The sequence below is a fragment of the Mycobacterium sp. URHB0021 genome (genome assembly GCF_054057895.1).
This window is the reverse complement of record NZ_JBSRZT010000002.1, coordinates 2,907,610-2,965,280: the sequence shown is the minus strand read 5'-3', so window position 1 is coordinate 2,965,280 and position 57,671 is coordinate 2,907,610. Positions and strand designations below refer to the sequence as shown.

Annotated in this window: 41 protein-coding genes and 5 pseudogenes (1 of these 46 running past the window's edge); 20 read left to right on the top strand and 26 right to left on the bottom strand. The window is 60.9% G+C overall.

The window, feature by feature from the left end; genetic code table 11:
* Positions 1-275: 275 nt before the first annotated feature.
* The 5 genes and pseudogenes from ACVWWN_RS16810 to ACVWWN_RS16790 form a co-directional block, all read right to left on the bottom strand.
* A complete protein-coding gene (locus tag ACVWWN_RS16810) occupies positions 276-461 on the bottom strand; it encodes a hypothetical protein (protein WP_457144884.1) in 186 nt (61 codons plus the stop codon).
* A gap of 1,087 nt (positions 462-1,548) precedes the next feature.
* Positions 1,549-1,827 (bottom strand): hypothetical protein, encoded by a 279-nt coding sequence (locus tag ACVWWN_RS16805; protein ID WP_457144883.1) that lies wholly within the window; start codon positions 1,825-1,827, stop codon positions 1,549-1,551.
* Positions 1,828-2,806: 979 nt separating this feature from the next.
* On the bottom strand, positions 2,807-3,040 hold the full coding sequence (locus ACVWWN_RS16800; RefSeq protein WP_457144882.1) for a hypothetical protein: 234 nt from the start codon (positions 3,038-3,040) through the stop codon (positions 2,807-2,809).
* Positions 3,041-3,183: 143 nt separating this feature from the next.
* Positions 3,184-3,342: a hypothetical protein gene (locus tag ACVWWN_RS16795; RefSeq protein WP_457149482.1), complete on the bottom strand. Its 159-nt coding sequence runs from the start codon at positions 3,340-3,342 to the stop codon at positions 3,184-3,186.
* Positions 3,343-3,590: 248 nt separating this feature from the next.
* Positions 3,591-4,091, bottom strand: a pseudogene (locus ACVWWN_RS16790) (MFS transporter); the annotation flags it as partial.
* A 1,319-nt stretch (positions 4,092-5,410) separates the two neighbouring features.
* On the opposite strand from ACVWWN_RS16790, the gene ACVWWN_RS16785 reads away from it, so the two are divergent.
* The 4 genes from ACVWWN_RS16785 to ACVWWN_RS16770 all read left to right on the top strand — a co-directional run bounded on the left by ACVWWN_RS16785 (position 5,411) and on the right by ACVWWN_RS16770 (position 8,622).
* On the top strand, positions 5,411-5,821 hold the full coding sequence (locus tag ACVWWN_RS16785) for a hypothetical protein (RefSeq protein ID WP_457144881.1): 411 nt from the start codon (positions 5,411-5,413) through the stop codon (positions 5,819-5,821).
* A gap of 45 nt (positions 5,822-5,866) precedes the next feature.
* A complete protein-coding gene (locus tag ACVWWN_RS16780; protein WP_457144880.1) occupies positions 5,867-6,562 on the top strand; it encodes a hypothetical protein in 696 nt (231 codons plus the stop codon).
* Positions 6,563-7,518: 956 nt separating this feature from the next.
* Positions 7,519-7,944, top strand: a complete 426-nt coding sequence (locus ACVWWN_RS16775; protein ID WP_457144879.1) for a tautomerase family protein — start codon at positions 7,519-7,521, stop codon at positions 7,942-7,944.
* A 402-nt stretch (positions 7,945-8,346) separates the two neighbouring features.
* Positions 8,347-8,622: a hypothetical protein gene (locus tag ACVWWN_RS16770; RefSeq protein WP_457144878.1), complete on the top strand. Its 276-nt coding sequence runs from the start codon at positions 8,347-8,349 to the stop codon at positions 8,620-8,622.
* A gap of 2,408 nt (positions 8,623-11,030) precedes the next feature.
* On the opposite strand, the gene ACVWWN_RS16765 is transcribed toward ACVWWN_RS16770, so the two are convergent.
* Both ACVWWN_RS16765 and ACVWWN_RS16760 read right to left on the bottom strand, forming a co-directional pair.
* On the bottom strand, positions 11,031-12,515 hold the full coding sequence (locus tag ACVWWN_RS16765; protein WP_457144877.1) for an aldehyde dehydrogenase: 1,485 nt from the start codon (positions 12,513-12,515) through the stop codon (positions 11,031-11,033).
* 989 nt (positions 12,516-13,504) lie between these two features.
* Complete coding sequence (locus ACVWWN_RS16760; RefSeq protein WP_457144876.1) at positions 13,505-13,624, bottom strand: NAD(P)-binding domain-containing protein; 120 nt, start codon at positions 13,622-13,624, stop codon at positions 13,505-13,507.
* 991 nt (positions 13,625-14,615) lie between these two features.
* Here ACVWWN_RS16760 and ACVWWN_RS16755 point away from each other — a divergent pair.
* A pseudogene (locus ACVWWN_RS16755) lies at positions 14,616-14,952 on the top strand (ISNCY family transposase); the annotation flags it as partial.
* A gap of 882 nt (positions 14,953-15,834) precedes the next feature.
* Positions 15,835-16,365: an AMP-binding protein gene (locus ACVWWN_RS16750; protein WP_457144875.1), complete on the top strand. Its 531-nt coding sequence runs from the start codon at positions 15,835-15,837 to the stop codon at positions 16,363-16,365.
* Here the strand turns inward: ACVWWN_RS16750 and ACVWWN_RS16745 are convergent.
* Positions 16,258-16,799: pseudogene (locus ACVWWN_RS16745) on the bottom strand (IS1380 family transposase); the annotation flags it as partial. The gene ACVWWN_RS16750 and the pseudogene ACVWWN_RS16745 overlap by 108 nt on opposite strands.
* A 937-nt stretch (positions 16,800-17,736) precedes the next feature.
* On the opposite strand from ACVWWN_RS16745, the gene ACVWWN_RS16740 reads away from it, so the two are divergent.
* The 6 genes and pseudogenes from ACVWWN_RS16740 to ACVWWN_RS16715 form a co-directional block, all read left to right on the top strand.
* A complete protein-coding gene (locus ACVWWN_RS16740) occupies positions 17,737-18,612 on the top strand; it encodes a hypothetical protein (RefSeq protein WP_457144874.1) in 876 nt (291 codons plus the stop codon).
* 2,766 nt (positions 18,613-21,378) lie between these two features.
* Complete coding sequence (locus ACVWWN_RS16735; protein ID WP_457144873.1) at positions 21,379-22,146, top strand: flavin-containing monooxygenase; 768 nt, start codon at positions 21,379-21,381, stop codon at positions 22,144-22,146.
* Between the two features lie 35 nt (positions 22,147-22,181).
* The gene (locus ACVWWN_RS16730; RefSeq protein WP_457144872.1) at positions 22,182-22,544 is read left to right on the top strand and encodes a hypothetical protein; all 363 of its coding nucleotides are present in this window, start codon (positions 22,182-22,184) and stop codon (positions 22,542-22,544) included.
* A 2,377-nt stretch (positions 22,545-24,921) separates the two neighbouring features.
* Entirely contained in the window at positions 24,922-25,320 is a 399-nt protein-coding gene (locus ACVWWN_RS16725; RefSeq protein ID WP_457144871.1) for a YchJ family protein, read from the top strand.
* 497 nt (positions 25,321-25,817) lie between these two features.
* Entirely contained in the window at positions 25,818-26,177 is a 360-nt protein-coding gene (locus tag ACVWWN_RS16720; protein ID WP_457144870.1) for a serine hydrolase, read from the top strand.
* A 171-nt stretch (positions 26,178-26,348) separates the two neighbouring features.
* A pseudogene (locus tag ACVWWN_RS16715) lies at positions 26,349-26,532 on the top strand (hypothetical protein); the annotation flags it as partial.
* Positions 26,533-26,882: 350 nt separating this feature from the next.
* Here ACVWWN_RS16715 and ACVWWN_RS16710 read toward each other — a convergent pair.
* The 3 genes and pseudogenes from ACVWWN_RS16710 to ACVWWN_RS16700 form a co-directional block, all read right to left on the bottom strand.
* The gene (locus tag ACVWWN_RS16710) at positions 26,883-27,899 is read right to left on the bottom strand and encodes an ABC transporter substrate-binding protein (protein ID WP_457144869.1); all 1,017 of its coding nucleotides are present in this window, start codon (positions 27,897-27,899) and stop codon (positions 26,883-26,885) included.
* Between the two features lie 306 nt (positions 27,900-28,205).
* Positions 28,206-28,331: pseudogene (locus tag ACVWWN_RS16705) on the bottom strand (MspA family porin); the annotation flags it as partial.
* Between the two features lie 827 nt (positions 28,332-29,158).
* Entirely contained in the window at positions 29,159-29,887 is a 729-nt protein-coding gene (locus ACVWWN_RS16700) for an alpha/beta fold hydrolase (RefSeq protein WP_457144868.1), read from the bottom strand.
* A 353-nt stretch (positions 29,888-30,240) separates the two neighbouring features.
* Between ACVWWN_RS16700 and ACVWWN_RS16695 the strand changes: the two genes are divergently transcribed.
* Positions 30,241-30,396, top strand: a complete 156-nt coding sequence (locus ACVWWN_RS16695) for a hypothetical protein (RefSeq protein WP_457144867.1) — start codon at positions 30,241-30,243, stop codon at positions 30,394-30,396.
* A 140-nt stretch (positions 30,397-30,536) separates the two neighbouring features.
* Here ACVWWN_RS16695 and ACVWWN_RS16690 read toward each other — a convergent pair whose 3' ends face one another.
* Positions 30,537-32,873, bottom strand: coding sequence for an AMP-binding protein (locus ACVWWN_RS16690; RefSeq protein ID WP_457144866.1), 2,337 nt, complete (start codon positions 32,871-32,873; stop codon positions 30,537-30,539).
* A gap of 976 nt (positions 32,874-33,849) precedes the next feature.
* On the opposite strand from ACVWWN_RS16690, the gene ACVWWN_RS16685 reads away from it, so the two are divergent.
* A complete protein-coding gene (locus ACVWWN_RS16685) occupies positions 33,850-34,386 on the top strand; it encodes a PaaI family thioesterase (protein WP_457144865.1) in 537 nt (178 codons plus the stop codon).
* A gap of 540 nt (positions 34,387-34,926) precedes the next feature.
* Here ACVWWN_RS16685 and ACVWWN_RS16680 read toward each other — a convergent pair.
* The gene (locus ACVWWN_RS16680) at positions 34,927-35,241 is read right to left on the bottom strand and encodes a hypothetical protein (protein ID WP_457144864.1); all 315 of its coding nucleotides are present in this window, start codon (positions 35,239-35,241) and stop codon (positions 34,927-34,929) included.
* 354 nt (positions 35,242-35,595) lie between these two features.
* Complete coding sequence (locus tag ACVWWN_RS16675; protein ID WP_457144863.1) at positions 35,596-36,234, bottom strand: sigma-70 family RNA polymerase sigma factor; 639 nt, start codon at positions 36,232-36,234, stop codon at positions 35,596-35,598.
* A 118-nt stretch (positions 36,235-36,352) separates the two neighbouring features.
* On the opposite strand from ACVWWN_RS16675, the gene ACVWWN_RS16670 reads away from it, so the two are divergent.
* Entirely contained in the window at positions 36,353-37,237 is an 885-nt protein-coding gene (locus tag ACVWWN_RS16670; protein ID WP_457144862.1) for a LysR family transcriptional regulator, read from the top strand.
* On the opposite strand, the gene ACVWWN_RS16665 is transcribed toward ACVWWN_RS16670, so the two are convergent.
* A complete protein-coding gene (locus ACVWWN_RS16665; protein WP_457144861.1) occupies positions 37,231-38,430 on the bottom strand; it encodes an MFS transporter in 1,200 nt (399 codons plus the stop codon). The two genes, ACVWWN_RS16670 and ACVWWN_RS16665, sit on opposite strands and share 7 nt — an antisense overlap.
* 37 nt (positions 38,431-38,467) lie before the next feature.
* Positions 38,468-39,625, bottom strand: coding sequence for an acyl-CoA dehydrogenase family protein (locus ACVWWN_RS16660; RefSeq protein ID WP_457144860.1), 1,158 nt, complete (start codon positions 39,623-39,625; stop codon positions 38,468-38,470).
* A 1,001-nt stretch (positions 39,626-40,626) separates the two neighbouring features.
* On the opposite strand from ACVWWN_RS16660, the gene ACVWWN_RS16655 reads away from it, so the two are divergent.
* Together ACVWWN_RS16655 and ACVWWN_RS16650 are read left to right on the top strand one after the other, a co-directional pair.
* Positions 40,627-42,021 (top strand): alpha/beta fold hydrolase, encoded by a 1,395-nt coding sequence (locus tag ACVWWN_RS16655; RefSeq protein WP_457144859.1) that lies wholly within the window; start codon positions 40,627-40,629, stop codon positions 42,019-42,021.
* Positions 42,022-42,094: 73 nt separating this feature from the next.
* On the top strand, positions 42,095-42,640 hold the full coding sequence (locus tag ACVWWN_RS16650; protein WP_457149160.1) for a chorismate mutase: 546 nt from the start codon (positions 42,095-42,097) through the stop codon (positions 42,638-42,640).
* Between the two features lie 37 nt (positions 42,641-42,677).
* Here the strand turns inward: ACVWWN_RS16650 and ACVWWN_RS16645 are convergent, their stop codons facing one another.
* Both ACVWWN_RS16645 and ACVWWN_RS16640 read right to left on the bottom strand, forming a co-directional pair.
* The gene (locus tag ACVWWN_RS16645; protein ID WP_457144858.1) at positions 42,678-43,397 is read right to left on the bottom strand and encodes an isocitrate lyase/PEP mutase family protein; all 720 of its coding nucleotides are present in this window, start codon (positions 43,395-43,397) and stop codon (positions 42,678-42,680) included.
* Positions 43,398-43,469: 72 nt separating this feature from the next.
* Entirely contained in the window at positions 43,470-43,970 is a 501-nt protein-coding gene (locus ACVWWN_RS16640) for a carboxymuconolactone decarboxylase family protein (protein WP_457144857.1), read from the bottom strand.
* 623 nt (positions 43,971-44,593) lie between these two features.
* On the opposite strand from ACVWWN_RS16640, the gene ACVWWN_RS16635 reads away from it, so the two are divergent.
* Positions 44,594-45,793: a branched-chain amino acid ABC transporter substrate-binding protein gene (locus ACVWWN_RS16635; protein WP_457149158.1), complete on the top strand. Its 1,200-nt coding sequence runs from the start codon at positions 44,594-44,596 to the stop codon at positions 45,791-45,793.
* A 646-nt stretch (positions 45,794-46,439) separates the two neighbouring features.
* Here the strand turns inward: ACVWWN_RS16635 and ACVWWN_RS16630 are convergent.
* Entirely contained in the window at positions 46,440-46,985 is a 546-nt protein-coding gene (locus tag ACVWWN_RS16630; protein ID WP_457144856.1) for a hypothetical protein, read from the bottom strand.
* 784 nt (positions 46,986-47,769) lie between these two features.
* Here ACVWWN_RS16630 and ACVWWN_RS16625 point away from each other — a divergent pair.
* Complete coding sequence (locus ACVWWN_RS16625) at positions 47,770-48,561, top strand: LLM class F420-dependent oxidoreductase (protein ID WP_457144855.1); 792 nt, start codon at positions 47,770-47,772, stop codon at positions 48,559-48,561.
* 707 nt (positions 48,562-49,268) lie between these two features.
* Here ACVWWN_RS16625 and ACVWWN_RS16620 read toward each other — a convergent pair.
* From ACVWWN_RS16620 to ACVWWN_RS16610, 3 genes are all read right to left on the bottom strand, one after another.
* Entirely contained in the window at positions 49,269-49,442 is a 174-nt protein-coding gene (locus ACVWWN_RS16620; protein WP_457144854.1) for a hypothetical protein, read from the bottom strand.
* A 1,002-nt stretch (positions 49,443-50,444) separates the two neighbouring features.
* A complete protein-coding gene (locus tag ACVWWN_RS16615; protein ID WP_457144853.1) occupies positions 50,445-50,825 on the bottom strand; it encodes a GMC oxidoreductase in 381 nt (126 codons plus the stop codon).
* A 1,265-nt stretch (positions 50,826-52,090) separates the two neighbouring features.
* Positions 52,091-52,810, bottom strand: a complete 720-nt coding sequence (locus ACVWWN_RS16610; RefSeq protein WP_457144852.1) for a TetR/AcrR family transcriptional regulator — start codon at positions 52,808-52,810, stop codon at positions 52,091-52,093.
* 69 nt (positions 52,811-52,879) lie between these two features.
* Here ACVWWN_RS16610 and ACVWWN_RS16605 point away from each other — a divergent pair, with 69 nt between their 5' ends.
* Positions 52,880-53,314, top strand: a complete 435-nt coding sequence (locus ACVWWN_RS16605) for a GMC family oxidoreductase N-terminal domain-containing protein (RefSeq protein WP_457144851.1) — start codon at positions 52,880-52,882, stop codon at positions 53,312-53,314.
* Here ACVWWN_RS16605 and ACVWWN_RS16600 read toward each other — a convergent pair.
* The 4 genes from ACVWWN_RS16600 to ACVWWN_RS16585 all read right to left on the bottom strand — a co-directional run.
* Entirely contained in the window at positions 53,262-53,648 is a 387-nt protein-coding gene (locus tag ACVWWN_RS16600) for a hypothetical protein (protein WP_457144850.1), read from the bottom strand. The two genes, ACVWWN_RS16605 and ACVWWN_RS16600, sit on opposite strands and share 53 nt — an antisense overlap.
* Positions 53,649-53,946: 298 nt before the next feature.
* Positions 53,947-54,804 carry an SDR family oxidoreductase gene (locus tag ACVWWN_RS16595; protein ID WP_457144849.1) on the bottom strand — a complete coding sequence of 286 codons (858 nt, stop codon included), beginning with the start codon at positions 54,802-54,804 and terminating at the stop codon, positions 53,947-53,949.
* An 87-nt stretch (positions 54,805-54,891) separates the two neighbouring features.
* Positions 54,892-56,238: an APC family permease gene (locus ACVWWN_RS16590; protein WP_457144848.1), complete on the bottom strand. Its 1,347-nt coding sequence runs from the start codon at positions 56,236-56,238 to the stop codon at positions 54,892-54,894.
* A gap of 846 nt (positions 56,239-57,084) precedes the next feature.
* Positions 57,085-57,671: the 3' portion of a GNAT family N-acetyltransferase gene (locus ACVWWN_RS16585; RefSeq protein WP_457144847.1), read on the bottom strand. The gene runs 16 nt beyond the window's last position; the window shows 587 of its 603 coding nt (coding positions 17-603); its start codon lies off the right edge, out of view; its stop codon occupies positions 57,085-57,087.

The window sequence follows — 57,671 nt, the reverse complement described above, 5'->3', positions numbered from 1 at the left end:
ACCTGAGTTGCCCTCGCCGGCCACCGCCCGATCCAGTAGGTTCGCTACCTGGTCGTGCATACGGCCCCGGCTCATGTAGCGATCCTGGGTCATGGACACTTTGGCGTGGCCCGGGTGGTCCACGCATAGACCGTAATACCGCATCCATCCGGGCGGGGGTCGCCTCCCCCCACCCGGACTCCCCCCACGAACTTGGCCAGCTTCTTCGCGTCGTTATCAGTGTGTCGGGGCGATCGCGGCCGGACCGATCGATGGGTGACGCTCAGCCAGTGCCGTCAGAAGAGCGTCTGGGCCAGCTTTCCGTACTGATCGAACTTATCTGCCGGGCCCACGCGCTGCACCCTGCGCGTCACGCCGTCGGCGTCACGAAAGCGAGGGCGGGCAAGCCATACCCCGCCGCCGAGGTGCTCGCGAACAATTTCGCCGTGCTGACCAATACGCAGCGTCGGGCGGCCAGCCATCTCGCTACGACAATGAGCGGCGAGCTAGGGGACGTGCGTTTCGCATCAGCGAATTGCTCTGCTTCCCAACCAACTACGTCACTCAAGCGGTATCTGACGTGTCGACCGAACCCCGCATAGCGAGGGCCCGCCCCCTTGGATGCCACTCGGCAGGCGTCTTCACAGGCAACCCGTATCGCTGCGCAAGCTCCTGCCGAGTGATCCACTGATCGCCGGTATTGCCGTCCATGACGTCGCCCTTCGTTGAGTTCCCGTGAATCGCCGGATGAGGTGCAGCGTTCTCATCTGGTCCGAAAATAAGCCCGCCACTCAATGCTCGTCTACCACTGCGTCCGTATTCGTTGGTGATTTCTGAAATCCATCTAAATTCCACCATTTCGTCGCACCGTGTTGAAATACGTTGACATATATTGGCGCTCGGATCGAATCGTCTCTTTCAGTCAACGACACGAGTGGCCAGTGCTGGCGACACCGCCTTCGCGTCCGGTATGCGAGCCTTCCTGAACGTGGCCGCCAGCCAAGTCGCGCACGGGCATCAGCCTGCGACGACTTGCCCCCAGGGAACAGGCCAGCATGAACTAGAGTTTTACTACATCCCGCACGGCCAGGTCAGCGAGTCTGCATGTCTGGCTTGTGTCACCCTGTCCACCCTGTTCGTGCGTGTCTTGGCAGTTCTCGGCAGGCTACCGAAACGATATGCGATCCCCGCAGCGTCACACATTCGGAACGTCCATCGCTATTCCATCTGGGTCGGGCAGCACGCGCCGAGCGCGTCGTAGCCGCCCGGAATCCTCGGTTCGGCGATGATGCCCGTCGGTTTCTTCGGTGCCGACCGTGCCGCCCTTCACAATCGCGAGAGCAATCACGAATGGGTCACCACCCCTGGACGCGCACCCACAGCGTGGCTAGGTGTACCACGACCGCGCCGAGCCGGTCGAGAGCGAGCCGCTAGAGGGCGCCTGCCCAGCGCATGCAGTACGCATTGCGTGCACGCAAGCATCATGACATCACGGTTGCATGACTGAAAAACCCAAGCCGAAACCCTCACTGCGCGCCTGCCTGAAAACCCGGGCGAGGTGATGCCGAACTACGCATTCGTCACCGTCACCGATGCCCCGGCGAATGACGAGAAAGGGCCGCGTTGACCGAGTACCTGCGGGCCCATGCCCGAACCGACATTGTTGCGGCTGCGTTCCAAAGCCATGTCATAGCAACGCTCGGCGCGCCACAGACCGGCGCCGACTCGAAACAACCATCGCCAGACGGACTTTATCGTGTCGGCCCGGTCGTTCTGCCTCTTGTAGACCACGTTCGCTTCTTGAGGGACCAATGAGGCCAAAAGACAGAAGAACTCGGGCAACGCCAACCCATGGCACCCCCATCGAGGTAACACTCCGACGCGCACCGATTCGTGCTCGCCTCCAGGCCCGGCTGTGGCCTGGCCACTTCGACGAGATGCTGGTGGCTGGATCAAGGGACGCAGTCGCAGGCAGCGCTCTGGCAGTCCACACCGAGCGGCTTGGTTCTGAGAAGGAGCGTCAGGCACTAGCGCAATTGCTCTGTCGCATTTGGGAGCGCGCATATTTCGGCGACCTCATCATTGGCCGTGCGATTCCGGTTAACCGAGACAAAGTCGCCGAAGCGGCTCCGATGATAGACACCATCATCGAACGGTTGTCCTCGCGGCGGCCAATTGCTGTCGCTTGTGTAGCGCGCCTACGAATGCTGCTCGCCGACGGATGCGGACCGCTTTACCTCTTCGGCCAGGGTGATCTCATCGGGGCGCTCGGCTCCGTCCTGGCAGAACTTTGACCTCGCTCTTGCGCAGCATGCCTCGGTTCACTAGACGGCGTGCACCGAGCCGGCTGCTACAGCTTAAACACCTAGCGACAGGTAAGGCTTTGTTTCCAGCCGGTGGACATCACAGCGGGATGCCCACCACGGCGCTGGCATGCCGGACGACACGTAGGGCACCCACTCATAGCCAATCCCCTTCATAAGACAAGGAATTCGACCTACCCCGATGCCAACAGCGTGCAGATAGTTCCTACCAGGCGCTCGCTGAATGAATTTCAGGTTTCCGTGTGCGCTGAGCGGAGCACTTGATGATAGTAGGACATCACACTCACCTTTTGGTGATGTCCATCTCTCAATTTGAATGGCCGCAAAATGCCTAATTAGGTTTGATTGAGGCAAGTTGAGCCCGAACATCGACCGCTCGTCTCTCCATCCTCGGACGCATCGACGCCGGACGGAATGAGGAACTGCCGGCGTCTCAAAAGCACTTCGGCTGCGAGTGGTGCGTACCTCGGAGGGCTTCCTGGAGAGAGTCAGCGTTACGGCGATCAACGCTGCTGTCGTGGCAGATGCTGCGATGAGTCCCAGCCGTGCCGGACGGGGGTCAAGCTGATTCCCGGCTGGTAGACCATGGTCAGGATTGCGGTGCCGAGAACCGTTCCCAGTTGGCGTGCGGTGTTGCTCAGCGCCGACCCGGAACCCCATTGGTGGGAGGGCAGGGCTTTTCCGGTGACGGCGGACACACTGGGAATGACGAGCCCGACACCGGCGCCGGTGAGCATTTGGCCCGGGAGGAATTCGGCTAGGTAGCGCGGTTGGGAATCTACTCGGCACAGCCAGACAATGATTCACATCGTGTAGCGCATCGCGCCCGAGGCGGCGACCGTTCCGATTCCATATTTGTTGATCAATCGACTCGCCAATGTCAGCGAAGGATCAAGACGACAACAGGTCCCGGCGACAGGCAGAGTCCGGCCATGGCCGGTGTCTCGGGCCAGACGGTCGTCAGCAGCATGACGCTGTCCAGCAGCATGGCACCGAAGGACGCGGCGAACAGCAGCAAGGCGATGCTGCTGGACCACATTGGTAGGACCCGCACGGCGGCGAGGTCGATGGCGGGGTGTGATGGCGTCCCGATCGCCGAAACCCTAGCGTGAGGGCGCCAATAGCGAGGGTTCCGGCAGCATAGATTTCGAAGACATTGGAATCAGTTGTGAAAATTTCGACGATGCCCACACCAAGGCGGCTACGCCGATGACCAGGCTCACTGAGCCGAACAAAGTCGGGCACTCCGGTCCCGCCCGGCTTGACCTTCGGGAGCACCAATGGCGCGATGGCCAGCGCGATCAGACCCAGCGGGAGGTTTACGAAGAAGGCCCAGCGCCAGTTGAGTTCGACGAGAAGTCCACCTATGGGCGGTCCGAGCGCGGCGGCCATCGCGCCCACGGCCGACCACGTGCTGACGGCCACGGTTCGCCTCGCAGCCGGCACGGCGGCCATGAGCAACGCCAGCGAGCTGGGCATCAGCATGGCCGCACCGACGGCTTGAACGACGCGGGCAGCGACCAGCAACCCCACGGACATCGAAGGGCCGCAGGCGAGTGAGCCGATCATGAAAACGGCGAGACCGGACAGATAGATTCGTCGATGCCCGTAGCGGTCACCAAGTCGACCGGCCGGACTGAGAAATGCGGCAATGACAACGGTGTAGTCGTTGAGCACCCACGACAGCGCACTGAGTTCGGTGGCGCTAAACGCACTGCGAATATCGGGAAACGCGACGTTGATGATGAACAGATCGAGGCTGGCCAGGAACGCCGCCACTGACACCATAAGGACGGTCGGAGTTGTGGAGCGAATCGGGGTTGTCCTGCATTGCCGCCACGGCACCCTCATGTGTTGTATCTGAAAGGAATAGGAGCAGGGGCCCATACCGAGCCTCGACGCTGAGTGGTTTCCACTATACTTAGGATCCGCCTATTCATTCGAGCAAGCAAATCGCGCGCACATTCGTCGAAGCGTGTAGGTCAACCCGCGAACCCCATGAGAACCCGCGCATCGCGTGGCCGTCTCACGTAGGCGTCACCTCGCCGGTCGGCACAGCAGGGGCCACGACGGGCTGAAGGGTGCGGCCTCGGTTCGCAGGAGCCATCCGCGCGCAGAGCTGAGTTATGCAGCATGTGAGAGCGCGCAGATCGACATCCAGCAGCGGCGTCGAGCTGGTGACTGCGGGCGCGGTCGGCGAACTCGGCCAGAACGTCGGGCTCGACGACCCGCTTTGCGACGAGATCCCTGTGCTTGTCGGGACCGAAGGTCGAGTTGGTGTCGGTGAGCCGCGTCGCGCGGACTGACGCGCACGACGTCGGGTATCGGGTGTCCGATGGCTGTGATGGGCAGGTCAGTGGTGTGCAGTGGGCACATCACGGCGGATGGGTGAACACGATCCTCGCCGCATTGATCGGGCGGCGGCCAGATGGGTTGCGGCATGACGACCTCGACGACTCCGGTGTCGACGTCGTAGACCAGCTCGGCCACGGCCGTGTCCGGGGCCGCGCGGCGCATGGCCCACCGACTGCGGGACGAACGACCTGGTCACGCTGCTGGCCACGTGCAGATCTGTGCCGCCTGCCTGACGGATTCTGGGGCCAGAACCTGCATCCGATCGCCGCGACAGAAGGAAGAGACCTGCACCAAACGCATGATCGAACTGAACTATGCTGCCTCACAGCACGATTCATCCACTTGAATAGTACGTGAATTATCGCCAACGCCGCAGCTTACAGGCGACAAAGCAACGGCGCAGTCCCACAGGCTCACGCTAACTGCCCTCCCGGTGGCGATTCGCCCAACGCCACCCAAGTGGCGCGGGAATGCGCAGCGATTATCTGTCGCGACGATGAGGCGAACGAATGGATGCGGCCGGTGTCTCCGATTGAACTGCTGGCCATAACGCCGGTTGGCACTGTTATCTGCTTGAGTAGTTGCCTGTTTCACAGACCCGTCCGAGTGCTTTCAGCGGCGTACTGAAGCAGGCCGGCCAACCGTGCGTTCAAAACAGTCGTGGTTATCGACCGTCCTCGACGCTACTATCTCGCCGTTGCTTTCACCGGTCGTCGATTCTTCCATTGGAGGATCGCAGGCGCCCTGGCGCTGTGGTCTGCCTGATCGTCATCGCCCTTAGCTTTGAGCCGAATCTGTATTGGTTTTCGTACTACTCAGTCGATTACAGGCTGGGATTTGTGCGGTGCGGACTCGCCGGCGAGATCCTGGACTTGTTTCCCTCCGGACTGCACCTGACGGGTCTGAGGACGATGCGCTGGCTCCAGCCGGCATTGTTCATCGTCGCCCTCGTGGCGGTGGCACGGAAGGTGGCGTTCGGGTTCAGCGCCTCCGAGCGCCGGCTGAAAATAGCTCTGCTGATACCGGTGCTACCGTTCGGCTTCGCATTCGCGGTATTCTCCATGCATCCAGACCTTTTCGGCGTATTTGCGCTGTCTGCATTTGCCTTGGTGCTGACCGGGGTGAAGACCAACCGGTCAATTATGGTTTCGAGTGCTGCTTAGGGTCTCACCACTGCCGTACTCACGCTCACCCACGAAGCGATCCTGTTGTTGTTATCGCTCGGCGCCATCGGCGCCATCGTGACTCTCGCGGCGCCCAGTTCGATCACCGTGCAGCGCCGCAGCCTGTTCTTCGCTGTCGCTCCCGGGCTGGCAGTGGCACTGGCGACAGCAATATTCGCGCGACGCGGAATCTCCTCACAGCTGTGCGAACTGGTGCCGCACACACCCGTTGACTGGCCGGCGGCGGGCCCCCTGTCTGTCGTCCAGGTCCTCAGTGGCCAGCACTTCTACATCGACTGGATGTGCCGCAACGTCATCGCGAACTATGACCAGATTGTCCCCGGCGCCGCCCGGTTGGTCGCGAGCATCGGAGCACCCGCGCTCATTATTTCGACCGTCTTCGGCCTCGCCCTTTTAGCGGTGACCGTCCTTTTTATCGGCCACACTTCGGGCGTGCCTTTCGGGCGGTTGTGGGCCCTGCTGCGCGAGCGGCCAGTGTCGTTGGTCGTCGGGGTCGTGGTTATCCTGCCTGTTTTTGCCACCTCGGTCGACTGGGTGCGCTGGTGGGTGACCATCTCTTTCAACGTGGGCATGCTGTACGTGCTGTACGCCGGCGCCCAGCCCGAGGCCTCCAAATACCCGACACGGCGCACCCGTATGCGGTTCACGGTCGCACTTGTCGTGCTGGCTCTGTTTCCCGTCAGCGTCATTCCAGGTATCGGTGGTCCACCGCCGGTGTGATCAACTCGGTCCTATCGCGCCGGAAGCGTAATTGAAGCGCTGCAACATCTTTGAAGCGTATAGGATTTTGTGACATCAGTCCGTCTCTCCGTCACTGCTACTCCAACTATCGATGGCTTGGCCGGGCCATGACCTACAGCTCGGTGAAACGGCCACTGGGACACTGTTCGAAGCGAATCGGCTATGACCTCGGTGGTCCACACATGCTGCGCCCCACGTTTGCGACGCGTTTGGTCCGCAGCGTTGACTGCGATCCTGTCCCGTTTGATGTCGTGCAGGCGTTACTCCGCCGGGCCGCACCATGTTCCACGCGGATCTATACCCACTCGATGCTGAGGCAGGAATGTTAATGCCCGCCTTGTGGCTGTCGTCGGCTCTGATGAGCCAGCCCAACCCCCAGACTAACATGGCGTGGTTACCTACTTGAGGCGATCGATCCGAACTGGCGTCGAGGCAGTCAGCTGCTGTTGATGCCATCGTCGGAGAACCCACGCATACACAGGCGCCGGTGCCTGCGTGCGGGATGTGACCCCGAGGGAGATCGCTGCGCCGGGTTTCCTACGTTGCGCGGCCGGCTGTGTCGACATCCGACGCAGCGGCCGTGCGACGTCACTGGCAGAAGTTCGCATTATGTCCGGGTTCATGAATCCCACCACTCGTGGCGGCGGGCTAACGCACGCAACACTTCTGTACGGTATGTGATTTAAGGACGAACCGCGGTACGGATGATTATGCCGCTGCACAGTCGCTTTAGCGATAAGTACCGAACAGATGTAGAAAGTATTGGCAGTCACTAGGCCCCCTATGCCGGGTCCGCACGGACGAAGCCATCGACCTTACCTGTTGTTAGCCCCGATACTACGCTATGCTAGCAACGGTACGGCCACAGAGTGCGGACGTCGTCCAACTAGCACCGCGAGTGGGCCACGCGTCAAGTAATCGACATCGGGAGTGACATGCCGCTGTGGAACATACACTGCAATGAAGGCGCATATTCAAGCGCTGACAAACGCGCTTTCGCCGAGGCGATCACCGACATATACGCCTCGTGGGGTTTGCCGCGGTTCTACGTCTCCGTAGTGTTTCACGAAATATCCAAGGATTCACTGTTCATCGGCGGGGTGCCGCGGGACAACTTCGTGCGCGTTTCCATCGACCACATCGCTCGGAGCGCATCAACCAAACAACGGGAGAAGATGCTGAGCATCCTTAATAAGCACATTGCGCCCTTCGTGGGAGCCCGCGGTCTCAATTGGGAACTCCACATCGACGAAACGCCTCGCGATATGTGGACTATTGAGGGCATGGTGCCCCCAGAGTCGGGCTCAGCTGAAGAGCAACGTTGGGCCAGCGATAATAGACCATCGATGCCGGACCGCTGATTCACGAGCACCGATACCGGCACGGAGAGAGGGCCGACGATGCCGTGCACAATGCACGACAGAGGCGTCTTAACTAAGGCCGGCACGCAATCCGAGCGCACATACGGCTCGCCCTGGCACGAGCGTCGAAATCAGGCCCATCACAAGGTGGGGCGTACCCGTTCCGCCATCTATCCGCTCATGAGCCCCCGCGCACGATAAGTCGACGCAATCTACTGCGCCGCAACCGGCTTCACGATGCGCATCAAACCTCCAAAAAGTGTTGCGCCGCAGCCTAGCTATTTTCTTTTCGGTACCGTGCCACCGCTGTGGCAGCGCTTGGGCACCCGGGAGCGAGGAGCCAGGACGAGACGAAAAGCGCATGGATGAATGCCGCGCCATGCAAGCCCTTGCACGTCGGCGATGTCGGCATATTTTGCGACGGAGTTTCTACAAGCCACGCACGTCGTGGCACCCGACGACATCTACGCCAGCACTGTCGGGGCCACCCTCTCCGATGTCACCAAGAAAGCATGGGATGACCCAAACATTGTGGTCGAGGCAGTACTCAACGTGGTCGCGCACCCCGCGCCACCACAACATCTCGCTGTTGGCCAGGACGCAGTGCAGGCGGTCCGTCAGGCACTGCAGCATCAACTCAACGAGCTTGCGCAGTGGGAAGAATACAGTTGGTCCTGAGTCGCCGGCTTATCGCGCTGAGGGAACTCCCATCCGGGCCCGACTACCTCGCAGCGAAAAGACTCCAGTCCGCTCAGTGTTAGTCCCTGTCTAGCCGCCCCTTGCACAACCGAGTGCTCCATTCGTGGCGGGAGTTCTAGAACCCGCCTGCAGACCAGCGTCCATGCCGGATAGGCGAACCGCTGGAGCTCGTTCGCCAAAGCCGCAACCACTTGGTCACGACGGCGCCGGTATCTCAACCGTATCGAGCGGACGTGAAGATCGTAGCCACCCGAGGTGATGACCTCCGCAAATGTCAGCTGCTCCAGTGTGCTCGACCAGTCGACATTTCCCTTCGCAACCACGATCTCGTGCACCAAAGCTTCGGGCAGAACCATCCACGCGAGTCGCAGCCCCGGCGCTAAAGACTTGCTTGCCGACCCGCATTGGAACACCCTGTCGGGGTCCAGATCCTGAAGAGCACCTACCGGCTGACGGTCGTATCTGAACTCTCCATCGTAGTCGTCTTCGAAACTCAACCCATCGGTCGCACGCGCCCACTCGACGGCTAACGAGCGTCGGTCCGGGCGTAGTGCGACGCCCGTCGCGTATTGGTGCGCGGGTGTCAGTAACACTGCGGCAGCGCCACTCAGTACCTCCAATCTTCTGTCCGCGCGCCATGTTCGTCAACGTAGAGCGCCGGTATCTGCATTCCGGCATCCAGTAGAAGACCACGATAGGCGGTGAAGCCATACGCCTCGACAGCCACCGCCCGCGCCCGCCGCATGCGTTTGAGCCACCAACGTGACGCCATGGTGGAAGCCGGAACAGATGGCGACGCGATCCGGCTCGACGCGCACTCCACGCGCTCGAGTCAGGTAAGTCGGCCAGGGCGGTGCACAGCTCGATTCAACGCCTCGGTTTTCTGACCGGCGTCGTCGAATTAGACGGTACCGAGCCGCGTCGGGGGATCGCGGAGATGCCCCCTTAGGGCGCAAAAGCTCTCGGATTGGCCTGCGGCAGACATGAGATCCGCTTAGGGGTTCACCGCGTTGGGTCGTCCGCCACGACGCTCTCAGAGCAACGGCGCCGATCTTTGACCTGGGACCAGCGACGGTATCGGTTTTCCGAATCATGCCGGATCGGTGATCTATGTCACGAACCGAAGCCAACCGTGTGATCCACCGTTCTCATTCTGGGGGTCATGAGCAGGCCGCCGTCGTCGAAACATCACCGCAAGATCGCCGCATTGATGCGCGCCGATGGCCACCGAGTCACCAATTCATCAGTTGCCCGAGCGCTACGGCGGCGCGGACTGCTTCTGCCGCAAGGCTTTCGGGCCGACCGCAAATCTTGGGCAGCATTGCGACGCAGAGTGTTTCGTGACCCACCCACCGAACGCAACCGAGTCTGGCAGACCGACTTCTCCGAATTCGAAACCACCAACTGCGGCATCTGGCGCATCTGCGCGGTCATCGACTACGCCACCAGATACTGCCTCGCGATCATTGTGACCTCCACCGGCCGCGGCGCTGACGCTCTCGAGCGTGACGCACCGGTAGTCGAGTTTTTCGCCGTGCGTGGCACCGTTGCGGGCGAAGCCCCCGTGAGATCGTTGAGGGTGTACGGCCCACCTCGCGAGCGATCTGCCGTGCGCCTCGGTTGCCCAGCGGAAGGACGATCTGGACGCCCAGCGTGCGACGACGGCGAAGCTGGTCCCGACCCTCGGTTGCGTGAGTATGTGCAGGACAGACAGACCGGCCAGATCAGCGGTTGCGTCCAGCAGAGTGGTTTAGTAGCCGAGCCTGAGTGTGAAGGCAGGCGTGTGGTAGCTGGATGATTGAAGGCCCTCGCGCGATTCTTCGAGGGACCCGTCAAAGTCAATCGAGCAAAGGAATCGACGCGATGCCCGCTGCCACGATATCGACTGGCCGACCGTGTTGACTGATCGACTCACCATCCCCCCGATGTGCTGCGCCAGCTGCTGACCACGCTGCATCAGATGTGGCTCGGCACATCAACCGTCGCTACCACAGCGAGCCGCGTGATCGCGAGGTGATGCATACCGATCTGTACATCGCATGCACAATCGGCGGATCCGACGCGATGGAACCTGTGGCGTGGGGCCGAAGTACTGCCGGGAACGCATCTCCGCAATAACCGCCTGCCCTCGTCGATCCCGAGCTTCGTAGCACGGGTGACGCGGTTGCGTGCGGCCGACGCGTCGATCATGTCCTCCCCGGTGTCTGCAAGGGCATGCCGCTCTGTATGCAATCGTCGAGCGTCCCGCAGTGCTGTTGCGCTGATGAGCCTTTCATTCAGTCTGTGCAGACGCCGGAACTGAGCTGATCAGCGCTGAAATCATCGGGCCTGGGTCGACATCGACGGTCCGACCTAGGCCCGACGACGCTGTGCACAGCTGCGGTTGTTTATCCGCCCAAAGTGAACGGGTCACGGGAACCGCCGGACAGTTCGACCCAAACGGACTTATCCTCCAAGTACGCGTCGACTGCCTGAACGCCGTTCTCCCGACCGATTCCCGATGCCTTGAAACCTCCGAAGGGGACAGCGGGACCGACAACCCGGTAAGCGTTAATCCAGACTGTTCCCGCATTGATTTTGGCGGCCATACGATGAGCGCGGTGAACGTCTTTGGTCCACACGGCGCCAGCAAGGCCATAGGGAGTATCGTTGGCGAGATCGACTGCCTCGGTTTCGTCGGTAAAGGTACACGCAGACACGACGGGACCGAAGATCTCCTCGCGCATCGCCCTCGACTGCGGACGGAGTTCTGTGAGCACCGTTGGTCTGACGAACAATCCGCCTAGAACAGGATCGGCTCCTCCACCGCAGGCCACGCTCGCACCCTCGAGCCTGGCGATCTCGAAATACTGCAATACCTTCCGGTATTGCGGCATGTTCGCCATGGGCCCCATTTCTGTTCGCGCATCATTGGGGTCGCCGAGCTTTATCGCCTCGGCACGCTGAACCACCAGGGATATCAGCTCGTCGTGAACATCACGGTGCACGATGAGCCGAGATCCGGCCATACATGTTTGACCGGCGGCCGCGAAGACGCCCGCGACGATACCGTTGGCTGCTGCCTCGAGATCGGCGTCGGGGAAAACCACCTGCGGAGACTTTCCACCTAGCTCAAGTGCGACCGCGTTGAGGTTGTCAGCCGCGGCTTTGGCCACGGCACGCCCAGTTGCAGTAGAGCCGGTGAAGGCGACCATGTCCACCCCCGGGTGACCGGCGAGGTGCGCGCCAATCTCAGGAGACAGTCCGGTCACGACGTTGACAACACCCGGCGGAAAGCCGGCCTGCGTAATCAAATCGGCGAAGGCGAGAGTGGACACAGGCGCATGCTCGGATGGCTTCACTACCGCTGTACACCCCGCCGCCAGTGCGGGCGCCAATTTCCACGTCAACAACATCAGCGGAGAATTCCAGGGTGTGATCGCGGCAACCACACCGACGGGTTCGCGCCTGGTGTACACCAGATAGTTAGAACTGGCCGCTGGAATCTGGCGACCTTCGATCTTGTCGGCCATACCGGCGAAGTATGAGTACCAGGATCCCAAGGCTTTAGTTTGACCAATCATTTCTCGGTAGAGTTTGCCGGAGTCGTTGACCTCAAGATGTGCTAGTCGCTCGGCGCTCTCGACGATGAGCTCACCGAGACGATGTAACGCCGCCGCACGCCCAAACCCGCTCTGCTGACCCCACTCCCCATTCAGCGCGGATCGGGCAGCTGCCACAGCATCATCGATATCGTCAGAGCCGCCATCCGGAACCCGCGCCCACGACTGTCCGGTGTAGGGGTTCGCCGACTCAAACGTCGCCCCCGAGCGAGCGTCGACCCGTTTTCCGTCGACGAGTAGCTGAAAACTCTGGAGATTTGTTGCTGTCATGTCAGATGTTCCTGCTCACCTTTAAGTCTCGGATCGTCATCGACCCGGTTGATATCTAGAGAGTGATTCGCGCCGCAGCGCCTTACCATACGAACCACTCGTCCGACGTTTATACGCGATATCTCGTCATGTCGAACGAGTCACCGACACTGTCAAATTTACGATGTGCGTCAACCAGTGCGCTCTGTGTACTTACGCACCGCCTAAAGCCATACCCAGTCATGCCTGGCATATCGCCGTTGCAGCTTCGCACGCACCAGGTTGTTGAGTGAGGGGTTGACCGCACCTGCAGCTGGGTCCTCGGCCTCGGCGACCAGGCATCGACAACCCACATTGGCTACCTCCTTACCCCGCGCGCTGCAATGAGCGCCTCTGCGCCCCATGGTTTTCGTGGGAGTCAACTGGCTACAGCGTCACGCGACACCGCCTCGCCGCGCATGAAAAAATCAGCGGTGGCGATGACTTGGGCAGCGGTAGCTACATTTACCTCCCTAAGGCCGTCCTCGGGCATTTCGATCCCTTGAAGTGTCGTCAGCGCCCACGTGCCGATTCCGCTCCGTTCCGGCCGCACGTATGTCGAGGATCGTGTTGGTAGTCGGACGAAACTGCCCGATGTTGCAGGCGACTTTGAACCACCTCGCGTGGACTGTCGCAGCGGGATAGATATCGACTATGCGTCCACTAGTTCATGCGTCACCGACGCCGCGAAGCCGAAGCAAAGCGCTTTTCCTCCATTAGCCCATCACGTCGTTCCGCATCGATAGTACTTCGTCGCCACCGAGTAGAGCCGTTTTGACGCCGAGCGACACCGCAGCCGACGGTGGAGTCATCACCCTACATTGGAACATGGACTCTGCCTCCACACCTTCGGGGAGAGCGATTGAACTATCGTCCTGCATCGGTATCCTTGGCCAGCTTGACATCACAGCGTCGGCGTCCGCTACGGCGCTGGGCGGGAGAATCTGCGGTAGACACGCCCTCTCAATTAATCACACAACCCGCGCCTCCATACGGTTCCAAACGATGACCTGGTGTCCGGTGGCGATCAACCGACCGGTCATCGGCGCACACATGGTTCCGAAGCCGAGAAATGCAATTTTGTCAGACATCCTACCAATCCTTTGCTATCGGTCATGGCGCACCCCCGCAGCGGTATCGCCGAACGATACAACGCTGCAGTACAACATTTTTGGTCCATCGGGCGTGTGTCATCCACACCTGAGAGGAGAAGTATCGAGCACGTGCTCGCCATGACTGAAATACCGCAATCTGCGTGCCGGCGCTACCAATGTGGGGCCACCAGCTTTACGTGGTCTACCGACGCATAACTCATGTTCGCATTGTGTGCGTCAAGACGTCTTTGCTTAGAACGTCGCTCGAGCACTTGGTCTTCGACTCCCTAGCCGCGTCGGAGCACCCTCGTACTTCAAATGAATCGTCAGCTACGCAGGCCGTTCTGGGTTGCCGTCGATCATCGAGGCCACGATCACGACGAAGTTCTGGCGGTGGTGTACCGCCTACCCCACCTGCAGGCCTCCTCGCGACAGAGTTGGCGGATCTTCGCGTTTGACCTCTCACAGTGCCTTTCGATGGGCAAAGCCACCCACCGTTTCGACGGCATCGCTCGCAGGCCTGCGGCTTGCACGGGATATTGGCAAAGCAGGCCCCATCGCGGAAAGCCGTCAACTTGACGTGTCACGAGTGATGGGGCGGCACACTAGCAACATTACGGTAGTAGTGTTAGCGGATCTCAACCGAGCGGCCCTCCACGGATCGGTCTCCGTTATCGCTTGGTGCACCTTTGAGTGGGCGGTCGTCGCCGCAGTACCAGACCGGACAATTCGGCCATACTCGGAGGTTCACCGTGAGCCGACCGAACGACTTTCGAAGTAAGTGGCTGTTTTCGCTATCCTCGGTTGAGGGCGGGCATTCCGTCGTCGAGTGTTCTGCGAACGCGTTCAAGGCGGCGGCCGCGGAGGGAAATGGCCGCGAGCCTCCCCCCGCGACACTATCGTTGTTGCCTCGAGACGTGCGCTGCTCGATTCTCGTTTGACGAGATGATGGCCTCGAGCGCATGGGTGAAAATGGATCGAGGCCATTGTGGTCAGAACTGCAAATGACCAGTGGTCGTTGTGGGATGCGATCCTGCCGCCGGAGCCGTTGGTTTTGTCCGGTTAGTTGGCCCGGGTAGACGCATGGCTGGATAATCCGGTGTTCTTCACGCCGTTCAAGCCGTACTTCCATCCACGGATCGGCCGTGCGGCGGTGCCTATAGAGACCTATCTGCGGATGATGTTACTCAAGTGCCGCTGCCCGCTGGGCTAGGAGACGCTGTGCCGCGAAGTCGCAGTTCCGATTTCGTGGAACGATTCTTCCGGACCCTCTTCGGCGCTCGGGTCCGCATCCGACGACATTGACGAAGCTGACCAGCCGGTGCGACGTGTTGGAAGATCACCTACAAATATCTACAAGACGCTTGACAATCTTTACCGGGTACGACGGCGTACGATGCGTGTGCAATGCCGCTTGTCGCTCGCTGAAACCCGCTTGCCCAACAAGACATCCTGTGCCGCAGCACTACTCATGGAGAATCCAATTGTCCATGAGACTGGTTAGGGAAAGCGGTGCAGAGTCGCGGCCCCGATCAAACGCAATAGTACCCAGCGCATCGCGGCACGAGGGTGCCCGTGGGGCGGGGTCAAGCCGCAGGCTGCATTCGCCCGCAGTTGGGGACACATGGGCCGCGCTCAAACTGATCTGATACAACGGAATCGAATACGACGAGCTTCCGCTGTTTACGTATATTGCAACATCACTGGAGGCCACCGGACCCGCTTGCCCGGGCCCGGCAGAGAGGCTTCGGCATTGTGATCGGGGTCATTATCGCCTCGAGTATCGAAGCAGCCATGCCGTGCCTTTATACCAATCGTCAGAGCTTGCCCAGTCGGTCCTCCTGCAGCCTCGCTGCGATGAGTGGGTGCTCGCTGGATAGGGCGACGCACCAGCCCTCTGTCACTATCATCGCCACGCTTGTGATGTTAATTCAACGACTCAAGGGATATTGACCAGGAGTATGTATGTCATCTTTCATGATTCGTCCGCCAGAATCGAAGGCGCGAGAGTACCGCGTCGCCGGGGTGTGGCGCGATCTCGGGCCAATCGCCGATCTGCGCCGGTGGCGGGACGAGACGCCGCAGGCTCTGGCAATCAGCGCGTTCGCGGCTTCCGGCACACAGGTCCGAATCAACTATGGCGCTTATGCGGCTCTCGTCGAACACTTTTCGGGTGCGTTATGTGAGTTGGGAGTGCGCCGGGGCAGGTGGATGCAATTCAGCTGCCGAACTGGTGGCGGGCGTTGGTGCTGTTCCAAGCAGTAGCACGGCTGGGTGCGGTGTTCGCGCCGTGCATGACCACGATCAGACCTCGCGAGTTAGAGCGAATGCTCCGACGCGTGGACGCCAACGTCTGTATCACCGTGGATCGGTGGTCTGATTTCGAGCACGCCGATGCGTTGCGCGACATGGCTTCGCGGTTGGCGAAACTGCGTCACCGGGTAGTGTTCGGCCAAGCCGGCCAAGGAGATATCGAGTTTGCTCCGTTCTTCGAAGGGACCCCATGGGAGCAGCGACACCCGGTCGCGTTGGACGACGCCAAGGAGGATCCGGACGCAGTGTCGGTGGTGCTTTTCACTTCGGGAACGTCTGGGGAGCCGAAGGCGCTACTGCACACCCAAAACACGATTGGTTACCAACGGCGAGAGCCCTTTGCGCAGGATCTGTTTCCCGGCGATTTTGGTGTGCCCGTAGGACGCGCCCTGTTTGGCGTGCCCGTAGACCGGGCGCAGCAGTGAGTCGATATCGATGAACGCGCCGGTGGCGGCACCAGGCAGCAGGTCCACCCGCTGACACAGGCGCGACAGATGATGGCGCAGTACTGATTCCAGTTGGCGGGCGTGCCCGAAGGTGGACTCCCGCAACAAGGTTCCGACCATCGACGGCGCGTACACGCCACAAAAGAGCGTCTTCATCCCACCGGCACGGACAAGGTCGATGTCATCGATGCAGTCGGCGCCGGCGCACATAGCGGCGATCAGCGTGGCCAGTTTCGGTGCCGGGTTGGCCCTGATGTAATCCGCGGTGCGGTGATCCTGACCGCCTGGGCCAACAGCTGCGGCAGGCCTGTCTGGGTGGCCAGCGTCATGACGGGCACCAGTCCGGCGCACGACACGAGATGGTCATCATCGAACAGCGCCGAGGCCGCAGTGAAGTTGTGCCACACTTGCACCGGAAGTGCCTTTCTGACCGGAACTGATTGTTGCGTGAGAACACCAATCGTTGCAGTTCAGAGGGCACTTTCCTCGTTACGACGCCCGATCAACAGCCAGCTCATCGGTGGATCCAGGCTAAGGTGCGGGCTGACGCACGGGTTACGCCGGCGCACCTCAAACCCATCATGCAGACATCCTTCCAATCAGTAGCTACCAAAAGACGTGCGACTGCCACCGCGCTCTTCATCGCACTGCTATGGAGTAACGCGGACACCGATCAGCAGCAGTTCACGACGCGATCAAAGCCAAATGACTATTTTCGAGCGACTCTCACAGAAGTGAGCGCATTACGTAACGGCGTGGTGAACCACGATGATCCTATGCAAGAGCTGCTATGGATGGCCATCGAGAATGATGATGGCGGGGAATTAGCTCGATCACCTACGTGCAGCGCTTGGCGACCAAGGGCGGGCTGACACTGAAAGGCCGATACCCCAACGGAACTCAGCAGAGCATCCCGCAATCGGCGGCATACTCTTCTACAGAAGATGCCTCAGGGTTGTCGCGGCGCTTCGCCATTGACCTGACCAACGGTAAACGACGCTTGCTGGGCATCACCTTCGAGGGTCGCTGGTCCGTCAAACAGATGCTTAGGCCTCCACCGGGACATCGCCGCTTCCTCTGTTGTTCGGCGGAAGACGGTACGGTAACGATGGGCATGCCGAGCCGCCAGCGCTGCCGCTCCACGGCAAGCAACAGCGAGTTCCACCTCATTGGGCAATTCATGACATCGTCGTCTGCATACCCACAGAGTCACGGGGAGCACCGACACCGAAGTGAAGGCTATACGCTGTGTCAGTGTCGACTATGCCTCCGGCCGGTGCCTCGAATCACGAAGGACGCCTATGGCGTCAGCCCAATGTGCATTTGAGAGATCGGTAGGTGAGACACCAGGTGCTCGCAACAAATACCCATCCGGAGGCCTGGATCGGTGGGCACTATGCCCCAGCACTCAAGATGCTGCGCTCGACCGTTAAGTGGATGGTCGGCTCATTGGGGATCGTTGCCGCGTCGATTATCGCCGGTGCTCAACTCGTCAACTACAACGGTCGCACCGTGTACGGCGCGGCCCTCGCTGCGGTGGCTGTGGCCACCGCGCTGGCCCTAACCCTCCTCCTGTTGGCACGGGCGGCGGCAATTCTTACCGTGCCGCGCCCAACCGCAATGGAACTGGCGAACGCCGAAACCATCAATGAGTTCGCCGATGCCCGCCGCTCCCCAGGTCAGTTCAACGATTCGAAAGTCGAATGGCTACAGGCCAACACGATATATCTGTTAGGCGGCTACAACTCTGTAAAAGGACTGCTCGCCGCCTACTCGCAGGCGCACAGCGCCGTAGTGGCCCATCCCCGTGACGAAGAATCCCGGTATCGCCTGACCGAACTCGAGCAACACTTACGCACCGTCGAGGAAGCGGCTCACTACCGCGATACCTGCAATGCCTACGTCACTCTTATGCGGCAATTTCGCACGGGTGCAGTCGGATTCATTATCGCAGTCATTGTCTTCTCCGTATCCGGCCTATTTACCACGCCAAAACCACTGCAGCCCACCAACCCAGTCACCCAGCCTATCGCTATGAGGGTGATCGAACTTTCGCCACAACTGGGCAGTCCACAAGAATGTGTAATCCGCGACGGCGTCGCCATCGGTGGGACACTCACAACGCCGATCGTGGCCGTGGCGCCCGCTGGGCGATGCCCAGCTGAGACGGTAGTCGGCGGCCAACCCGGCCTCATGGTGATCCCGCACCAGCCAACCCGCGGCTAAACAAGCAGCCACTGCACGCGCCACGGTCCACAGCGGCTCGGAGAGCAACTCAGATGCCGGATAGCGTCATAGGACGCCGGAGCGGTAAAGTAGTTGGTGTTGATTTGGTTTCGGCGGCAGGCAATGTCATCTTGAGCTGGCCCACTATGACGCGGGGATTTGACTCCACTTAATTGATTTAGTGTTGTTACGGAAGTGTGTGTTTGACACCAGCAGATGACGGCGAGATCGCGGTGAATCTAATTCGCAGATGCTCGATGTGGGCGCCGCTAGCCATGTCGCTTTCTATGATGACTTCGTGTCGTGGATGGTTGGATCTTCTACGGCGCACGAAGGGTGAGGGGACACCGCGGCGTGGCGGCGTGCGTTAGTTTGTCGTTGCTCAGCTGGGTGCCTGTTGAGGGATGCTGTCCTCCCGCGATCTATTGGGAGCGACGGGCCAATCAGATCATTAGGTGTTTGAGCCCACGCCAAATTGGTGGCTCCGTGACCACGTCCGTGTCCAGTGGGACACCGTGCTATTGGAATGGGGACGAAGCGCATTTGATCACCATCACGTCGATGCGCTCAACGCCATCCAGGCCATCCGGGATTACCGCCAGAGCCCACCTGCCGGCGCACCGTCACTATCGACCGATGCCCTGCATCGCCCGTCATTTGGCCTAGACGCCCGACACGTACGGCTTTGATCTGGTCGTCGGAGAAATTTGTTGTGCACCTGCCTCGCGGCTCGAACTGACCTGGGCCGCGTCCCACACCACAGTGATCGCCAGCCACCGAAAACATCATTCATTCCCAACGTGATGACATGGCTGACGACCATTACCAACAAGCAACTATTTCCGGCGCACGGTAACCACACGACGGACACTGAAACTCGTACTGTGGCACAGGGTGATTCACTTGGTGGACCGAGATTGCACCGTTGGAATGGTGGGGACGTCCGTCGCTACCACACCGGCCCCATCATCAGGGGACCGGACCCTTGGCGTAGAGGATCGACTTATACGGTCTCGCCAAGGCCCCTTCACCCGATACTGGTACGGAGGCGCAAAGACCCCCAGCCCCTGGATCACAAAGCATGTCTGACGCCAGTCGCCGTGTTGAGCCCGTTGCGTGAAACATTCTCGGCGGGTTCGGAGAGCTTTCTCGGAAAGCACTATCGGCACCACCCAGGCCGACTCAACCAGAGGTGACGTCGACACAGCACGGCAGGCACCCACCGGCCAGGCAGCGCCTACCACGCACGACGGCACAATCATGAACTGCGCCAGAACGTTCTGGCTTTGGTTGCCCGGCGGCCAGCCCGGCTTTCGACCCTGGCCTTCACAGTGATTGCGATCACTTCATCGCTCGAAAGCCTTATCACTACATAGCACTTCGCTTCAGCGGTAAAAGAACTTTGGGAGATCGGCGCGATGAACGTCACTGTGCACAGTAACGGCCGTCAGCCACCCACAGTCGCATCGGATGAGATTGACCTGGGATCGTCGGATTTTGTCGCTGCGAGTGCGCTTACTGCGATGGGGCCTTCGTGCCTCCGCCGTACTTCGCCGATTAGGTTCGTCTCGGAACCCGTACGCCGGGAGAGAACCGCGGCCAAGGTCACTGGGCACTCGCCCGATATGAGCAGGTGCGCTGCGCGAGCCGACACCCCGAGAACTCCAGCGCGCCCCCGCACCCAAATGGTGGATGCCCAACCTCAGATTGCCAGCTGCTTCGATTCGATGTTGACATCTGATGATCCGCGGCATCAGCGATTGCGGTCGCTCGTCAGCCGGGCATTCACTCCCGCGGTGCTGGCGACGGTGCTTGAGTTAATCAGTCTGCGAGCGAGGTCCCGAGTATCGGCGATGCTCAGGGGCCATCCCAACCGTGTCAGCGATTTCGTGAACGAAGTGGCTGGCCCACTGCCACTGCAAGTCTGTGCGACATGATGGGCATCCCCGAGCCCGATTACCGTCGAATTGTTAACCGGACGAACGTTGTCATGGGTTTCGGTGATCCGGACATACCCGATGACATCGGCGAGGTACGCACGGCAACCAAGAATCTCGCTGAGTACGGCCAAGTACTCTCTCAGAACCGCGGAGCCACAGGCAGGACGATTTGACGACAAGTCTGTTCAATGCGCAGGTCGCCGGTGCGCGACTGACCTCTGCAGAGATCGCCTCGTCCTTCATCCTGCTGGTTATCGCGGGCACCGAGACTTCGCGCAACGCACTGAGCCGCGGCTTGGTTGCGCTGAGCCGATTTTCAGACGAGCGGCAACTGTGCTGGGACGACGCGATCGGGTACGACCGAACCGCAGTGAAGCCATACTACGGTGGTCCTCTCCCGTGCAATATATGCGCCGTACCTTGACGCGTGATGTCGATCTCGGTGGCGTCAACATGTCGAAAGGGCAAAAGGGCACCATGTGGTTCGTTTCCGCCAACCGCGATGACACAACACTCCTGGACGCATGGACGTTCGATCTCCGTCGTCATCCCAAACCCCACTTCGCCTGCAGTACCGGCGGACCTCCCCTCTGTCTCGGTGCCGGCTTAGCGCGTCGAGAGATCAGCGCGATGTTCGAGGAGTTGCATCGCAAGACACCAGACATCGCCCCGGTCGGCGAGCCAGTGCCGTTGCTATTAGCGTCATGCACAGCATCAAGCATCTGCCCGTGGCGTGGTGGGCAGCTGACCACTATGAACCAGCGACGCCGAGGCTTTGAGATCCAGACTGCCCGAGCGCTGCCAAGCCGTCAGGAGGGCCACCACGATGGACGGAGTTAGGCAGCCGTCAGACGTGATCATCATCGGGGCAGGACCTGCGGGTCTCGCTGTCGCCCGGGAGCTCGATCATCGCCATGGCATCCAGGCCTTAGTCGTTGATCGCGCGCCGGCACCTGTCATTTCCTGGCGGCAGAGCTACGACAACTTTCGGCTCAACACGAGCGCGTTCTTGTCGCATCTGCCGGGTCAGCGCATCTCGTCGACCGCCGGCCGCTGGCCTACCAAAGACGACATGATCCGCTACTACGACTCCTACGTTCAACAGCAGAACATCTCAATCAAGTTGTGTTGCAACGTCGACTATATCGACCGCATGGACGGCGGATGGCGAATAAGTACGACGCTGGCTGACATGGCGAGCCGCGTGGTCGTGCTCGCCACGGGTAACCACCGCACACCGACGGTTCCCACTTGGCCGGGGATCGCGACGTACGAAGGCGCGCTCGTACATTCCGGTGATTTCACAAACGCATCGCCCTACCGCGGTAAAGACGTCCTCGTGGTGGGAGCGGGTAATTCCGCCGCCGACATCGCAGTACAACTCGCCGATGGCGGCGTGAACCGGATCTGGATGGCGGTACGTACGCCGCCACACCTGGTTCGGCGCGCCATCGGACCGGTTCCGTGTGACATCCTCCTCGAATTGTCCGCCCGCTTGCCGGCGAGCGCTATCGACCCACTGATCAGCTACCTCAACAAACTAATGGTCGGAGACCTCACCGCCGACGGCTTCAGGCAGCCCCCCTCGGCTTAAGAGCGACCATGGAACAGCGGGGACGGATCCCAACGGTGGCCGACGATCTGGTCACCGTAGTCCGGGCCGGGCGCATCGAGGTCGTCGCCGCTGTGAAAGCCGTCCGGTCCGACAAGGTGCTGCTCGCTGACGGTAACTCAGTAATGCCTGACGTCATGATTGCCGCCACGGGGTTCAGCACAGACCTCTACGGTCTCGTACGCCACCTTGGTGTCCTTGACAAGTACGGCAATCCACGAGGCGGCTTCGCCTCGCACCTCGAAGCAGGAATGTTTGCAATTGGATACGGCGTACCCCCCCGCGGTCCACTGCGCGCAATCCGCCTCGCTGCCACGCCATTGGCGCGCCAGATCGCTGCGTACCTGACGAAAACATCGCATACCACCCCAGAATCTTGAGGAACCGCCGACCGGTGGACCGACGTGGGCCAGCAGCGACTACTTCCTGAGACTTCGCGAGAACTCGTGCCTGAGCCTACTTTCGACCGGACTCTGTCAGGCATGCAAATTGCATTCTCCTAGCGACGCCCAACCTCCTGGGGCCTTGGCACGCCCACGCAGAACTGGAGCAGAGCAGGGCATTGTAGCGTGCGGTCTACGTAGAGTGGAGCAAGGACCAATGTCTGTGAATGCCCCTGGGAGGGTGCACCTTTCCGAGGATCATCACCATGGATTTGCGTAGTCGATCAAGCCCGACGTTGGCACGCCGCGTCGACCACCGGGCCCTACAGCGAGCCGATCCTGCGCACCAGCGAGGGAATCCCGTAGGCAGCTCCCGAGGAAGCACCCGTCCAATACTCAAGCAACTGTGAGAGAAAGACATCGCGAATCTCCAGCGTGTGCTGCCCACGATGGACAAGGCACGCGATCACGACTGATCGCTGGCTGACCCAGTCCACCCCCCGGGCCACCCATCTATCGAATGCTGGCAACATGCGCTGCGGCTCCTGGGCCCACGTCTCACTTCTACGTACCATATGGACATTCACTAGGTGGATATGAACACAAAGGTCTTCGGCCCATGTTTCAGTTCTATGTGACGATATTCGTTCTACTCCGGGCATTTGGCATGACGGGTCGGCATGGCGCGGCGCCAGCCGACGCCTGGAGCACCTCGGCCATATCGCCCATGTACCGACTCCATGACCAAGACGCCCCACCGGATGTCGGGTAACGCAGGTCGCGGAATCGCTAATTGGCCGCATCGTCGAGCGCGCAATCTACGTGACATTGTGTTGGTCGCCAGAGCGGCAAAGTGGCCATCTCGAACGCGGTAGAGATCATCCCTGACCGCGTACAACGCCGGGTGTATCTGAGCGGTTGAGTCCTCCAGGACCGCGAGTCCATCCTGGAGATGGTGCAAGTCGAACCGTGAACTGTTCTCGGGCAAGGCAGCTCAATCACCAGACGGCGCCGTGCGGGTGCATTTCGACGTACGGCAGAGCAACTTCATCAAAGGAGTCGACGAAGCCACGACGAAAGCAGTCTTCGATCAGCTAGTACCAGACTCATACTCGTACCTCATCGAACGAGCGCAATTCACTACCTTCCACCACCTGACGACACCGAGAGCTACATCCTGCCCACCGAGTACATCACCGTGCCCCAGGACGACGAATGGGGCCAGCATCCAGCGGATGACCAGCCGGCTCGGCGAGCACCGCTTTCTCGAGATGTCGGGCAGCCACGAGCTCATGTTTACCAACCCCCACGAATTGGCCGACAAGATCGTCGAGGCCTGTATCGACTAACGACGTTTTCGATGGCACAGCCGGACCGTGGCGTCGCAATTTGAGTGCTACCAGCGACCTCATTGAGTCACCGTTACGCGCGAGCTCAACGACAGCCACGCCACCCTCCTGCGTCAGCGGCATGCCCGCCGACGATGAGTCGCCCCAATCACTCGCCCGATGGGGCGCGCCGTCAACACAGACCTCGGTCGCCTTCGCCCGCAGTGATGCCATGTTCGATAAGCCAACCGCACGAGACCGGCCACCGACATCGCACTCGGCAAATTCGGCTGAGTCGGCGGCAACTCCGGTCGCCTGACCGATTCGATCATGAGTTGGCGTCAGCATCGACCTATGCCGGGGGCGCGAGATAGATGTCCTTTGGTCACGCATTGGCCGCACCCTCGAATCACCGGAGAGCTGACGAGGCAGCCTCCAGTGGGGGTGGATCGCCTTAAAGGTGATGAATCACAGGACTGCTACCGCACGGTGCGCCGCGTCTACTGCTGACCGCGCGCTTGTGCACCACCATGCGGGCGCTTTCGTGGCATGGTTAAAAATCAGGCGAGTGGAAACGTCGGCCTGGGCACGAACAGCTTCCTGGCCTAGGCTCCTGAACCCCGTCCGCCCCAGTTCGTCTGTCAACCGCGCTGCTTGACTCATTACGGATTTTCGCTTCATCGCATGAGGGCGCCCGTTCGCTCGTTCCACAGGCCGCATACCACACCGGAGAAGATTCCAGAAGCTATGCCACACGTCGCTTCTCTGATAATCAACACCAAAATGTATCGAGCACTCTCGCTCCGCCCGGTTGCAGCGAGCTAGCGTCGGCGTCCGCCGGAAAGGGGTGCGTAACCCGGCACGCCGAGCAACCTGTGTAAGCAGGCCGTCCAATGCTGCAGCCGACCGAAGGTTTTGTCTATTGTGGACAGTGTCTGACCACAGGTTCGATGGCGCGCCAAGTCGATGTCAATTGACAGCGTCGATGTACTCCGGCGACAACCGGAGGGCGGTCACAGAATGCATACCCTGGAGGGGTATAGAAATTGAATGAGTGGACTGGGCCCTCGTGTCCGTGCGGCATCGAAGCTGACTATCGCTCATGCTGCGAGCCGTTGCACCACGGTCAGCGAGAGGCCGGATCGGCGGAGGAACTGATGCGATCGAGGTATTCGGCTCATACCCGGGGTCACACGGACTACTTGCTCCGAACGTGGCATCCGCGCACACGGCCAGACGATGTCGCGGTTGACGTAGGCATTACCTGGACTGGTCTGCAGGTGATGGACGTCGTCGCCGGAGGCGCGGAGGATGATTGTGGCGTGGTGGAATTCACTGCACGATTCGAGTCCGCAGGCCGCGAAAGTTGCAGGCACGAGCGCAGTCGTTTCGAGCGCCGTGGGCGTCGCTGGTTTTATGTCGACGACGCCTTAACGGCACGATAGCATCGTTACTCATACTGCGTATTACCGTAGGGTGGACCGAAACTTTAATCATCGTGTGGTCGGTCAACATTGATGACGCCCCGCCCACGGTGCTCGGCTGCTGACAGAATCAAATGTAGATTTGCTCCCGAACGCATGTGCGTCACGGGTGTGGAGATATCACCTGTACAGACTTGGGGCGGCTGACCCACGAGGCCTCATCGACATGACTTTCCCTGCTGTGCAGTTTGATAACGCCGATTCTGTCGCGCCGCCGCTCCGTCGGTGAGCGGACCTGAACGCCGCCGCGGTCCTCTCCTCGGTTATGAACCTCCGAGTTCGACCACGACAATCGAGTAGCTCGTTGATCTGGGGAGCTGCCCGATGCCCTCTTGGGGTGCGCCGTCCACTGCGTCGACAACCCCCGGCCGGTGCTCTAGGCGGCTGCCACGCCTGGACAGATCATCTCCACAGGACGTCGAAATACTCCGCACCTATCACCTGCCGTGCAGCTGAGTATGCCTGGTGCTGTGAACCTTAACGGTAACCAGACTTCGGTTTGCAAAGCAAACGGCAGCGGCCCTGCTGCCAGCGCCGTCACCCTGATCTGCCAGTCCGGCCGCATCCGGAAGATCAACGAACTGGGTATCCGCGACCCCGGCGCGCATCTACCGATGCAGCGCGACAGTCTGTTCCGCGTTCCCTCGATATCCAAACCGGTGGTCGTCGCCGCGGCCATGGCCTTTGTCGACCACGGCAAGCTGGCCTTAAGCGCCAGGTGGATACTCGAACTGTCGGACTGCGGGTGTAGCTCGATCCGGTCGGTTCGCCGGAGGCCACCGAGCCCCATGGCCGGCCCATCACGATCGAAGGTCTGATGACACACCGCGGCGGGCTGGCCTCCGAATTCTCGGTGACCGGTCCAATCAGCGCCGCATATAGCAGGCTGGAGGCCAACAAGAACAGGAGCAGTGGCTAGCCGGCCGGCTGAGCTGCCATCGGTCCACCAACCCGGTTAGCGCGTGACCCACAGCCACGCGACATGAGGTGTGCCCCGGAACTTCCTCATAGAGAGCACACCATTCACGTTGGAGAACGGACTGCTCACCGGCATCCGCAAATTGGCCCACCCCCCAACTCAAGGTGCACTATGGCCCCGCGCCCGAACAGATGTACAGCGATCTAGCCGGCCAGGCCGAGGTCTTGTGCGACCTTCGCCACGACGCCGGGCAGTACCGTGGGCGCAGCCGCCACCTCCATGGCCGAAGCCGCGATCGATGAATGTCGCGAGGGCATCATCGATTCGCTGTCCGGGGTGCCGGGGAGTCCGCCAGCTGACGAGAAGTGGAGTCATCTGTGTGCACTCGTATCCTTCATGCAGGTGCGGGCTAGAGGGTCAAGCCGAATCGGCTCACACCCTGCCGCCTCTCAAGGAACCCCCTCGGAACTAATATCCGGGGCGCCCGCACCTGCACCTCATGCTGAGAGCGCACCATAGTTGGCGATCAGCGCACCCCGGCACCCGCAAGATCCGCCGCATCCTCGCCCACCGCTGTCATCCATCCACCTCGGGCCCGGAGTGCTCACAGTGTTGCGAGAGCCTTCTCGTAGTAGGACAGATCGACGTATTTGGCGGCCGGGCCTGGCGCCGCCCCGGTCCACTGCGCCCGCAGCCGCAGAACATTATCGAAGCCGGGACCGTCGAGTTGCGCGTCTCGCGCCAGTCCGTCGACGGGATCGACGGCCACGTTGTAGGTCGCGGCCGCCACATCGGTAGGCAGGTGGAGGCCGTCGGCGAGCATGCGAATCGTTTCATCCCGGTTGTTCGAGTCGATGACGTAGCGCAGCCCTTCGATGTACGCCTGAATGTACTTCACCAGCGTATCGGGATGCGCTGCCGCCCAGGAACGTTGCACGATCCCCGCTGTCGCCTGATAGGGGCCGATGAGCGTGACCGCTGCACCCAGGTCCTTGCGCCCGCTGTGTTCGGCGGTGAAAACATACGGCGGATTAATTACAGTCGCCTTGTCCCCGGTGTTCTGCTCGATGTCGTCAAGCCGCTTGAAGGCGGCGCCGACCGACTTGACTTGGTAGTCGCCCTTGTTGAGGCCGTTACGCGCGAGAATCTCGTAAAGCTCGAACGCGTATGCTGTATCGGGCGCATCGACGATCACGGTCTTACCGCGCAAGTCGCTGATCGTGTTGACGTCGGACTGCGCAATCAGCCGGTTGAACCCATTGTCGCCACCCATCACCACAGCGATATCGACCTTCGCGACTTCCGCCATGGCGACACCGTTGTCAACCCCACTGTGGATGATCTGATAAGCGCCGTCAGCCAACCCGATGCGCTGCTCGTCAGACGACGGCGCGACCTTCAGGTCAACCGACAGACCGCGTTTGGTGAAGAAACCTTTCTGCTGCGCCGCGAACAACGGCAGGTTCTGCATACCCTGAAACACACTCACCGTCAGCGGTGTCTCAGCGGCGCGCGCCGGCACCCCCAGCGTTATCAACGCCGTCGTGATAGCCAGCGTTTTACAGATGGAGACGCTGTTGAACCCATTCATTCTGCGGGGATTTGTGGCAGATGTTGACATCGAGGCTCCTTATGCAGTCGCGGGGTCGAGTCGGGACTGCCGCGTAGTAGTGCCTGCCGCTGCGGGGGCTTCCAGAAGTTGTTCGGCAGGATGTGGTTTCAGAGTTTATGGCCAGCGATCCCGCCGACACCAGGCGTTATTGCTCGAACGCAGAAACTGTGACGTGAACGCGCCGGGAAGGCGACCGCCGCCGAAAGGGTGAACAATCCGACTGCCGCGACGCTCGCGACCGCATTCCTGCCTGCCGTCCTGCGATTCCGATCAAGCACGCCAATCGTCCTCTCTCCCTTCCGATCCAGCCTCGTTTCAGACGGACTTCGTCGTCCCGTAGTACGCGACCACGTCGTCGGTGTTGTCGGTCGAGCTCGTCACGGTGGCGTACGAGCGGATGAGCGACGGCCCTGCGCACTGGTCGGTCTTGATCCGGACGCCGGGGCTCTCGGCCAGCCGACCCGCCATCACCGACCCGAGGAGCCCGTCCCCCAGACGATGAAGTCGTAGTCGGCTCGCAACTGCGAGGTCAGAGGGCTTTGGTTTGCACGTAGCCGTTCTGCTCGATCCATCGGCGAATCCGCCTTACCCCGACATCAAAGGTCACCGTGGCCTCCGGTCTCCTGTAACGATGTGATCGTAGCGTTGATATGTTACCAACGCGGCTGTTAGATCGTCCGTGGCCATGGTGGCGGGCTTGGCCGGCGGAGCTCTCGTAACCGCAATTTGAGGTTAGTCACCTTTGGCCAGCCCCATTTACATGGATTAGATTTCGCAGTCTGACGTTCACGAAACGTGGTACAGCGACCCAATGACTCTGGGCCATCGACCGGACCCCGTGAACTGGTCCCCGCGATCTGTACCCGGGAGGTCAGATGCCCCGCATGCGGGTGATACGTACAACCGGTCGATCTCGTTCCTTCCTGCGGCAATGCAGCCTCGAGGACAGCAATCGCGGGTCCATGCTCGGTCGGTTGGTCTGCCCCACCGCAAGCGCAATTCATAGCTCAACCCGCTGGGTGCGTGTCCTCTGGCGGCCATCACCATAGTTCGCCGGTCGTTCGACAACGGCACGTAGCTCCGTGCTTTCGATTGACGTCTGCAACTATTGCGGAGGAAGTTGTGCGCCTCTGTGTCCCGGCCTTCTGCAGACAAGGCGTTTGTCGCTCCGCGGCCTCCAACTACTCGACCGGCGAGCCGGCCCTGCGCCCACTGCAGAAGCAGATCTGATCCATCCGTGAAGTACCGACCGCGCCCGCGAGAACGCGTTAGCCGAGGCAGGCCTCGACGATCGTGTCGGCCAACCCACGAGGGTTCGTGAACATGACCTCATGGCTGCCCGGTATCTCGAGAAACCGGTGCTCGCCGAGGCGGCTAGTCATGCGCGGATGCCAGCCCCACTCGTCGTCCCGAGGCAGGGTGATGTCCTCGGTAGGCAGGATGTAGCTCTTCGGCACCGTCAAGCTGTGGAAGGTGGTGAATTTCGCCCGCTCGGCCAGGTATGAGTACGGCTCCGGCACCAGTTGCTCGAAGGCCGCCTTCGCCCTGGCTTCGTCGGCGTCGTTGATGAAGTTGCGCCGCCATATATCGAATGGCACCTCGACGGTGTGGTCGGGCGATTCTGCCGCCATGCCAGCGAATATTTCGCGGTAATGTGGCGGTGCCATGTCGAGGATGGACTCGCCGTCCTGGAGGACCCAACCGCTGAGATATACAAGTCGCTGCACCCGGTCAGCGATGGTCTCAACCGCTTTCGAGATGGCCACGCCGCCGCCGCTGTGGCCCACCAGCACAATGTCTCGTAGGTCGCGTGCGACGACGTAGCCGGTGACCGTTTCTGCGGCCTCCCGGTACCCGACATTCGCCGTAATGCCCCGGCGATGGCCCGGTAGCGTCGGCGCGTGGGCGACATGGCCAAGTTGTTCGAGGCGTCGGCAGACGCCGTTCCAGGCCGACTCGTCGTGCCAGTTTCCATGCAGCAGCACGAATATCGTCACATCAACTGACCAACGCCGAGAACGCGTCGCCTCATCCGCACCTAGACGAACGATCGGCGACTCGCCGATGCGATGCCCTCAGATTCTCTGGACGATGGACAGGCCTTCGAGCGCGCCGATCCAATCCACCGCAACTCCTTAAGCATACAGCCGTCGACGCCGGCACATAGGCACACACGCACTATCGACTCATCATCAATTCCACAAGCCATCCCGGAACTCGGATGCGGTTTGTCTCTTGTCCCCCCAACGGATTGTTCTGAACTCGCGCCAACGCCTTCTCCTCGCGTAGACGGTGAGGACACGCCATCATGCCAGTACAGCCGTTTTGAGTTCTCTTTCGTCGCCGCGAGTTGCTCATCGAGCAGCTTGCCGCACCTCCTCGGGTCGATGCCATGGTCAGCCATCTCTTCGGGATCCCGACCTATGTCAAGACCGACCAACAATCGGCCTTCGGCGATATCGTCAACGCTGGCGACTTCCTATGCCGTCTGAACGTGTCCCGTTGAACCAGCAGAAGCATGCCGGTCCCGACAAGCGGTGGTCACGACTTTCAATGATCGGCGACGCGTATTGGTCAGAGCAAGCCGAGCCACTTCAGTTTGGTGATGAAATGGACGATCGCCGGCGAGGTGACATGGAGAATGTCTCACCTCGTTGGCATATCGAGGGCACCGAAGGCGCTGCGGTAAGGGGCCGCATCATCGAGGAACTTTTGGTCGCGCGTGAGGTCGCCGGCGTGCACCTCGGTAGCACTCCAACCATGCACGGTGTCATCGGTCGGCCGTCTGGCTCCCCCGCCGCGCTGGGCGTCGATGTAAGCAGCGATCGACGCGAGAGGGCTGGCCGGACTGACGATGACGCCGACCGGTACATCGACCTCGAAGACTTCCCGTAGCAGACTGCTGAAGGTCAATGCCGACAACGAATCTCCACCGAGATCGGTGAAGGCTGCGTCGGCTGCAACATCCCTGGACGCGGCACCGAGGAGAACGGCCGCCGCCCGGCTTACGGTCTCGACCGCAGACCGGTCAACCCCGTCGTTGCGCAGCTCACATAGCGCCGCGGCCTGGCCGTCGCCCAAGTCCGTGTAGAGCTGCGCCAGCGCGGGTCCGTAGTGTTCCTTCAGCTTGGGCCGGGCCAGCTTGCGGATTCCGGTCAGCAGACCGTTCTCCAACGTGAACGGTGTTGTCTCGACGATGAAATCATCTGGGATCTCATAGGATCGCAGTCGATCATCTCGCGCCACGGTCCGCAGCGCATCGGTCAGGACAGGTTTGACGGCGTCCAGGTCACCACCCACGGCGGCCAACACGTCGTCCGTCGGGACGATAACGGCCAGCAGATACAGGCTGGCACTCTCGCCGTAAACGAATATCTGACGCACCGCCGGGTGAGCGCCGTAGGCGGCCTCCAGCTTGGAGAAACTTACGAACTCGCCCTGCGACAGCTTAAGCACGTTGTTGCGGCGGTCTAGGTAGATCAGCTGATCGGGGGCGATCTCGGCCATCACGTCGCCGGTGTGGTGCCAGCCATCGGCATCGAACAGCTCGGCGGTGAGCTCGGGCCGCTTGTAATAGCCCGGAATCAAATTAGATGACTTGATCAACAATTCACCACGGGGATGCGGAAGGTCGGTGCCGAGGTACCCCATTTCCGGCACATCGACCAATTTGTACTCGATCACCCTCGGACGCTCGATCTTTCCGTCGACCAGCACAACGCCGTTCTCCGTTGTTGCGTAGATCTCCAACAGTGGGATGTCGAGGAACTGCTCGACCCAGGAACGCAGTTCCGCAGAGACCGGCGTGGACGTTGTCGTCGACGAGAAGTGCCGTCCACCTATGCGGTTTATGCGCTGTTTGGTCATCACCCGCGCCTCGATGGACTCGCGGTTGGCGCCGTTCAGGGTGTGCTTATCCGTTTCCCGCTGCACCTCGTGAAATAGCATCTCCCAGACACGAGGGACGAGATGGAGCTGGGTCGGACGTATCAGAGCGAGGTCGTCCAGAGTCGTCGACAGGTCACTACGTGCAGTGAAGTAGGCCGTGCCGCCGGCGCCTAGAGTGGAATACACAAAGAAGCGACCCATGACATGGCTGATTGGCATGACGTTCAAAGTGATGGCTGGCATCGTGCGGTCGGTGTCCCACTCGGGGACCATCCACCGGCGCCACCCATTGGTCATCAGACGGTCGGTGTACATCGCCCCCGTCGGGCTACCCGTGCGGTCGGAGGTGTAAATCAGCACTCGCAGGGTGTCGCGGTCGGCGGGAGCGATCTGCAAGCCGTCTGTCGATTGAGCATGTTGCGCGATGACGTCATCCAGCGTCTCGACGCTGACCTCTAGGTCGGTCAGACGCGCAGCAGCGGACTCGAACGCCTCACGGTGGTCATCGATCTGAGAGTGGTAATCGAAGACCACCACTCGCCTGGGTGTGTAGACGGCGATTACGAGTTCGACGGCGTCATCGAGGTGGTCGACGCTGGACAGGATCGCCACCGGCTCAGTCTCTAGCAGAATCGGAGTCAGATGGTCCAGCGGTGCACTTGCCTGCAGCGGAACCGCCACAGCTCCGGTCAACGACAGGGCCAAGTCCACCACGGCATAGTCCACACTGGTGAAACCGAGCGTTGCGACGCGGTCGCCAGGCCCCACCGGGTTTTCGGTGAGCGCGTCAGCCAGAGCGCATACACGGATCCATGTCTCGCGGTATGTCAGTGTGTCGAATCGAGGCTCTAATCGCGCAACGGTGCGACCGGCAGCATTCGTGACGAATTCGACGGCGCGTCTGCCCAGCGCGGGACGGTCGGCATAACCGTTCATCACGGTGCGCATAACCTCCGTGAGCAGTGCGCCGGGATCGTCGAGTTGGGCAGTGATCACCGGATCAGGGCATGCGGCGAGAAGTTCCGTGTCGCACGAGGTCAACATGTCGAATCGACGTAAGAGCCGCGCTTCGCGAGAGTTCATTGGAGCTGACATGCCGATCTCCTCTGACCATCAGTTGTCCTGTTGCACGCACTACCGCGCTGTGCGAGCTTTCGTGTGACGGCGAGAACAACGATCCGAAACGTTTCTTGTAACTTGGTATCGCCGTTCACCTTCGGTGGTATCAGTGCTAACGCTCCGACCGCCGAACATCTTCCCGCGGCCCGCGTTGCCAGCGCTCCGTGGCCGCCAGTCACTGTTGCCAGGACCTACCGACCAGTCCGGGGGTACGGCCAGTCCAGAGTTATCACCCTGCGAGCGGATGGATGGTGCCACGTCACACCACATTGGGCGTCTTGCGCACTGGCTGAGGAGTTCCCATGTCACGACATCTGCAATCTGTCGGGATGTACGCCCGAGGCGTCGGCCGACTATGGTCGGCGGGTTCGCATTGGCGGGTGAAAGTGACCGCTTTTACGCGCCTGTAAAGTCGCGGCAGGCGCACCCTGATGCCGTTTTTGTGCTCTGCCATAAGCATCGGAACCTCCCTTGGACGCGGCTCACACTGGATTCGCCGTAGTCCCGATCGGTTTCCTCATCGAAATCCTCGTCGCTAACGACGTCGGATGGGCCAGCATGGGTCAGATCGTGCAAGGTGTGACCACCGGCGCGGCAACGACACCTGCACCGCAGCGCTGCCAGGCTCGCGCCGATGAAACGGAAAGGCTGCGCACGATTCTCGGTAGCGCTAGCCCGACCGACGGCGCTGCTGCTAGCTCCTTACTTGCCGGCGTCGCAATTCGGCTGACGCCACCTGTGATCGCATCGTCTGCAACGTCCTGATCGTGGTCGCAACTCCACGACCAGAACATCACACGTCTGGCGCGAGCGATCCCCGGGTGTGATGAAACGCTGTGATGTTACCCACAATCAGATGAATTTTGCTATGCAGCGTTGTTATTTCGATAGGGATCGACTATCGAACTCTTAGCATTGCCGCTGAAACTATTGCAGATCGAGGTTCACAATCGTGGTAGAAGCAAATACACAAACATTCTCCTTCGCCCAACTCGGCGAGGATACTTTATCTGATGAGCAGTTCGTTGCAGCGTACAACGGCACGATGCCGCCTGGAATGCGGCTCATGAACGCGAAAATGCTGTCGGCGGCAGCCAACCGCGGTGAGGTGGTGCTGAGCTACGAGCTCGACGACAGGTTCGTCAACGTGGCTGGTTTCATTAGCGGGGGTTATATCGCGCAGGCTCTCGATCAAGCCGCGACAGCGGCCGCTACGCTGGTTAGTAGCAAAGCGGCACCAACTGTCGAGTTCAAAACCAGTTTTCTCAGAGCCGCGCGGTCGGGACTGCTTGTGGTGACTGGGGCCGTTGTCCAAGTCGGCAAGTCAATTGCATTTACCGAGGCGAAAGCGGTAGATAGCAAGGAACGACTGCTAGCTACGGCGACCGTGACGTCGCAATTGATATCCGCAGCGGTGCTTGTAGAAAAGAATAAGACTGGTGGCGAAAGCGAGGGGTCTGATAAAAAAGGGATCCAGGTCCTGTCGTAGTGGCTCCGCAGGACTGCGGCCTCGCGGTCGACGGTGACGAGTTAGTCGTAGCGGGCGCTGCGCCCGGTGGACCGCCGAAAAATTGTTGGGCATGGACACCTGCGGGAGCTAGCTTCCTAAGCGCTGCAAAGAGTCTGCCCGAACGATGTGGTCATGGTCGACATCCCGCCGGGCTCCCCGTAGCGCAACGGCTACATCGAATCGTTCAACAAGCGAATCAACAAGGAGCCCTGGGAACGGGCGGCCACCTATGTGTGGCACGGCACCGACCCAGGGCCTACTTTGAGTGCGACCTTGGTGTCGGCGACTTCGACTGTCCTGTCACTTGGGCGGTGTCGCCACTACCAGGCGGCAGAACTCTGTCAACACGGTGGGCTAGTCGATGAAACCTTCCGTCTGCGGCGCCATCGAGTGCGCTGATTATGACCAGTCACTAACGCGCCCAGAGCAGGATTGAGTTTTCATTGCTGCCTGTGGTTTTCGAAGCCCTTTTCTTTGATGCTTCCGCTCTGGGCGTGGACCTGTGCTCTAAGAAATGCATCAGAAGCTGCTGCCCGGCTCGCCCCAGATTCCGACTATGCGCGGTGCTCGGATGCGCAATTCCTCGATCTCGTGCCGGAAAGAGCTGGCGTAGAGCCATTGCCGCGATGCTCCGGCAGCCGCTACGCGGTTCATGTTGATCGGCTGCCCTGCGTGTCGGCGTGCCCTGCTCGCGACTCCAGAAACACCGACCGCGAGTATGCCCGTAAGAGCGAACGCCGCAATCGTTCCCGATTGCCCCGTCCCTAGCGCTTGGTGACGCACCACGGCCAGATCGTCGCGGGCACGAGCAGGATCGACCAGAACACACTCCATGCAATCATTCTGGCAAGACCCGACCATAGGCCAGCCAATTGATCCTTCCAGCGCTTCGACTTAGCACATGGGTGTTCCCGCAGGTCACTCTTGCGATTCGCACCTCTGATCCCGCCGAGGGCCCGACGACCCTTTCTTAGGTGGTAGTGAATCATTTTGTTCAGCGGACGCCGCCGAAAACGCCGAACGCCACCCAGCGGGTTCAGGAGACGCCATGGGCGCCCATCTGCTGAGTACGCTTAGCCCGGACGAGGGTTGGTATGAGGCACCGGGACGTATCACGGTGAGACTTTGCGGAGAACACGGCTGCCGGCGGAACCGCGGCGTGTTTGGCGTGCGGCCGAGTTGGTGTGGTTATGCTGCTGTGGTTTGCGCGTGATGCGTATTGCGTAGGTATCCGCGAGATGTTGCAACGTCGATTAGCAGTTCGCGCAGGTGGTGGCGTGCGCGGTGAAGGCGCGACATCACGGTTCCGAGTGGCCAATTCATGATTTCTGCAATGTCTTTGTATCGCAGGCCCTCGACGTCGGCGTAATAGACAACGATCCGTTGCTCAACCGGTAGGCATTGGAGGGCGGCGACGATTTCGTCATCAGCCATCCTCAGCAGCGCCTGTAGCTCGGCCGAACGCAACTCGATGGGCGAGTGCGCGGCATCGGCCATCAGCTGTGCGTCGGTCACCCCGTCTGCCAGGACTTCGAGAGGGCGGCGCTGCTTGGTTCGGTACGAGTTGATCCAGGTGTTCGTCATGATGCGGTACAACCACGCTTTGACGTTGGTCCCTTCACGGAATCGGTCGAACCCGGCGTAGGCCTTGAGCATCGTCTCTTGTACGAGGTCTTCGGCGTCGGCGTGGCTGGTGGTGTACCTGCGGGCGGCGCGGTACAGCTGGTCCAGTAGCGGCAGTGTGGCCTGTTCGAAGCGGACCCTGAGGTCCTCGGCCGTCGAGCCGTCTTGTGGGTGGGCCGGTGAAGTGTTTACGGGTGGAACCATTTTCGTCACCTCTCGGGCGTTGTATGTAGGGACTACCTATATGCCACCAGGATCGAACTATCATGTCCAATGAGTACTTCTGATCGACGTCATCTACATATGGGATAGGAGGCGAGTTGTGGAACTGAGGCAGCTGGAATACTTCATCGCGGTGGCAGGCGAGATGAACTTTTCGCGGGCCGCGCAGCGGGCCCATGTGGTGCAGTCGGCACTGTCAACATCTGTCGCCAAGCTCGAAAAGGAGCTGGGGGTAGATCTTTTCGACCGCTCACGCCAACAGATCAGAATCACCCCGGCGGGAGAGTTGTTCCTCGACCACGCTCGCCAGGTCATCCACGCAGCGCGCCTGGCAAAGGAGGCACTGAACGTCTATCGCGGCGAACTCACAGGCAACGTCGATTTCGGATCGATTGTCTCGTTCGGCAGACTCGACGTGCCCAGGGCACTGGGAGACTTCCACCGTGCCTACCCGTTGGTGCGAATCAGGATGCGAAATGCACTACTTGGATCCTCCACACATCTGTCTGCAGTCGCCGATGGATCTCTCGACATGGCATTGGTGTCCGCGCCGGACCGGTTTCCGCCGAGCATCGACATGCGACTGCTTTCGCAAGAGGAAATGGTGTTCGTCTGCCGGCCCGATCACGCTCTGGCTAAGCACGACGCCGTCCGGATCGCCGCGCTAGCGGAGGAAGAACTCATCCAATTTCCCAAGGGGTACGGGCTTCGCCGATTATTGGACGAGGCTTTCGCCGCCGCGGGAATCGCTCCTAACACGTCCTACGAGATGACCGCCGAGTACAACGTGGTAGCAGATTTAGTGCGCAACGGATTGGGGACGACGTTCATGCCAGAAACAGATGCGGGCCGTTTCCCCGATCTACGTGCCATCCAAGTTCAGCCGGCGGTGCACTGGCCGATCTATCTCGCATCGTTGCAGCCGGACCGCTTGGGCCCAATCAGTGCGCGCCTAGCCGAGTCGATAATCGCCCTGACTCAATAGGGCGAGTGCACGTCATCGTGAAACTCCGGCTGACCACCGGCCGCCGGAAGGATTCGGTCGCTCGCCCACGTCAGCAGTGCCAGCAGGCTCAGGCCTACCCCAAGGATGCAAACAGCCCCCCAGCCCTTGGTGCTATACACAACAGTCGCAGCGATCGCACCGCCGCCCGTGCCGACGGCGAAGTAAACCGTGTTCCCACCGATGAGTTGACTACTGGCGGACGGGTCGATCTCGACGATGAGGTGTTGGTTGGTGACGCTGATGGCCTGTCCGGCCAGGTTCAGGATCACGATGCCGATGATCAGCACGATCAATGAGTTCGGCAGGCAGGCAATCGGTATCCAGGACACGGTGAACAGACCCAGCGAGATACCGGTGACCCACTGGGCTCGTCCCCTGTCGGCCAGGGAACCGGCGCGGGCGGCGCCGACCGCGCCTGCCGCGCCGACCAGCCCGAACAGTCCCACCTCGGCGGTGGATAAATGCCACGGTGAGGATGTCAGTGGCAGCGCTATCGAGCCCCAGAGCGCGCCGAACCCACCAAAGACGAGCAGCGTGATGAGGGCGCGAACGCGAAACACGCGTTCGCGAATCGTCAACCTGACAACTGAGGTGACCAGTCGGCCGTAAGAAACGGCAGGTCGCGGCACCTCGGACGGTAGCCACCGGGCCAGCACGAGCGCAAGCACCAGCATAACGATCGCCGAGAACACGTACACCGCCCGCCAATCCAGGATATCGGCGAGGACTCCGGAAACGGTCCGAGCCAGCAGGACACCGAAAACGACTCCGCTGGTGACGATTCCGATGACACGTCCTCTCATGCCCGGTGTGCTCAGTGCGGCCGCGTAGGCATTGATGACCTGCTGCACCACCGATGCCACACCGACACCGCCGCTGGCGATCAGGAAGATCTGCGAATTCGATGATACGGCCACAGCGACGAGAGCGGCTGCTGCGATGACGCACCCGCCGACAATGAGCAGCCTGCGGTTGAGGAGATCACCGAGGGGCACGATCAAAATCAACCCCAGGAAGTAGCCGGCCTGGGTCACAGTGGTTACGAGACCCAGACCGGCAGGCCCAACCCCGAGGTCATGCCCGATTTGATCCAGTAGCGGCTGAGCGTAGTAGATATTGGCGACCGCCACCCCGGACGCGATGGCCAGCAGAACCGCGAGGCCAATGGTCATCGGGGCCGGCTGTGTGTCGGTCGCTGCGGGACCCTGACTAGAGGGAGAGGAGGACATCATTAGGCAGGTCCAGGAGCGCTTTGCCGTAGACCTCGTTGCTGATGGCGGGCAGCAGTGAGACATGGCGCGCGCCAACGTTCGCGTCCTGCCAGATCCGTTGCAGCGGACTGGCGTCGACCAATCCCGATGATCCGTGCACATTCAGCAAGATATTGATCGCTTCCACCACCTGGCCGGCGGCCCGGCTCGCGTCCGCGCGGGCACGGGCACGAGCGGGGAATGACGGCTGGACTCCTCGCACGGCATGCTCATCGAGGTCATCGGCGGCGCGCCGCGCATGCATGTACGCGGTATCGATCAGGAGCGCAGCCTCTCCCAATTGCATCTGGAGGCTAGCCGAATCCGCCTGCCGACTGAACACCGTCCCAGCTATTCGCTTCGAGCCGGCCGCTTCACATACATAGTCGAGCGCCGCTCTGCCGAGCCCGAGGAGCGGGCCAACCAAGCCCAGCGTGTGGGTGGCGTAGAACCCGCTGCGGTACACGATCTCGTCTTTATGTTCCGTCGGGTAGTCACCGGCGTCCAGCCGTGCTCGAGCAACCACACGATGCGGCGGAATGAAAGCGTCGTCGACAATCAGGGTGTTGCTTCCTGACCCCCTCATCCCCGCCGTGAACCACGTGTCGACCACCGAGTAGTCGGCAGCCGGGATCGGCGCCACTGCCGTCTCGACGACCGCACCACTCGGGTCGACGATGTTGAAACCGAGTACCGCCCACTGGGCGTGTAGCGATCCCGACACATACCCCCATCGGCCAGACAGCCGCAGTCCGCCGTCAACCTCAACCGCGGTGCCAGTCGGCGGCAACGAACCACACACCAAGGTGTCGGGGTGGGCGCCGAATACTTCGTCTTGCACTCGTGTCGGGAACAACCCGATGTCCCAGGCCGAGTGGTTCATAAGCGACACCACCCACGCCGCTGCACCGTCACCGTGGGCGACCGCCGACACCACCTCCAGACAAGTACGCAGACCCGCTTCGTATCCACCGTATCGACGGGGCAACATGACCTTGAACAGTCCCGCTTTCGTCAGCGCGGCGATGCTCGCATCGGGGATCCGCCGGTCATCCGCACCTTGCCGAGCGTTGTCAGCCAGAAGAGGCCGAAGCCCTTCGGCGCTGTCAACCAGCACAGATCGATCAGCAGTCAATTGAGGTGCCGCCTCCGAATAACGGTAGTCCCAAGTTCGCTCTGCCACAGAGACGTTGTCATCCCTCATGTTATCCGTCGTCATACGTACAAACTATCCGCAAATCAGCCTGCCGTCATCGTGCCAATTGCTCTTGAAATCCTTGGGCCACCTGTGTTCGACATCTTCGAACGCCATGTCAGAGGCTATTTTCGAGCATCACACAGCCGACACCACCTCGAATTAATTCCCGAGATGGAACCCATCTGCATTGGAGATTGCATGCGGTCCGGATACCTCTCTACTGCGGAGTTTTTGACATAGCGCAGAATGGATATCGGTACGTGCCGTGATAGAAATAGTTCGTGAGCGTGTATCACCACCTTGACGAATTCCTTGCGCTGCCACGGACATCAGGCTTGGCGGCCTCCTATGACGGCGGTCGCGTAGTGGCCACCATTGATGAGATCAACGAGGAAGGGACCGAATACATCCGGGCCATATGGGAGATCGACCCCGATGGGCACCACCCCCCACGTCGACTGACCGAAGCCGTCGCCGTGGAGTCGTCACCGTCGTTCACCTCACATGGTGAACTGCTCTTCCTCGCAGCCGGATCCAATACCGTCGGCGACAAATCGCCGACAATGACGTGGTTGTTACCGGCAAGCGGAGGTCATGCAGTAAGTGTTGCGTCCGCACTCAGCGGAGTCACCGCAGTTGTCACGGCACGTGAGGCACCCGTTGCGGTCCTCTGTGCGCCGATGCTGCCGTCGGCTGACAACCTCGAGTCGGGCCGCCGTTGGCGTGAAATGCGTGAAAGCGGTGGGGTGACAGCGATTCTCCACACCGGTTACCCGGTCCGCCACCGAGAGGCAGACCTTGGGCCCGAGGAACCGCACCTGTTTGCCGTCAGACTCTCGGCTGCCGGGCAACCGGCATCTGCCGAGGTGGTGGAACTCACCCCACGGCCAGGATCAAGTCTGCGGGAATCCGCATTCGACGTGAGTGCAGACGGCCAGTTCGTTGTCACGTCATGGCGAGTAGCCGCCGCGGGTCTCACTCATCGCACCGTTCTGGTTCGCATCGAACTGGCCACGCAGGAGCGATGGGTTATCGCCGATGAACCAGATGCTGACCTGTGTTCGCCTGTGATTTCACCGGATTGCTCGGCGGTTGCCTACATCCGGACGACCCACGCGACCGCGTCAGTTGCTTGCCGCATCACGGTCGGCATACTGCGGTTCGATAAACCTCCGGTCGGTGTCGCCAGCGACTGGGACCGGTGGCCCAAATCGCTAATCTGGGCGCCGGATGGTTCCGCACTGATTGTGACGGCAGATGATAACGGGCGTTGTCCCGTATGGAGAATTGACGTAAACACCGGTAAGCCGACCACCGTCGCATCCGGCAATTTTGCCTATAGCGATGTCGTCGCCGCGCCCGACGGCGTGATCTATGCGCTGCGCAGTTCGTGTTCACAACCACCCCATCCGGTGCGTATCGATGGAGATCAAGACATCACCGTGCTGCCGTGTGCAGACGCTCCCGCTCCTCCTGGGGTGTTGACGGAAATCAACGCCGTATCGAGCGACGGTGCCCAATTGCGCTCGTGGCTGGCGCTGCCGGATGGTGATGGTGCGAAGCCACTGGTGTTGTGGGTCCACGGCGGTCCCCGCGATAGTTGGAATAGCTGGTCGTGGGAATGCAATCCATGGCTACTGGCGGCACAGGGTTATGCCGTGCTGCTCCCCGACCCCGCGTTGTCAACAGGATACGGGCAGCAGTTTATTCAACGGGGTTGGGGCGCTTGGGGTGCCAGAACGTTCAGCGACCTGATGGCGATCACGGATGTGGCAGTGGCCGAGTCGCGCATCGACGGAACACGTACTGCCCTCATAGGAGGGTCCTTTGGCGGCTACATGGCCAACTGGGCGGCTGGTCATACCAACCGGTTTGCTGCGATTGTCTCCCACGCTGGAATATGGGCTCTGGATCAGTTTCGTCCCACGACCGACACCGCCTCGTACTGGCAACGTGAAATCACTCCGGAATTCACGTCGGTGAATTCGCCGCACCGGTTTGTCGGCCAGATCAGGACACCGATGCTGATCATCCACGGCAACAGGGATTATCTGGTACCGGTCGACGAAGCGATGCGGATGTGGTTCGAATTGCTGACTGAGTCGGCTCTGCCCGCAGCGGAAGACGGGACCAGCCCGCACCGATTCCTGTACTTCCCGTCCGAAAGTCATTGGGTACGTTCGCCCCAGCACGCAAGGATCTGGTACCAGGTGATCATCGCCTTCCTAGCCGAGCATGTCCTAGGTGAACGGATCGAAATGCCGATGACGCTCGGAAGGACCGCTACGGAGATGCCCCCTGCCGTTTTGCGATGAGATCGCAACACGTTGAAGCCCAGTACTATTCACCAACTACCCCGGGAGATACTCGATGAAGGTCAAGACTGTGATGATGTCCGTGATTGTGGGTTCTGCATTATCTATGATCAGTGTTCCGCATGCCGGGGCGGGTGGGACCAGTCCGCTGCAGGCGCTCGTCGATGCCGCGGCGCAACGCTTGGAGACGGCAGATCCAGTCGCGGCCTCGAAGTTCCGTACCGGTGGGCAGGTCGATGATCCCCAGCGGGAACAACAGGTGATCGATGCCGTCACGGCCGATGCCACGTCCGCGCGCGTCGACGCCGGCTACGTGCACGATGTCTTCCGCAACCAGATTGACGCCACAGATTCGGTGGAACATAGCCGTTTTGCACAGTGGAAACTCGATCCCGCATCTGCTCCGGCGTCCGCCCCCGACCTGTCGGCATCGCGGGACATCATCGACAAGCTGAATCACAGCATCGTCGGCGAGATCGCCAAGCAATGGTCCGCGCTGCACTCACCGTCGTGCCCTGCCGACCTCGACGCCGCCGTCCAAGCCGTGGCGCAGGTAAGGAATCTCGACCCCGTCTATCGCCAGGCCCTGGCCTACGCAACACACTCGTACTGCCGGTAGCGCCCCACCAACACGACCGGCAGCACGAGCGCGACCATCAGGCCGCCCTGATCCCCGCCGCAAGCTCTCCAATGGCCCACATCGATTCCCGCTGCATCTCCGGCCCGAAGGTGATCCGCGTGACACCCAATTCTGCCAGCTCGGCCACCGAGTCCCTAGAGGCCTTGGCTGCCATGTTGAGCGGACCAGTGATCCCTTCCTGCAGCGCCGGGAGCACCTCAAGTGGCGCCAACAGCGGATAAACACAATCAGCGCCGGCGTCCACATACAGGCGAGCACGTTCGATCGCTTCTGTCGGATCGCCGTTGCCGAACAGGAAGGTGTCAACCCGCGCATTGATGAATACAGCGTCACCCGCCTCGGCGCGCACCTCGGCGAGGAAGTCGGCGTGCTGGCGGGGATCTTTGAGCTGCCCGTGCTCACTGTCCTCCAGATTGCAGCCCACAGCGCCCGTCTCCGTGAGCCGTCCGATCAACTCCCGTGGACTCAGACCGTAACCGTGTTCAATGTCCGCGGAGACCGGCACCGACACTGCGCGGACAATCCGCCCGACCGCGGCGAACATCTCCTCGGGCGGCGTCGATCCGTCTTCATAGCCGAGTGACGCGGCGATGCCCATGCTCGGAGTCGCCAGCGCGGGATAGCCCGCGTCGGCCAGAGCGTGGGCACTTCCAGCGTCCCACGGGCTGGCCAGCACGAGCGGCTGACCTGTCACGCGATCTTGATGCAGAGCACGAAAGGTGGATGCGGCGGTCATTCGGTTCAACGTTCCTTCGCGGTATCGAGCGATGATATGGGTGACGATGGTCTGGACCGGTCGATCGAGGGGCTAGGAGCCTGGCGTGTAGTGCCCCGGAACCATCCGAGTCGAGACTCCGAATCGATTCCACGCGTTGATCATCGTGATCGCGCCGATCAGGTAGGCCATTTCTGTGTCGCTGAATTGCTCTGCAGATCTTGCGTATACGTCATCCGGAACACCGGCGTGAGTAAGCACAGTGATCGCCTCCGTCAGCTCGATGGCTGCGATCTCCTTAGCGGTGTAGAAATGCTTCGACTCACGCCACCCATCGAGCTGGATGATCCTGTCGACCGACTCACCGGCCGCCAGCGCATCTTTGGTGTGCATATCGATGCAGAAGGCGCATCTGTTGACCTGCGACGAACGGATCTTCACGAGGTGCAGTACATTTGCTTCAACGCCATGCCCGGTTACCGTGTCCAGACGGGCCATCGCTTTGAAAATATCCGGGGCGAGTGTCATCCAGTCCAGACGCTGGCTGTGTTCCGCGACATGTGGGGCGGTTTGTTGCACCTCGTTAGTGGTCATGGATTCAACAATATTCCCGCCTTGGTCCGTTGTAACGGGCCATTTTTAGCCTTATATTCTGGGCCACTTGCAGTTTCCAGCGTGGCAGCTCACAAATCGGACACCATCGCAGACGCATCATGTGTGGCAAGGATGGTTGGGGTGGTCATGAATTGGCGGTCCACGCCCCTTTCGATGCCAATCGGAGTGGGTTTCGGCAGCGACCGTTGGCTCAGGGCAATGAGTCCAGAAGGTGTGGTGCGAGCGGTATTGTCCAGTGCCCCAGCGTCGCTGCACGCAGTGTCGCCTAAAAGTAGTGAACCGGCCCGAGTCGACGATTCTCGGCACGCTTCGCGTTATCACCGTTACGCCTGCATTGAACCGTTGATAACAATTCGTATTGGGTATCGCGGACGCGCAGTGGGGCCCATGCATCAGGCATTTGTTCGTCGAAGGAGGTCCCCGTGTCAGCTAACGGCTGTTCTGGCAGAAGGTGGTTTGTGCCCCGATTGGAGATGTTGGCCGGTCGTGGTGCGCATCGTGGTGTTGCGCTGAGTGAGCGGCGGCTGGTGGGGTGCGCGGGCGCCAGGCCGGATGTGTGCAGCCGTAGTTTCTTGCCGACGAGGGGGCGAAGGCAGTTGAGGGTGTTTCGGTGGGGCGGTGTGCAGGTGGCCGTGGTGGCATTGGGTGTTCTTGTCGGGGTGAGCGGTTGTCAGCAGGCTCAATCAGGACAGGCCGGAGCCGATCTGAAGATCGTCGCCCTCACCCAGATCAGTCGGGATGGAGACCGGGACACGCCGGCGCCCACCGTCGTGCCGGCCGATCCCGCCGATGGTGCCGGCGCGCACTGCGCCGCAGTCTCCATCGCCGTGCTGGCGCCGCTGACCGGGCCCGACGCGGCACTAGGCGCCAACGTGAACGATGGTGCGCAGCTCGCGATCAACGAACACAACGCGGCCAACCCTGCGTGTGCTGTCACGCTGAAACCCTTCGATACCGAGGGTGATCCACAGAAAGCGGCGGGGATCGCCCTGCAGGTCGTCGACGACCCGGCCATCATCGGGGTGATCGGTCCGGGCAACTCGGGTGAGGTCCGGGTTGTCCAACAGGTCTTTGAGCAGGCTGGCGTGGTCGCAGCGACTCCGTCGGCCACCAACGCGGCTCTCGCGCGAAACAACTGGCGTACGTTCATCAGGGGGCTGGGCAACGATGAGGTACAGGGTCCGTCCGTGGCGGGCTATCTGAGGAACACGCTGGGCGCCAAGCGAATCTGTGTCGTCGATGACAGCACCGACTACGGCCTCGGGTTGGCCAAAGCCGTCGCCGGCCGACTCGGTCCAGCCGCCATCGGCGATTGCACGGTGGAAGTCAAGCGTGGCGACAAGGACTTCTCGGCGGCGGTCACCCAGATCAAGAACTCACAACCGGACGCCGTCTTCTACGGCGGCTACTACGCCGAGGCTGCGATCCTGGTCCACCAGCTGCGTGACGCCGGTGTCGAGGCAACGTTCGCCTCTGGTGATGCCAGCAACGATGTCGAGTTCGTCAAGCAGGCCGGTGACGCCGCCATGAATGCGCTGCTGTCTTGTCCATGCGCGCCAGCGGCCGGCGCGTTCGGCGACCGCTACCAGAAGGCGTTCTCCCGGCCAGCAGGCACCTACAGCGCCGAGAGTTATGACTTGGCAACCATCATGGTCAAAGGCATCGACGCCGGACAAGTCACCCGCCCCGCCCTACTCGACTACATCCACCACTACCACGGCCAGGGCGTTGCGCGCACGTACCAATGGGACCCCAACGGCGAACTCACCGACACGCGGATCTGGATATACAAAGTGCAGTGAACGCCAGCTATCGACATGGAATTGGCATGACGGCTCGGCGTGGGATGCGGTCAGCCGACATTTCGCGAACCCGGCCGCCCCATTTACGCACCGACCCTGCCCGAACGCGGGACCGGATCCCGTAGACAGCTCGGACACCAGGAAGTCGCGCAGTCCGTCGCCGATCTCATCGTCAACCGAGACATCACTGACTCGGTACTGATCGGCCACAGTAGAGATGGCACAACAATCTCCAAGCAGTCGAAGCGACGAATTCCGCTTGACTCTCACAATCTCTTGGAACGAAGCCTCTGAGATAGACGAGTCTGCGCAACCGGTGAGGGCTTCCGGCGTCCGGGCATAACGGACTTAGATCCTCGTAAATCGACTGTGCAAACCTCTCATCGTCATCGTCATCGTCATTGATGAATGCGATCCGCCATAGATCGAATGGTGAGGTTACCGACTGAACCTCGCTGCTGGCGGGGACCGTTTCGACAGTCTGCGGTGATGATCCGGGACGGCCTGCGACGGCATACCACGTGAGCACTGTGGGTGGGCAACCACACTCCCCGAATACGGGCTCGAAAAACTGCGCCGGCATGAACGGGACGCATTCCGACGAGTCCATCTCACAGCTGTCGCTGGACTGAATGGGCGACAATGACTATCTACGCCAGACGTGCACCTTCTGCTTCGGCGGTATGAGCGGAGCACCCCGCGGCCCCGCGGTGTGTGGAGCGATCAGGATTGGCTTTTGTAGGCTGTGGCCCGGTCCGTAGGCTTGCTGGCACCAGTAGCCGTTCGGCCAGCCCACCATCCATCGGCCGCGAAACTGACGCTTCGGTTTACCGCCCGTTGAGCCGACGTTCTGTGCAATCTCACGGTGCAGCTCGACGATAGTCACCGACGCCGGATCCCGGCGCACGGCTGACATCGTCGCAGCGTCGGCACCGGATGCTGTGGGGACGTGTGCTGGTTCGGTGACTCGCGTCTGACTGAGGTTCGGCTGGCTCATCAGGAGCCAGGCGGCGCCGACCACGCCGATGATCGCATGCATATCCTCAGATCCGTTGACCTCCTCTGTGCGTGGGTGTTTGGGGCCGAGCGTAATCGTCGTCGTGGCCCACAACGGAGTTTTGATGCGGCCAATACTCGGCAGCCCCGGGTGGCCCTCGAACCGCGACGTCATGGTGACGAACGCATCGGCCATTCCCCTCATGACTCAGCGGCCTGGAATCGCTGGCGCAGCCGCAGCCCACCGACATAATGTCCGCAAGCTCTGAGTCGTAATTCTCTCCGTAAGCAGTCGAGTTCGACAGTGTGATGCCGATGACATAGACACTCGGCCACCGTGAGTATTGTTAGCGTGGATACGTGCAGATCGATGCCAGCGATTAACGGGGGATCTTCTTCTTGTCTGGCCGGTAGCAACGCAATCGTGGGCTGAGAATCTCATCCCTGTCACCCACGCCGACTACGACTTTTGGCAGTGCACATATGCGAGTCACTTCACGTCGGAGACTGGTGAATCACCACGGAGTTCGATGCCGCAAACGCACTGACGGCGTTCGCTGCAACGACGAAGCGAATCCGGCTGGCCAAACCGAGCGTCAATATGATCGCCGATTTTGACCGGTTCAATAGGCTTGCCGCTGCCAATATGCGGACGACCGATGAGGCGGTGGTCCCTGGCAACTTCGAGTCGCCGCTCATCGGTAGAGCCGTCTACGTGCAGGGGTTACTGTCGGTGCCGCTGGAAGGCCTTCGTGTTCGGCTACAGCCGTGGCGAAACACGTTCGCGTGTGACGAAAGAGCGTCGCGTGCACGGTCCGTCGTACGCCGAGGAGCCATGGTCATTCGGCAACCTCATCGAAACGCAGGTGTCACTGCGTCGCCTGGCGACGTTGATTGCCAATGACGCAGCGCCTGAGAAATCTTCGCAGCAGTGACGCAAGCCGTTCGCAAGTTATCGGATTGGTTATACAGTTAGTCTCATGCCCCCTTACATTCGAATCGGCGTACAGCTAGCACCCCAACATTCCCACCGCTACAGCCACATTCGCGACGCGGTCCTCCGATGCGAGGACCTCGGTGTCGACATCGCCTTGAACTGGGACCACTTCTTCCCGCTTTACGGCGATCCCGATGGCGCGCACTACGAGTGCTGGACGATGTTGGCCGCTTGGGCCGAACAGACCTCACGCATCGAGATCGGCGCGCTGGTGACTTGCAACTCGTACCGCAACCCCGACCTGCTGGCCGATATGGCCCGCACCGTCGATCACGTTTCCGACGGCCGGCTGATCCTGGGTATCGGATCAGGCTGGAAGCAGCGAGATTACGACGAATACGGCTACGATTTCGGCACGGCAGGTAGCCGTCTTGACGATCTCGCGATTGCGCTCCCCCGAATTAAAGCTCGGCTAGCGAAGCTCAACCCTGCTCCCATCCGTGACATCCCGGTCCTAGTTGGGGGCACAGGAGAGCGCAAAACCCTGCGAATGGTCGCCGAGTACGCCGACATCTGGCATGGGTTCGTCGACGGTGAGAGCTACCCGCGGAAGGCCCGGGTCCTCGCCGAGCACTGTGAGAACGTGGGCCGCGACGCCGCAGCCATCGAACGATCGGGCAGTGTAGGCGAAAGTACGGGTGACACCGACGCCGTGCTCGCGAAGGCCGAGGAACTGAACCAGATTGGTGTCACGTTGCTGACGTTCGGTGTGAACGGCCCCGATTACGACCTGAGTGTTGTGGAGGCGCTGTGCCACTGGCGTGACCATCGGTAAATGCTGTTGTCGGAAATATCTCGAGGCACTCAGGCCTCTGCAGATGCCTGAGTGCCTCTGCCGCATGATCCATGGCCGATCCATTGTCGTTCGGCGGAGGACGGTTCTGTAACGATGGCTGATACCAAACCGCCATGCCGGCCGCCCTCCACGGGGAGGAGTGGCGTCTTGCTCGTCACGGCCAGGCACTTGGCACGCATTCCCGCAGCCCGTTCTTGACCGGCTGAGCCTCGGCCAACAGCCGCGTCGATCGGGTGCTCTGCTCGCGCAGCTGTTTTGAGCTCCTTGGCGGCGTCGGTGTCCATCCCGCCGTAGCCGCGCCGCCAGTTGTACAGCGTTGTCGCCGACACGCACAATTTCGGCAGCTATCTCCTCGCCGGTCTTGCCTGCCGCGGTAGCTCGTACGCGCGGCGGAGTTTACGCGACGGAACTTATGTTTGGACTCGCCACGCCACGGGCAGCATTACCGGCCCGCGAAGCAACATTTCCGACTTCCACTGGACATCGCCCGCCATCCGGAGACCTGGCAACTACTTGAGTAGTACTCGCAGGAACTCTTGCAGCTCCATCCTGGTTAGTGGTGCGCCGACGCAATGGTGGACGCCACGGCCGAATTCAAGGTGCGGTGTTGTCGGCCGGTCGACATGGAGCTCATCAGGGGAATCGAACTGCAGCCCGTCCCGGACGGCTCCCCCGATCGGGGGGGATCACCGGATCGCCTGCGCGCACCAACAACTCACGACGACGACGTCCTGGGAGGCGTAGCGGGCGAAGCCGGTGCCGGCACCGGCACCGGCACCGACACCGACACCGGCACCGAGGGGGATGAACCAGGCCGGTTCGGCCCGCAACCTGGCGAGCTGATCGGGGTTCGCATCCACGGTTCATCGCGATGGCACACCTCTGCACGGCTGAACCGCCTGTCGCTGAAAACCAGCCGCGCATGGGCATAGCGGGTCGCCAGCCATACGGGCTCGCCGTCCGGAAGCTGTACCCGAGCCATCCCAGGGCCACGCTGCGCAGCGCGGTACGCGTCGTCTAGATCGAGGCTATCCGGCTCATTGAACGGATAAGCAACGGGTTCAGAACGCGGAGCAGTCACAGTAATTCTCCGTCGTCCGTAGATCTTTTGCGCTCAACGTAGAAAGTAGGTTCAAACGTGTCAAAGTGACTGCCTTTCACCGGCATCTGGTGCTTGAGCCACTAAAAGAGCCTGTGGCAGGACTGATATGTATGCAGTATGAACGCTTGTGTATCCGGGCCTGGCAAGCGCCCGCTACTGAGTGCACCCGGATCTAGATTGGGTTTTTCAAGATTCAGTTGATCTCGCAGGCCACTGGGTGCGGCGCATCTGCATGCCGCGGCATGCTCGGCCGGTGCGCGGTAGCCCAGCGCTGAGTGGAAGTGTCGGTGGTTGTGCTGGGCTTTGAAGTCGCCGATGACCACGCGGGCTTCGAACACGGTGGTCCAGGGCTGCGGTTGAGGCGTTCCTTTTGATAGCGGTTGTTGAACGATCTGATATGTCCGTTATTCCACGGCGTGCCCGGATGCGTTGCCGTCGCAAAACTGTTGCAGTGTTCGAAAGTGAACTCCGGGAGCAAAAGCGCAACCTACACCGGCCCCGCCGCTTCGACCACCGACTGGCGCGAACACGCACAAGCAAGCACTCATCGCCCTGGCCTGACGCCGCATCAACGTCATCAGAGCCATGCTCGACGACCACACTCACTACTGCGACCCTGATACCGCCAACCCACCACTGGCAGCTTGACAACAGATTGGGATTCCCATGCCCGACCGGCTGTTGCTGGGCGTAGTCCGGGCCGGGTGGTCGCCGGCCACTTCGGCGCGGAGTCGTAGATGAGGACAATTAGCTTGCCACCTCAGCCACTGCTGATCAGTCCAGCGGCGCGTTCGGCGATCGCGTAGACGGTGGCGTTGCTGTTGCTCGACGGGATCGACGGCATCACAGAGCCATCAGCCACGCGAAGACCGTCGATGCCGTATACCCGTAATTCACTGTCCACGACCGACATCTCGGTAGAACCCATTGCGCATGTTCCCACCAGGTGAAAATAAGTCCGATAGTTTTCTTCCACATACGCGCGCAGCGCCGCGTGGTCATCGACATCCTCGCCAGGAGCCACCTCCTCGCCTCGCCAGCCGTCCAGCGCGCTGGCGCTCTCGATCTCGCGGATCAGCCGCAATCCGGTGAGCACCGTGTGCATGTCGCGGTCATCACCGAAATAATTCGGATCGATCAACAGACCGGCCGGCCAAGCAATCTGACGCCGATACCGCCGAATGACCCACTGCCGTCCAACTCCAACACCTCCACAGATCGAGGTGTTGCGACCACCAGTTGAGTCCATCTTTCTACCCGCGGTCGCTGTAGACAAATGCAGCCGACGACGGGACGGCCGCGGGCCACAACACTATTGAGGACCTGGGTGGTCAGTCGGGATTTCATCCGCGAGTCGATGCTGCAGCCGACGATCCGGTTGGAGAACATGTCCTTGATCGCGCACAGCGCGCCGGACAGATCGTCCTGGACAGGTGGGCCGACCTTGGCGTTTCTTGCCGCGCTTCTTCTTGCCGAACACACTCCGCCAGGCGTTGTTCGAGCAGATCCGCCACGCGGTCCACTCAGCCATCCGCCCACGGCGTCGCGGGGTTGTTCAACGAGGTAGCGGTCGCCGGACTCCGCGTCATCGTGGTAGGCGTCGAACAGAGCGCTGGCCCGATGGGCCTCGCCAGCTCGGCGGCGGTTACCGGATTGGCCAGCCAGCGGTAGTCGGGCGGGCGAGCGAGCTTAGGGACCCGACACGTCACCGCCACCGGGATCCCGTCGGCGGTGAGCTCGTTTACGAGCGGGTAAATCCCTTTCCCGGCAGGTTCGACTGCGACAGAAACGCCGCTGCTCGGCGCAGATCCTCATTCCCCGTTCCACAACCGATTTCGGTGCCGCATCTCCCGCAGCTCGGCCGCGACTCACTTGTTCTCGCCTGGTGCGGCTCCGTCGTCAATGTCCGCTTGTCGGATCCACTTCAACAAGGTCGTCGAGTGCACCCGAATAGGCGGCAACCGCTCGATCGTCACGCCGTCCTCGCCGGTGTGGCGACCTGCACGACGTCATCGCGGAGATCCTTGGGCACTCCCTTGCCATGGTGACATCGTTCCAGCCCGGGGCACGCAATCGCAGATGTCACCTATCTGTGCAGCAGACCCATCATCTGATGATCGCCTGTGCAGCGACGGACCGGTATACATTGTGCAGGCAGGTCGCGGAATCACCTCCAATTACCTGACTGGCGCCTCATTTTGGTTAAAGGCGTCAAGCAAGCTTATGAAGTGGTTGGTGATAGAATGCCGCCGCTGGGGGCACACGACGATCGTCTACCTCAGCCGGGCCGGCACGACTAGGAGCGATTGGCTTCGGGCGGTTACAACGGCCTGGATCACGGCCAGTCTGGTTGAGGGCCTTACGGACGAGCCGCCCGCCTCAGCCGGAACGCCGCGACGACGTACCTCATACTTTTTTGGACTTTGCGCCTGTTGAAACGCGGTTGGACGTGGCGACAGCACCCAGCCACTGCAACATCAGAGACACCTCAGGTTCTGTAAGGGGGGTAGGCGTTGTTTTAATCATCGTCGCCATCTGTAAGGCAACAGATTTGAGCGTATGCTTGTTTCGGTACGGCGCACCAGCGTCGGCGAGCAGATCGCGAAGTACGGCATCCCTGACTCGGTGTGACAGGGCGGGATGGTCGAAGGTTTCGGGCTGCGTCATCAGGCTCAGCGCCACGCCGGCGCAAGCCGCCATCATGATTTGGGCCGCCGTGTCCGGGGGGGTGCTCAGTTTGCCGACTTCCGCGCACCGAACTAGTCGTGCGACCAACAGCTGACGCGCTTCTTCGACGCCTGTCGGAACCCCCTTCAACGCTGGCCCATAGGCGATGCGATATACGGCCTGATTCTTCAACGCGAACGCAACGTGTGCATCCCATGCCGAATATAGGTCGGCGACCGGATCGTGTGACAGCGCCTGCGCGCGCTTGGAGGCCAGATAGCGTCGGAATGCACGATCAATGACCGCCGACAAAAGGCCGTTTTTGTCGCCAAACAACCGGTACAACACGGGAGCTCCAACGCCAACGGCATCGCATACCGCACGCGTGGAGATGTCGAAGTCTGGGGAAGCCTGGAGCTGCGCCTCCGCGGCCCGCAACATTTCCTTTCGCGTATCCATGCACAGAATGCTAGCAGCGCTACGCGAACACTGTGTGCGCGTAGTGCTGATTCTCGACTGTGAGGTTTAGTGCCTGCGGCGGCACCTGAGGGAGTCGAGCACGCATATCAGATCATAGACCGGGATGCACAACGCCAGAGCGCGGCGGATGCTGACTTGAGTCCTGTTTTGGGGCGCGCGAACCTTGACTTCGTGCCCAATGTCACCGTGGATCGACTGCGTATCGCTGAGGGCCGCTGTACCGGGGTCAGCTACATCGCCCAAAGTGGCATGCCGACGTACGTCGAGGCCGCACAGGTCGTCCTTGCCGCGGGGGCGATCGGATCACCGCAGCTGCTGATGCTCTCCGGGATCGGTCCAAGTGCTCCTCTGCGCGAGGTCGGGATCGAGGTCATCCACGACCTTCCCGGCGTCGGGCGAACCTGCACGACCACCTGCTGGTGCCGGTCGCCTACCGTTCATCGACCCCGATCCCGGCCGCCACGTTCAACCACGGCGAGGTGATCGGGCTGATCCAGACCACCTCGCCGATGGCACCCCCGACCTGCAGATCCTCATCACCGAATCGGGTATCGGCATCCTGCCCGGGTTGAGCGGCGCCGATACCGGTTACGGGATGTACGCGGCCGTGATGCAACCCTTCAGCCGCGGCACCGTCCGGCTGTTGGGTCCCGTCGTCGATGCCAGCCGAGGGTGCCCCGACAGCTGGATCGGGTCCGGTTCTGGGCGGGGATCGCTGCATGGGGGCGATGACCGAGGATGCTGCTATCGAGGCGGGCGTGCCGTCGCCGGTTGGGGTTTCGGTGGTTTCGCCATGCTGACGAGGCAAATCCACCACTGCAAGCGAGGGTCGTGATGAAATCACGGAGTGCCTCAATGTGAGCCGCTGTGAAGGAGCCGTTTGCGGGCTGATGAACTGGGCATTCATGATGGGCCCGCACTAGTTCCGATAGTCGCGGACAAGTCGGAGGCGGATTCTCAGTGCCCAATAGGGCGTGCTATAGCAGCATTTAGCGGTTAGATCCATGGTGACAGCTCAGAGACAGCAGACGATGGCAACGCCCACTCGGTGGAGGCAGTATTGACTTCCTTTCCGCGTCACCCAGAGCGCTGGAGGCGCTGTGTGCGGCATTGCCTTAGATGGCGTCCTGTATCGAACCGCTTGATTCACGGCATTGCGACAAAGCGTGCAAGCGATCATGCAATGAGCTATCGATGGCCATGTACGCGTCCCTTCCGATCACCAGTCGAAGGGGTGGCTCTGACATACGGGTCACTTCAATGATTCTCGATGCGACCTCTGCCGGGTCCCCGGTATAGGTGTCTTCGGCGCCGGCGATTCGACGGAATTCGGCAACAGGCCCGTCGCGGTAGGCGGCCAGAGGAGGGGCGAAGTCAAGCGCTTTGGTGAAACCGGTGCGATGCCCACCGGGCTCGACGATGGTCACAGCGATTCCGAATTCCTTGACCTCCAGTGCAACCGACTCACTGAAACCCTCCAGCCCCCACTTGGCGGCGCTATACATGCTGGCTGCGGGAACAGCCACTTGTCCGCAAAAGCTGGACATCTGGATGATGTGTCCGGCTCGTTGCCGACGCATTGCGGGTAGAAATCCCCGAGTGATCGCGATCGGCCCACGGAGCAATGTCCGGAGTTGGTCATCGATCTGCTGCTCGGTGATCTCCTCGGCTGCTCCGATCACCCCGTACCCAGCGTTGTTCACGACAATATCAATCGGGCCGCTTCGAAGGACGCGAGCGATGGTAGTGCTGGTTGCTGCCAGGTCGCACACGTCAAGCACTTCCAGTTTGAGCGCGTTGGGATAGCGTGACTCTAAGTCTCTGAGAGCCAAAGGTTTTCGGACACCGGCGACGACGTTGTCACCATCAGCGAGGGCGCGTTCGACGATGGCGCGGCCCAATCCGCTCGAGGCGCCGGTCACGAACCAGCGACGATTGCGCGATTCAGAAGTATCAGAAGTATCAGAAGTCATGCTAGTCCTTCATCAGGAGTCGAAACAATAGGACGGCACTTAAGGAGTGGCCGAACTGGGAAAGCTGTTGCACATCGGAGGTGATAGTCAAATCGGCTTGTAGTCTCGCCCGGCGTGTGGCTGATATACCCCGACGGCGGCACCGGTGGCGAAGGCAGCAACCAGAAGCGCACCCATCAAGGCGGCCACAGTGGTTGATCCGCCGACCAGCAGCGGTAGGTTCAGCGCGGTCATTACCAATAGCACTGTGAGACCAACCACACTGAGCACCGGCGCGATCAAAGTGTGCCATATCTTGCTGCTGAATCGGGTGCGCCGGAAATACACCACGACCGCGATCGACGCCAAGGTCATAAGTGCGAGAACGCCCACCGACGAAATCGCCGCCAACCAGGTGAAGACTTCGGTGACGGGATCGAGTCCGGCAAGCGCCGATGCCACGATCAGCACCAGCGCAGAACCGGTTTGCACGACAGAGGCGATGTGTGGAGATGCGTGCTCGACATGTGAACGGCCGCACCAGGAGGGCAGCGCGGCGGCATTACCCAGGGTGAAGATGTATCGCGCCAACACGTTGTGAAATGACAGCAGCGCCGCGAAAAGGCTCGTGATCACCAAGATCTGGACGAGATCACCGGCCACGAATCCGACATACCGGGTCGCGGTCTCGGTGATCATGCCCGTCGGATTGGTGGTGGCCAGCTTCACCGCGCCGTCGTCACCCCATGCGGTGACGATTGCCCAGCTTGCCACAGCATAGAAAGCGCCGATGAACAGCACGGCTAGGTAAGTGGCGCGGGGCAGTGTGTGCTCCGGGTCGCGAACTTCGTCCCGAAAGACCACCGTGGCTTCGAAGCCGATGTATCCGGAGATCGCAAAGATCAGTGCGATACCGGGTGCGCCGGCAATAAAATTTCCGGGATGTATTGCAGCGGTGGATAATCCGTTGGCACCGCCACGACTTATCACTGCGGCATCAATGACGGCCACGATGGCGATCTCGCAGAACATCAGAACGCCCAGGACCTTGCCTGACTGCTCAATGTTTCGGTAGCCGAGGGTCGATACAGCGACCATCATCACCAGGGCGTAGGCGTACCACGGCAACTGCGGTCCGCCGTGGGAGGTGACCACGCTATTGATTGAGGCACCGATGTAACCGTACACCGCCCCCTGTATCGCAGTATAGGAAACCAGCGCCAGAAACGCCGCACCAAGGCCTATGTGTCTGCCAAGACCATAGGCGATGTAGGTAAAAAACGCGCCCGCTCTCGGGACGTGCCTGGCCATTGTTGTGAACCCGACGGAGAACATCAGCAGCACGGCGGTGCACACAACGTAAGAACCGGGATAGGCAGCGCCGTTGCCCGCCGCGATACCCACCGGGACCGTCCCAGCGACGACCGCCAGCGGTGCAGCCGCTGCCAAGACCATCAACGCGATGGCGCCGGAGCCGAGCCCAGCTGTTAATCGGCGCGGTGCGTACCGCCCAGTTGCGTCACTAGGCTCGATTCTGCCAGCGATCACGAAGAGGAATCCTTTCTGTTCAGGTTGGTCGACGGGTTAGCGCCGAAGGCAGGTGTTGAGCGCAACATCATCGATGGTTCGTTACTCCCAGATAGATGGTGTTGGACCGCGATGTCCGACGGTTGTGTCGTCACTGCGCCGCTATTGGGTGGCACCAATAGTTTCCGGCAACGCGGCTCTCGTCCAGATTGGCGTCCTACCAAGAGTGGCAGTCTCATGGTTAGACTCGAGTACGATGCCAAAGCATTGACGCCTCGAAGTGTTTCGGTTCTATCCGGACGATTCCAGGCTTCCGGTGGCAAATGGTATGCAACAACGCGGAGTTTGCGGCGGTGTGACAATTTCACTCCAAAATTACTCAGGCGACTCTTTGTCAGGTCGTATCCATGCCGCTGCGACGGCACCCAGATCGCGTCGGGATCGCTTTTCAAGGGGGCCAGCAGGATTGGCGAAGATATCCGGTGACTAAACGGGGCCTCTTGCAACATCCCGCGCACCTTCAAATTGCTCGGCGTCCATCGGTACCTGGGCACCCCGTTCACGCGGCATGACGTTGTCTTCGGTCGCCACCAGGTAGCTCCGCGGGCCCGCCTGGAGAGCCTCTCAGGACTCGACCACCGCCCATCCGGCTCGGATGAGCGTTGGCCGGACGCAGCGCGCCAGCTCCAGATCAACATCAGCGAAGCGCCGCGACTATACGCACTGCAGCACCTTGGCCTGTTTTCTAGCAGTTCATGACGGTCACCCCAGCGGCTAGCGTGGGTCTCGCCACATCGGCCACATCGTCGGACCACCGCCGGGAATCTTGAGCTGCCCCATGACCTCGAACCCGAACCGTTGATAATAGGGCACATTCTCTCGATTGCTCGATTCAAGGTAGGCCGGAGCATGCTCGGCATCGCAGCGATCGAGCCCGGAGCGCATCAGCGCAAGTCCGAAGCCCATCCCCCGAATCGTGGGATCACTGCCGATGAATCCGAGATACCAGTGCGGCTCCTCGGGATGATTCTGCTTCAGCACCTGAAAGATCTCTTCAACAACTGGTACGCGCAACCGAAATGCCCATGTAAAGGCAGGCATCATGCGACGCTCCTCGCGGGCAGACTGCTTCCACTGTCCTGGCGGATCCCAAAGAGTCGCCCCCAAGATGGTTTTATCGTCGACAACGGCCACCTCAACGCCGCCCCCGGCAAGGAAGTGGTGGCGGGTCATCGTGGCGAACATCGGTCGAAGCCGCCTCGATCGTGCGCGGGCAGTCGGCAGGATCCAGGTCATGACGGGGTCGTCATTAAACGCGCGTGCAAGTGCCTTCGACAGCTCGGTGATGTCGCCCTTACGCG

Coding starts and splice junctions, on each gene's coding strand:
- ACVWWN_RS16810 (WP_457144884.1), bottom strand. CDS start 461: ATGGCTGGCCGCCCGACGCTGCGTATTGGTCAGCACGGCGAAATTGTT.
- ACVWWN_RS16800 (WP_457144882.1), bottom strand. CDS start 3,040: ATGCTCACCGGCGCCGGTGTCGGGCTCGTCATTCCCAGTGTGTCCGCC.
- ACVWWN_RS16795 (WP_457149482.1), bottom strand. CDS start 3,342: ATGTGGTCCAGCAGCATCGCCTTGCTGCTGTTCGCCGCGTCCTTCGGT.
- ACVWWN_RS16775 (WP_457144879.1), top strand. CDS start 7,519: ATGCCGCTGTGGAACATACACTGCAATGAAGGCGCATATTCAAGCGCT.
- ACVWWN_RS16770 (WP_457144878.1), top strand. CDS start 8,347: ATGTCGGCATATTTTGCGACGGAGTTTCTACAAGCCACGCACGTCGTG.
- ACVWWN_RS16765 (WP_457144877.1), bottom strand. CDS start 12,515: ATGACAGCAACAAATCTCCAGAGTTTTCAGCTACTCGTCGACGGAAAA.
- ACVWWN_RS16760 (WP_457144876.1), bottom strand. CDS start 13,624: ATGTCTGACAAAATTGCATTTCTCGGCTTCGGAACCATGTGTGCGCCG.
- ACVWWN_RS16735 (WP_457144873.1), top strand. CDS start 21,379: ATGGACGGAGTTAGGCAGCCGTCAGACGTGATCATCATCGGGGCAGGA.
- ACVWWN_RS16720 (WP_457144870.1), top strand. CDS start 25,818: ATGCCTGGTGCTGTGAACCTTAACGGTAACCAGACTTCGGTTTGCAAA.
- ACVWWN_RS16710 (WP_457144869.1), bottom strand. CDS start 27,899: ATGTCAACATCTGCCACAAATCCCCGCAGAATGAATGGGTTCAACAGC.
- ACVWWN_RS16690 (WP_457144866.1), bottom strand. CDS start 32,873: ATGTCAGCTCCAATGAACTCTCGCGAAGCGCGGCTCTTACGTCGATTC.
- ACVWWN_RS16680 (WP_457144864.1), bottom strand. CDS start 35,241: ATGGAGTGTGTTCTGGTCGATCCTGCTCGTGCCCGCGACGATCTGGCC.
- ACVWWN_RS16675 (WP_457144863.1), bottom strand. CDS start 36,234: ATGGTTCCACCCGTAAACACTTCACCGGCCCACCCACAAGACGGCTCG.
- ACVWWN_RS16665 (WP_457144861.1), bottom strand. CDS start 38,430: ATGACCATTGGCCTCGCGGTTCTGCTGGCCATCGCGTCCGGGGTGGCG.
- ACVWWN_RS16650 (WP_457149160.1), top strand. CDS start 42,095: ATGATGTCCGTGATTGTGGGTTCTGCATTATCTATGATCAGTGTTCCG.
- ACVWWN_RS16645 (WP_457144858.1), bottom strand. CDS start 43,397: ATGACCGCCGCATCCACCTTTCGTGCTCTGCATCAAGATCGCGTGACA.
- ACVWWN_RS16640 (WP_457144857.1), bottom strand. CDS start 43,970: ATGACCACTAACGAGGTGCAACAAACCGCCCCACATGTCGCGGAACAC.
- ACVWWN_RS16630 (WP_457144856.1), bottom strand. CDS start 46,985: ATGGCCGATGCGTTCGTCACCATGACGTCGCGGTTCGAGGGCCACCCG.
- ACVWWN_RS16625 (WP_457144855.1), top strand. CDS start 47,770: ATGCCCCCTTACATTCGAATCGGCGTACAGCTAGCACCCCAACATTCC.
- ACVWWN_RS16610 (WP_457144852.1), bottom strand. CDS start 52,810: ATGGATACGCGAAAGGAAATGTTGCGGGCCGCGGAGGCGCAGCTCCAG.
- ACVWWN_RS16595 (WP_457144849.1), bottom strand. CDS start 54,804: ATGACTTCTGATACTTCTGATACTTCTGAATCGCGCAATCGTCGCTGG.
- ACVWWN_RS16590 (WP_457144848.1), bottom strand. CDS start 56,238: ATGGTCTTGGCAGCGGCTGCACCGCTGGCGGTCGTCGCTGGGACGGTC.